A 56202-nucleotide genomic window follows, 5' to 3' on the forward strand; every position below is an offset into this window, starting at 1 on the left:
GACCAGCGTGTTCTTGGCCCAGCCCGTCCAGACATGGGGAACGTCCAGAACCAGCAGCGGCACGCTGCGCTGCGCGGTATCGACAAGCTGAGCAAAGGCATCGGGATCGAAGTCGTAAACGCGCTCCAGCGTCGAGGGCGCCGCGAGCAGCGACAGATGTTCGGCGCACTGGGTCAGCAGCCTGTCCAGATATACCTCATCGATGCGTTCGGGCGAGAACACCGCTTCGGCGATGCCCTGTGCCGGATCCTGATCGAAATTGATATTGGCGGTGCCGAAGGCGAGGTCGAGGTCGGCAACGACGACCTCGGATTTGAACAGCGAAGACATTGCCCAGGCCACGTTATGGGCGATCGTGGACGAGCCGACGCCACCCTTGGCGCCGACAAAGGCAACCGAGCGGCCGAGCGGCTCGGCCTCCGGATCGACGAAGATCGACGAAACGACACTGACGATATCGGCCATCGACACCGGCGCGATGACATATTCCGAGATGCCGGAGCGGATGAGCTCACGATAGAGACCGACGTCGTTGTAATGACCGATCACCACCACCTTCGAGGACGGGTCGCAGTGTTCCGACAGCTGGGCGAGCTGTTCCAGCAGTTGCTTGGGTTCGCTGCGCGACTCCAGCAGGATCAGGTTAGGCGTGGGCGCCGACTGATAGAATTCAATGGCGGTGGGAATGCCGCCCATATGGACCTTGAGATGTGCCTTGGTCATGCGGCGATCCTCGCCGGCACGCTCGACCGGATTGGCAACGCCCTCCGTCTCGCAGAATGCCTGGATCGAGATGCGCGGAACCGGTCGCAACGCCTGCATCGCGGCGATGTCCTGCGGCGAGGTATCGCCGCCGTCCATGGTGGCGTCATAGGCAAGGTTGCTCATGGTCATGCTCTTTCCGTGGCCCGTTCTTTCGCTGGCTTCTCTTTCCCGAGGGCGGCTCAGTAGGTCACTTCCGAATTGCCGAGGAATTCACCCGAAATGCCCCTGCTGCGATAGACGTCGATCACCGCGCCACGATTTTCCGCGTCGATTGTGGTCTGCTTGCGCGGACCAATCAGGTCGGCCGGGTTGGCCATCTGAGCGGCGAGATTGTTCTGATAGGAGCAGCCGAAGTCGGCGTAGTGCTTGTTTTCCGACGTCTCGACCAGGTCATCGGGCCAGCGTCCGCATTTGTCGGTCTGGGCTTTTACCGAGATATAGGCGACGCGAACCGGAGCGGATATTTCGCTCGATCCGGCCTGGTAGGCGACCACGACGATCCGGTTGCGCTTGACGCCGCTGGCGACCGCGAGCCTGGCAAAATCGCGACCGGCCGCCGTCGCGGCAACCTCGTTGGCCGATCCGCGGGGAATCTGGATCGTCAGCGTCGGTGCGGCACTCTTGTCATAGCCGTCGAGGAAACCGAGAAGCGTATCGCGCTGCGAGCCGGTCATGCCGCGGTCGCCAGCGCCGACGGGAAGGTCGATCTTTTGGTTCTTCTCCGCGATGACGATCGGATGGTTGGTGCGATAGTCATCCGGAATGGCACCGACAGTGACGCTGTCGCGCTGGGCGCAACCGGCCAGCAAGGCCGTCGCCGCAACCGCCAGGAACGGGAGGGCCCGCAGGCGCGAACGGCTGGTGCTCGTCGTCTTGGTGGTCCTTGTCTTCAACGCTGACTGAGACATGTCCGCTTCCCCATTCACTTATAGATGAAGCCGACAACGCCGTGATAGCGGCCGTTGGGCTTGTCGGTCTGCATGGTGCCGTAGACGCGATTGACGCGCCCGAGGAACATGCCGGCGCCGTCGCTCGGAGGATTGAAATTGTCGTCCGGCTTGGCGAGATCGTTGCGTGCAACCGGCCGTGCCAGATAGGGCGTGATGATGATGACGAGTTCACTTTCGTTGCGGACGAAGTCCCTGCTGCGGAAAAGCGCGCCGAGCACTGGAATCTTCGTAAGCCCAGGCAAGCCGTTGACGGCTTGCCTGACATCGTCGCGAACCAGGCCTGCGATCATCATGGAACCGCCGGACGGCAATTCCACGGTCGTGTCGGCAAGGCGCTTGCGCAGCGACAGGGCATTCATGCCGGGACTGGTCACGCCTGAGGACAGCGATACCGATCCCTCGGTGGTCGGCTCGGAAACCGAGGTCCTAACCTTCAGGCTGATGCGGCCGGGAGACAGCACAACCGGCTGGAATTCCAGGCCGATGCCGTACTCGATCTTGTCGATCGTATAGGTCTTCAGGCCTGTCTGGTTGTCAGTGGATACGTTCTGGGAGACCCCGCTCACTATATTGTATTCGCCACCGACCTTGAAGGTCGCCTTCTCACCGGACACCGCGGTCAACGTCGGCTCGGCCAGGGTCTTCATGACCCCGGACTGCTCCATGGCGTTGATGTAGGCCCTCAACGCCGAGTTGCCGATGTTGAAGCCCGAATTCGACAACTGCTTGCCGAGGCCTGTGAAATTGTCGCTGAGCGCGCCGTAGCTGATGCCGTTGCTGCCGCCGTTGCCGACCATGTTGACGCCGAGCTGCTTCATTACGGACCGGCTGACTTCGGCTACCGTCACCTTCAGCGTGACTTGGTCGTCGCCGATGATCTGCAAGAGATTGACAATCTTAGAGGTGCGGCGCTGCGTATCCGGGTTGTTGATGTCGACACCGCTCTGGGCCGAGCCGCCGGCCGCGGTCTGTGAATATTGTCCCGTCGTCGCTTCACCGCCCGAGACGAAGATCGTCGCCAGATCAACCGCCCGTTTCGCGTCCAGAGGCGTGTCGACCGTCCCGGTCAAGATGACGTTGTCGTTGAGCAATTCCACCTTGATGGCCGAAGTCGGAAGGAAGCGCTTGATGTAGTCCTCCAGCCCGGCGACGTCGCGTTCGATGGCCAGGTCCAGACTGGCGATCTGTTCGCCGTTCGGACCGAAGACGAAGATGTTGGTCTCGCCGACCGCCTTGCCGAACAGGTAGATCCGCCTCGCGGTCCGGGTTACGGCATCGGCAACTGTCGGGTTGGCGACAAGGATGTCATAGGCATCGCTCGGCAGGTCGATGACGACCGATTTGTTGAGGCCAAGCTTCACGCGTTGGGTGGCCGTCGTGGCCGACACCTGCGTACTCTTCGCCTCGACGACGCCCTGAACATTCGTTCCGACGAGCAGCAGGCCGAATGCCGTGGCTATGATTGCCGGCAGTTTACCGCTTAGCCTCATTTTCTTGCCCCTACTTCGGAAACTTCACCCGACTTGATCAGCCTCACCGTTCCCCTGCGGCCATTGCCGGAAACGAGATAGTCGGCCTCGCCCGGATTCTTCTCCTGGGTGTCCGTGATCGACCGCAGCGCCAGGGTCAGGCGATCGGCCATCTGCTGGGCAACGGTGATGATTTCCGCCTGCCGGGGGGTCAGCTCCAGCGTAGCGGTCTGGCCCACCCTGGTCTTCTTGCCTTCCTCGTCCTCCTGGATGGTCTGGTCGATTGCCAGGACGCGGATGTTCTTGAGGATGGTTTCGGTGTTGAACCCGGTGCTGCCGCTGCTGGCATCCGCCCTGCGGGTCATGATCACGTCGACGAAATCGTTTGGAAGGATGAAGCCGCCTGCCGAAGTGTCAGCCGAAATGGTCGTGGCGACCGCCCGCATCCCGGAAGGCAGGATGGACGACATGAAGCTTTGCCCCTCGCCGATCAGCTTGGAACGCCGCACGGGCTCGCCCGCGTACATCGCCACGCGGGCTATCGACCCTTTCAGTTTCTCGAGCGCGTCGGGGGCGGTCGCCTTGGTGATGAAATTGGCGTTGATGCCGTCAGCCGGCCAGGATTGCCAGGTGATGTTGTTCCCGAGCGCGCTGCCCATCGCGACATCGCCCGACAGCACAAGCACGTCCTGCAGAGATACGGCGGGAGCCTTGGGGCCGGAATCGATGACGATCTGGGGCGGCGGCGCTACGACCATGTTTTTCGCGACATAACCAGCGCCACCCGCCGCGGCCACCGCCACGCTTAGAATAATCAGTCGGGATGCTGGCATTTGTCCGAACCTCGCCTTGGCAAACCTAGCCAAGCCGGACTTTGCAGCGGCAATCGTCAAAACAAGGTTAATGCAATGCTTACGATCGTGATTAATTTAAGCTTTACATAAATTGGATGGAGTGCGTCGCCATGCGTGCAAGTATCGGCCGGTTTCCTTCAAAGCCAGGTCGGACAACGCGGTAGGAGATGGGGAAATCAGATCGTGTTCAGCCGGCCAGCCTTGCCAGCGCCCACACCATCAAAGGCGAATCCGGATAGGTCAGCAATCCGCCCAGGCCGAGCGCGATCCCATAAGGAACCCCCGCCGACTCTTCCGCGAAGTGACGCAGGAATGGATTGCGGCCGGTAAATACCGCCAGCGGCGACTTCCGGTAAAGCAGGATGGCGAGCGTCAAGAGGCCGCCAATGAATGTCGAGACGACAAGGTATTCAACGAGATGCACGTTGAGCCCCATCCACACGGCCGTAGCGGCCAGCAGTTTGGCGTCGCCTCCACCCATGCCACCCATCGCGAACAGACCGAACGTCACGGCCAGAACCAGGGCCCCGGCGGCGAAATGCCAACCATAGGCCGCCCATTCCATGCCCGTCAGCGGTGCCACCAGCGCGAAGACGACGACAAGCAGCACCGGCACGCGATTGGCGATCGTCATCGACAGCATGTCGGAGATCGCGGCAAACAGCATGCAGAACGGAAAGACGACGAAGATCAGGGCTTCAAGCATCGGCGCTGTGCCTATTGTCCACGGGGCTCAATCTAGAATGAATCAATTAACGATTGATGAGGCCTGCAATTGATGAGGCCTGCAATGCAAACACGACCGTTGTCGGCCGCGACATGAACACGCAACACAAAACAGGGGCCACCACTTGGCGGCCCCTGTCCAGAACACGATCTGAACGTTCAGCAATAAGCCGATCAGCTGCCGCTGGAGTTCAGGGTGGTTCCGATCGAGGTGAACTTGGCGTTGATGGCATTGCCGAGCGCGCCAGCGCCGGTGATGATGGCGAGTGCGATGAGAGCGGCGATCAGACCATATTCGATAGCGGTCGCGCCGGATTCGTCCTTCACGAAACGTGCAATGAGATTAGACATTCGAGAGCTCCTACTCCACGTGTTACAGCACTTCCGTCAACTTCTGTGATGGTTGATCGGATGCTGCCAATCTAGGGAGAAGCTCTTTCGATCGGCTTAATAAACAGCCTTACCGATTCCTTTCCCGGATCGAACATAGTGCGTGGTTAACTCCGCGCTAAGCGCCGGTTAAAGCACCATTTCCCAGGCCAACACCGCAGAAGGCAAGGGCTTGGCGAAGCTTGTGGCCCAGCCCGGACCTGGCCACGCGAGCAGCGGTGCCGACCGCGACAACCGTCGGCGTGGGTCGACTTAACCGTTGGTTCACCAATCTCGTTCATGTTCCGTTGAACAGTCCGCTTGCGTGGAGCGCCATAATGGCCTTGCCGAGACCCTCAATCCTGATTGCCGTGCTCCTTGCGACCGCGAGTTTGATCACGCCAGCAAGGGCCGGTGCCGGCATCGAGGTCACCATGAACCAGGCCAAGATCGTCAAATTGTCGCGCCCCGCCGACACGGTCGTCGTCGGCAACCCGGCAATCGCCGATGCCTCCGTCCAGGACGCCTCCACGATCGTGCTCACAGGCAAGGGTTTCGGCGTCACCAATCTCGTCGTTCTCGACCAGGAAGGCAGCCCGATCGTCGACGCGCAGGTTACCGTCGTGCGGCAGGCAGCCTCGTCTGTCCGCATTTATCGACGTGCCGAGGTCCAGACCATGTCTTGCACGCCCTATTGCGAAAGCTCCTACAAGAGCGAGGCGGAAAAATCCTCAGAGGCTGAAATGAGCGTCAGCAAATAGGCCGCGCGGCGGACCGGCGGCCGGGTTACCGCCCGGTTAAGACCCCCGCGCCGACTTTAATGATCATTCAAACCGGACCTCAATTGGTTTGCGTTAGTACCCCTGTCGGGACCGTCCAGGGATGGCAGGAACAGTATGGGCAAGGCAATCGGTTCGACGGATCAACGCAAGATGGCGCGCGCCCGGTCTTTCAGGCGCTTCGTTCGCGACCGGCGCGGCAGCACGGCCCTGGAATTCGCGCTGCTTGCATTGCCTTTCGCTCTCCTGGTGTTCGCCATCCTCGAGAGCTGCATCTCATTCGCCGGCCAGGAGGTGATGGCCAACATCACCGACGATGTCGCGCGCCAGCTGCGCACCGGCCAGTTGCGGCCGGCCGATGTCGCTGGGAATAATTTGACAACCCTGATCTGCAACAAACTGGAAATCATCGTCTCCACGGATTGCCCACAACAGCTGCTCGTCGATCTTCGCCAGTATTCGACTTTCGCCGACGCGGCCCAGGCGGGCTTCAAAATCCAGAACGGTGATGTCGTGCTGATGCAGGGCACCAGTTCCCAGACATTCGTGAACTCCCCGGGGCCGGCGGAATCGAAGAATATGCTGCGGGTCTTCTACAAATGGCCTGTCATGACCGATCTGATGGCCAAGTCGATGGCCAATCTGAGTGGCGGCAGGACGCTGCATTTTGCGTCGGTGACCTGGCAGAACGAGCCGTTCAATTGAGTTCGGAAGCACCGACAAGAAAAAAGGCAATGGTATGATGCGTGCGGGGGCACATCTGGAAATTGCGGGGATCTGGAGCAAGGCGGTTGGGTTCTGGTCCAATCGCCGCGGCGTGGCGGCGGTCGAGTTTGCCCTTATCGTGCCTATCCTGCTGATCCTGTATTTCATGACCATGGAGGCTTCGCAGGCCATCGAGACCAGCAAGAAGGTCAGCCGTATCGGCAGCATGGTGGCCGATCTCGTCACGCAACAGCCGACCATCGTGAAGGCGGATCTCGACGCCATCATGCAAATCGGCACGTCAACCATCCAGCCCTACAACCGCTCGACGCCCAACATCACCATCACCGCGATACAGGTCACCACCGACACGCCGCCCAAAGTGCTGGTGGTGTGGTCACGCAAGGTGGCCAACGGCGTCAACAGCGTCGGCGCCACAGCAGGCTCGGCCACCACGGTTCCGACAACGCTCAAGGTCGCCGGCACCTTCCTGATCCGCGTCGACAGCACATTGGGCTACCAGCCCATCATCAGCTGGACCGCGGACACTCAACAGAAGCTTGGGTTGACCGCCGCCCTCGCCAACGGCATATCGATGGGCGAGACTTACTATCTGCGCCCCCGCAGAAGCCTGACGATCCCCTGCAGCGACTGCTGAGCAATTCCAGGAACAGCATGCAGCGTGCCTTTCGGCCGGAATTGCGTAAAAACAAAGACTTAGAGCGGCTCGGCGATTCCATCAGACACTGGATCGCTGGGGCTTTTTTACTGCTGCCCACCATCGGGCGAGACCATGCGCACGATGGCTTCCGCCGTCGCATAATCCTTTGGAGCCACGGTCAAAAATCCGCCAGAGTGCTTCGTTTCCAGGAGATCGTAGACGTCCGGCATCGTCGATTTGAGGTTGGTGAGGAACACGGTCAGCCGCCGTTTGGCTTCCGGGTCGAGATCGCTGCGCACGGTGTGGGGACCGTATCTCAGCAGCGCCGATGTCCACACGACCTGGAGAGCGGATGCCGAAAGGCCGGCCACCTCGAGCCTTGCCTGCGTGCCACCAGATAGGTGCGGCTGGCCATCGGCCGCGGCCCTGACCCAGCCGAACATGGCGTCGGCCTTGCCGTCGACGAGCATCATTTCCGCCGCCGACGCTGAATCCGCGTGGATCAGAAACGGTGCATTTTCGGCAACCTTGACATGCTCGGCGGCCAGTCCTGCCAGGGGCAAAAGCGAACCCCCGACACTGTCAGGCGGCGGCATGGCGATCCGATGGGTCTCCATATCAGCCAGGCCAGGCAGCTTGCCGTCCCTAGTCAGCAACACGGAGCGAATGCCCGCCGCACCGTCGGAATCGACGGGAGCCACGAGCGGCTCGACGCATCCGCAGCGTTGCTGCGCGGTGGCATAGGCGATCGCCGAATAGATGGCGTATTCGATCCGGGCATTGGCCTGCGCCTCGATCAGCGCGGCATAGTCGCGGGCAACGACGAACTCCACCTTCATGCCCAGCGCATTGGTAAAGGCCTGCGTCAACTGCGCCACACCCGGAACGGTGTTTCCGCCACCAGGCCCGGCGACAATGCCGATGCGAAACGTGCCGATATCATCGCGCCAGTCGGCCCGTGCCGGACCACACCAGAATGCGCCGTGCAGGGCGATGAGAGCAGCGCCTGCCTTGAGTGCAGCCTTCATGACAACACCGTCATTGCGTTTTGTTCGATCCCTGCGTTGGCCGGTCGCGACGCATTGTCTCGCGGCGCACTTTTGGGCGACATGCATCGGACTATCGCGCCAAGCCGTTGCCGTTCGGTTTCCGATTTGCCAACGCCGCCGTGGAACCCTATGTCTGGTCGTCCACACTGGCAACAATGATCCGATGGCGCGTGCTTTCCTCTTCGTCCTGGATTCCTTCGGCATTGGCGGCGCGGCCGACGCCGAGCGCTATGGCGACGCCGGCGCCAACACCCTCGCGCACATCGCCGAAGCTTGCGCGGAAGGCCGCGCGGATCGTGAAGGCCTTCGTCAGGGCCCGCTGTTTGTTCCCCACATGGCATCGCTCGGGCTTGGCAAGGCGGCCGAGACGGCGACAGGACTGGGTTTTGCCCATTTCGGAACGGATGTGCTCGCCAATGCCTTCCATGGCGCGGCGCAAGAAGTTTCGAGCGGGAAGGACACCCCTTCCGGTCACTGGGAGATCGCGGGCCTGCCGGTCCGCTTCGACTGGGGCTATTTCCCGGGTACCGTTCCCGCCTTCCCGGCCGATCTGACCGAGGCGATGATCCGCGAGGGCAAGGTGCCTGGCATTCTCGGCAACTGCCATGCGCCGGGCACCGAGATCATCGAGCGGTTCGGCGAGGAGCACATCCGTACCGGCAAGCCGATCTGCTACACGTCGGTCGATTCGGTCCTGCAGGTCGCCGCGCATGAAGTCCATTTCGGGCTGGAGCGGCTTTATGAGTTCTGTCAGGTGGTGCGCCGACTGGTTGACCCATTGAGGATCGGCCGCGTGATCGCACGGCCGTTCGTCGGCGAGACCACCACGACCTTCGCTCGAACCTACAACCGCCATGACTACGCCGTGCCACCGCCAGAGCCGACCTTGCTCGATAGATTGACGGCGCGGGGAAGCCGCGTCATCGCCGTCGGCAAGATCGGCGACATCTTCGCCCATCGCGGGATTTCGGAAGTGCGCAAGGCCGCCGGCAACATGGCCATGTTCGACGAGGCGCTGGGCGCAATGGACGACGCCGGCGACCGCGATCTCGTCTTCGCCAATTTCGTCGATTTCGACACCGAGTTCGGCCATCGCCGCGATGTCGCCGGCTATGCCGCCGCGCTCGAGGCCTTCGACCTGCGGCTGCCGGAGGCATTCGCAAGGCTGCGGCAAGGCGACCTTCTCATCCTGACGGCCGATCACGGCAACGACCCGACCTGGCGGGGCACCGACCACACGCGCGAGCGCATTCCCGTCATCGGCACCGGGCCGGATCTGAAAGGCGGCGACATAGGGCTGAGGGCAACCTTCGCCGATATCGGCGAGACCGTAGCCGAACATCTCGGGGTGGCGCGCGGCCGCTACGGCACTTCTTTCCGCGCGACGATTGGCGGCCATGCCTGAATTGCCCGAAGTCGAAACGGTCCGGCGCGGCCTGCAGCCGGTTCTCGAAGGCGCCCGTCTGGCCAAGGTCGAGGCGCGGCGGCTGGATCTCCGGTTTCCGTTTCCCGAACGGTTCTCGGAACGGCTGACCGGCAGGAAAATCACCGCGCTCGGCCGCCGGGCGAAGTACCTGACCATGCATATGCAGGATGGTCCGGTGCTGATCTGCCATCTCGGCATGTCGGGCTCCTTTCGCATCGAGACCGACGACGACAGCGAGATGCTGGGCGTGTTCCACCACGAACGCTCGAAAAGCACGGTGCACGACCATGTCGTGTTCCATGTCGTCTCCACGGCCGGCGTCCGGTCCCGCGTGATCTTCAACGACCCGCGCCGCTTTGGTTTCATGCTGTTTTCAGAAGAGCCGGCGGAGACGCATCCCATGCTGGCCGGACTGGGCGTGGAGCCCACGGGCAATGCGCTGGACGGCGTGCTGCTCGCCTCGCTGCTGAAAGGTCGCAGATCGCCGCTCAAGGCAGCGCTTCTCGACCAGAGGCTGATCGCGGGGCTTGGCAATATTTATGTCTCGGAGGCGCTGTGGCGTGCCGGCCTGTCGCCCCTGCGCGAGGCGGGCACCATCGCCAAGCCCGGCAAGAAGGCGAAGGAACAGAGCGAACGTCTCGCCGGGGCGATCCGCTCGGTCATATCGGACGCCATCGCCGCCGGCGGGTCATCGCTGCGTGACTATGTGCACGCCGACGGGTCGCTGGGCTATTTCCAGCACTCCTTCGCCGTTTACGACCGCGAGGGAGAGTCCTGCCCAAAGCCCGGCTGCGGCGGTCACGTCGAGCGCATCGTGCAGAGCGGACGCTCGACCTTCTATTGCCGGACGTGTCAGAGCTGAGTTAGACCGGGGTCGAGCGAGGAGAAGCAGCATGGCCTATGAGACGATCATCACCGAGACGCGCGGCAAGGTCGGGCTGATCACGCTGAACCGGCCGCAGGCGCTCAACGCGCTGAATTCCCAGATCCTCAATGAACTCGTCGCAGCCGTAAACGGTTTCAGCGCCGATCCCGGCATCGGCGCCATGGTTGTTACCGGCTCCGACAAGGCCTTTGCCGCCGGTGCCGACATCAAGGAGATGCAGGCGATCTCCTACGTCGACGCTTACAGCCAGGACTTCTTCGCTGGCTGGGAAGAATTCACGCGGGCGCGAAAGCCAATCATCGCGGCGGTGGCCGGCTATGCGCTGGGAGGGGGGTGCGAACTCGCGATGATGTGCGATTTCATCATCGCCGCCGATACGGCCAAATTCGGCCAGCCCGAAATCACGCTCGGCGTCATTCCCGGCATGGGCGGGTCGCAACGACTGACCCGGTTCGTCGGTAAGTCGAAGGCCATGGATATGTGCCTGACCGGGCGGATGATGGATGCGGCGGAAGCCGAGCGCTCGGGCCTGGTATCGCGGGTCGTGCCCGCGGGCGAGCTTGTCGAGGCGGCGGTCAAGGCGGCTGCCAAAATCGCTGATTTCTCACTGCCGTCGGTGATGATGGCGAAGGAAGCTGTCAACCGTGCCTATGAAACGACGCTTGCCGAGGGATTGCGGTTCGAACGCCGCCTGTTCCACTCGCTTTTCGCCCTCGAAGACCAGAAGGAAGGCATGGCGGCCTTCGCCGAAAAGCGGAAGCCGAATTTCACCAACCGGTAGGGCATCGCCGGCCCGGGCCCGAAACCCCGTGACGCCGGCCAAAAAGAACGCCAGGCAGCGTTGACGCGCCGGAAAAGCTGAACTATAAGCCGCACCAACCGAGGCGGCCCCGTGGCTGCCCGTTTGTTTTTTGCGCCCTGCGGCATGCCGCGTGCGCCGACCAGATCAGAAGAGAGGCATCATGGCCAACACATCCTCGGCCAAAAAGGCAACGCGTAAGATCGCCCGCCGCGCGGCGATCAACAAGAACCGTCGGTCGCGCGTCCGCACCTATGTCCGCCAGGTCGAGGAGGCACTCGCCTCCGGCGACAAGGCAGCCGCCCAGGCCGCTTTCAAGGCCGCCGAGCCGGAATTGATGCGCGCCGCGACCAAGGGCGTGATCCACAAGAACACCGCGTCCCGCAAGGTGTCGCGGCTGGCCCAGCGCCTCAAAGTGCTCTCGGCCTGACATCGCCTTTCCAGGCTTATCTTCTTTGAAACCCGGCCGATCGTGCCGGGTTTTTTCGTTTGCCGGCAAGTACTTAAAAAGAATACTGAGAAATGGCGTCCAATACGGATTCCAGGGTTCGAAATGCTTTGCCGGCACATGCATGCCTACTGATGGTCGACATGCTTGAAAAGTGTAGGCTGAAAAATTCCAAGCCAGCATAAATAATCAATATTTTTCAATCAATTAGCGATAGTCATCCACAACTTGTCCACAGCACGCCGGAGGGACGGGAGGACAACTGGCTGTCAAGCGAATTATTTCAGAAAATTTCAAACCGGCCCGGCTTTTTCATATTCGCCGGAAAAGGGTTTGAATCACAATGGCTTTGTTAAAACATACCGCCGCAGCATGGCGCCCGAACCCGCCCGAGGTAACCAGATTCCTTAAAAATCCGTTAGACGTGGCCTTGCCCTATCCACAGCGATTTCGGTAATGTCCATCCATCGAAAGGGACGGGGCCCTGAGCCCTTAACCCAGCCTGAATCGGGCCAGCTTAAATTGGCGGGATTTGCGACGCGGATCAAGTCCGCGGACGGTTTGGTTTGCTCTTTTTCGGTACGGTAGGGGACTGGCGTAACTAGACATGGCAGGTAGACAGCGCGCCGGCGCTCTTTCGCCGGACGGTGTCGTGTTGCCCTGACGTACCCAACGCGGACTGGCTTCCATGGGCCGGCACCGGTTCCCCCGGATAGTGGGCGACGTTCATTGCCGGCGGCGGCAAGGAGCTTCGTAGCGAAGGCACAGTCGCTGGAAAAGATGCAGGAGGCGCATCCCCAGCGGAAAAACAGGTACAGAAAGGCAAGGAACTCGATCATGCAGAGCGGCATCGAAAGGGAGCTTACGGGCGACCTCCCATTTCCTGGAACTTTGATCGGAGCAAACGAGATGGTGGTCTCCAGCGACGCGGAGCAGAAGTTCGACCGGGTCAAGACCCAGTTGAAGGCGCGTCTGGGGGCTGAAGTCTATTCGAGCTGGTTCGGCCGCATGAAGGTCGCGGAGGCTTCCAAGGGCATTGTCCGCATCTCCGTGCCCACCGCGTTCCTGCGCTCGTGGATCAACGGTCATTATCACGACCTCATCTCCGAACTGTGGAAGCAGGAGGATTCCGAAGTCCTCAAGATCGAGATCGTCGTCCGCACGGCCACTCGCCAGGGGCGCAGCCATGCCGAACCGGAATTGGCGCCGGCGCGCAAGATGACGCGGCAAACGCAGACGGCGCTGGCCGCCGGCACCGTGAGTCCAGGCAGGGTGGAGCGGCCTCCGGTGCCGCGGCCGGGCGTTTCGGCCGAGAACGAGTTCCGCCACAATGTGCTGGGGTCGCCGCTTGATCCGCGCTACACTTTTAGCTCCTTCATCGAAGGACCGTCGAACCGGGTGGCGTTCGCTGCCGCCAAGGCCGTAGCGGAATCGCAGTCGAGCGCGGTGCGCTTCAATCCGCTTTTCCTGCACGCGACCGTCGGGCTTGGCAAGACGCACCTCCTCCAGGCCATCGCGGCGGAATCGCTGAAGCAGAATCCCAAGTCCCGCGTCGTCTATCTCACCGCCGAATATTTCATGTGGCGCTTCGCCACGGCGATCCGTGACAACAATGCGCTGACGCTCAAGGAGCAGCTGCGCGACATCGATCTCCTGATCATCGACGACATGCAGTTCCTGCAGGGCAAGTCGATCCAGCATGAGTTCTGCCATTTGATCAACATGCTGCTCGACAGCGCCAAGCAGGTTGTCGTCGCAGCGGACCGGCCGCCGTCGGAGCTGGAATCGCTGGAGCCGCGGGTGCGTTCGCGCCTCAATGGCGGCGTCGCGCTCGAAATGTCGGCGCCCGATTTCGCCATGCGCCTTGGCATGCTCAAACTGCGCCTGGCCACGGCCAGGACCGACGACGCGTCGCTCGACATTTCCGATGAAATCCTCAATCACGTCGCCCGCACCGTGACCGGCAGCGGCCGCGAACTCGAGGGTGCGTTCAATCAGCTGCTGTTTCGCCAGTCGTTCGAGCCGCAGATCACCATCGACCGCATCGACGAGATCCTCGGCCACATCTATCGCACGGGCGAGCCGAAGCGGGTTCGCATCGAGGACATCCAGCGCATCGTGGCGCGCCACTACAACGTGTCGAAGACGGAACTTTTGTCCAACCGGCGCACGCGCACGATCGTCAAGCCCAGGCAGGTCGCCATGTATCTGTCGAAGGTGATGACGCCGCGCTCCTTGCCCGAAATCGGGCGGCGCTTCGGCGGCCGCGACCACACCACGGTGCTGCATGCCGTGCGCAAGATCGAAGACCTTTCCGGCGCCGACAACACGCTGGCACAGGAACTAGAACTGCTGCGGCGCCTGATCAACGACCAGGCCTGACCGGTACCGCGACAGGCAAGCCAGAACCGTTCTGGAATTCAATGGCTTGCCTGCCCGGCCGCGAACCCGAAATGGGCCCACGGCATTGCCGGGAGACGATCCGGATTCCGGATTCGCCGCACCGGCCGGCGGACTTCGTGCCTTTTATCCCCAGAAAGCCTGTGCAGCCGGCCTGAACCGGTGGCGCGGGCTTGCGTTTGCTGGCTTTTTCCTGTCAGTTTACGCAGATTCTGAGCCTGTTCAGACCTTTCGCGGGGCGCCGCCAGCCGGAGACCCGCTCATCCTTTCAAGCGAGCCTGTTTCGTCATGCGTGTTATCCTGGAACGGTCAAATCTCCTGAAGTCGCTCAACCACGTCCACCGCGTGGTCGAACGGCGCAACACCATACCGATCCTGTCCAACGTGCTGCTCAGCGCCGAAGGCGCCAGCCTCGAAATGAAGGCCACCGACCTCGACCTGGAGGTGACGGAAGCGACACCGGCCAAGGTGGAGCGCGGCGGGGCGACCACGGTTCCGGCCCACCTTCTCTACGACATCGTGCGCAAACTCTCCGACGGCGCCGAGGTGATGCTGAAGACGGATGAGGACGGCAACGCCATGACGGTGACGTCGGGCCGCTCGAGCTTCCGCCTGCAGTGCCTGCCGCAATCCGACTTCCCGGAGCTTTCGGCCGGCTCCTTCTCGCATATCTTCCGCCTCGACTCGGTTGCCCTGAAGGGGCTGATCGAGAAGACGCAGTTCGCCATTTCCACCGAAGAGACGCGCTACTATCTCAACGGCATCTATCTGCACACGCATGAGGTCGGCGGCAAGCTCAAGCTGCGCTCCGTGGCCACCGACGGCCACCGCCTGGCCCGTGCCGAGATCGACGCGCCGGCGGGTTCCGAGGGCATGCCGGGCATCATCATTCCGCGCAAGACGGTCAGTGAGCTGCAGAAGCTGGTCGACGATCCGGATGTCGCCGTGACCACCGAACTGTCGGACACCAAGATCCGCTTCACCATCGGCAGCGTGGTCCTGACCTCGAAGCTGATCGACGGCACCTTCCCCGATTATCAGCGCGTCATTCCGACCGGCAACGACAAGAAGCTGATCCTCGACCGCCAAAGCTTTGCCGCCGCGGTCGATCGCGTCTCGACCATTTCCTCAGAACGGGGCCGCGCCGTGAAGCTTTCGATCAGCGAAGGCCAGGTGACGCTCGCCGTCAACAACCCGGATTCCGGCAGCGCCACCGAGGAACTGGCCGCCGACTATTCGGCGGACCCGATCGAGATCGGCTTCAACGCCAAGTACCTGCTCGATGTCGCGGCGCAGTTGACCGGCACCGAAGCCAAATTCATGCTGGCCGACGCCGGCTCGCCGACGCTGATCCACGACATGGCCGACGAGACCGCGCTTTATGTGCTGATGCCGATGCGGGTATAGCCGGCACTTGTCGTCACGCGGCTCCGCCGCGGACCGGCAGCGAGAACGATGGCGACTTCTACAGGCGGATAGCGGTTGCCGGTACAAACCCATATAAGTAAGCTAACACTTACTAACTTTCGCAATTATGCGGCGCTGGCGATCGATCTCGCGCCGGGCCCTGTGGTCTTTTCCGGCGACAACGGCGCCGGCAAGACCAACCTTCTCGAAGCCATTTCCTTTCTGACCCCCGGGCGCGGCCTGCGCCGTGCTCCTTACGCGGATGTCGCGCGCGAGGGCGGCGACGGCGGTTTTGCGCTGCACGCCCGGCTCGACGGACCTGACGGCCAGGTCGAGATCGGCACCGGCATTTCCGGCGGCGACAGCGAGGGCGGCAGGCGGGTGCGGATCAACGGCGCCAACGCACGGTCGGCCGAGGATATGCTGGAATGGCTGCGCGTCGTGTGGCTGACGCCCGCCATGGATGCGCTGTTCACCGGACCGGCGGCGGATCGCCGCCGCTTTCTCGACCGGCTGGTGCTGGCGATCGACCCTGGCCACGGCCAGCGCGCCCTCGACTACGAGAAGGCGATGCGCGGCCGTAATCGTCTGCTGACCGAAGGCTCGCGCGACGACCGCTGGTTCGAGGCGATCGAGACCCAGATGGCCGAAACCGGCGTGGCGATCGCCGCGGCGCGCGCCGAGATGGTGCGCCTGCTGGCCGCCATGATCGACAGGCTGCCCGGCACGGGGCCGTTCCCGCAGGCCGACATCGGCCTCGCGGGCGATTTGGAGGCCGAGATCGCAAGCACGCCGGCGGTCGATGTCGAGGAGCGGTTCCGGCGGGCACTCATGGAAGGCCGCGACCGCGACCGCGCCGTCGGGCGCACGCTCGAGGGGCCGCACCGTTCGGATCTCGTTGTCCGGCACCGGCCCAAGGCGATGCCGGCAGAGCTCTGCTCGACCGGTGAACAGAAGGCACTGCTGGTCGGCATCGTCCTCTCGCATGCTAGGCTGACCGGCGAAATGTCCGGCATGACGCCGATCCTGCTCCTTGACGAGATCGCCGCGCATCTCGACGGCGGACGGCGGGCGGCGCTGTTCTCGATCCTGGAGGAATTGAACTGCCAGGCTTTCATGACGGGAACCGATGCCGCGCTGTTTTCCAGCCTGCTGGGCCGGGCACAGTTCCTGACGGTCGACCACGGCAAGGTCAGGCCAACCGTCTAGCATGCATGTCGGCACCCCAAAACCGCCTCACAGTTTTGGGCGAGATGCATGAAGACCTGACAAGGTTTTTCGGCCACGATATGGTCCTGACATGATCACTGCGCTCACCGCCGACGAGATCGAACGTTATGCCCGCCACATCGTGCTGCCCGAGGTCGGCGGCGCGGGCCAGCAGAAGCTCAAGCAAGCGCGTGTCCTGGTGATCGGCGCGGGCGGGCTGGGGGCGCCGGTGCTCGAATATCTTGCCGCGGCCGGCGTCGGCACGCTCGGCATTGTCGACGACGACACGGTGTCGCTCTCCAATCTGCAGCGTCAGGTCATCCACGGCACCGATACGGTCGGCATGTTGAAAACCGATAGCGCCAAGGCGGCGATCATCCGCATCAATCCCAACACCACGGTCGAAACGCACACATTCCGGCTGACGGCGGAGAACGCCCCTGCCCTCGTCGCACGCTATGACATCGTCGTCGACGGTTCCGACAATTTCGAAACCCGCTACACGGTGGCCGACGCCTGCGCGAGCGAAAGAAAACCGCTGGTGCATGCCGCTGTCGGACGTTTCGACGGTTCGGTGACGGTGCTGAAGCCATTCGAGGACGGCAAGGATGGCAAGCCGAACCCGAGCTATCGCGACCTCTTTCCCGAAGCCCCGCCGCCGGGGCTGGTGCCGTCCTGCGCCGAGGCCGGGGTGCTCGGCGCGCTGACCGGCGTCGTCGGCACGCTGCAGGCGATGGAGGCGATCAAGCTGATCACCGGCATCGGAGAACCGCTGGTCGGCCGGCTGCTGCTCTACGATGCGCTCGCCGCGCGCTTCGAAACGATCCGCTACACCAGGCGCTGACCTTGAAGCAGACCGTGCCCTTCTCCATCATCCGCATCGCCGCCGATTTCGACCGCTGGGATGATGTGCTCGCCCTGATCATGCAGGCCTTCGCCTCCATGGATGGCGTCATCGACCCGCCATCCTCGGCCCACTTGCTCACCGTCGACACATTGCGTGACAAGGCTCGGCGGGAGACCGGCTTCGTGGCCCTCAATGGCTGCAGGATCGTCGGCTGCGTCTTTGCTCTCGAACGGGGGGACGACTTTTATGTCGGCAAGCTCGCCGTCGCACCGGACTGCCAGGGGCAAGGCATTGGCCGGCAGCTGATGCGGGCGGTCGAACGTCTTGCGCTCGACCGCGGCAAGGCGGCGCTGGAACTTCAGACACGGATCGAACTCATCACGAACCATGCCGCCTTCGCCTGCCTCGGCTTCCACGAGACCGAACAGACGGCGCATGAAGGCTACGCCAGGCCGACCTCGATCACCATGCGCAAAGCCATTTCGTAAGCTTTGGGCCATTTCGTAAGCTTTGGCTTTCACTTTAAGGAAGGCGAGCCGTCAGGTTCTGAGCGGCAACACGCGGTCCGGCGGACGATGGCCGTCAACGAAGGCCCTGATATTGATGATGACCTTCTCGCCCATGTCGATGCGGCCCTCGAGTGTCGCCGAGCCCATATGCGGCAAGAGCACGACCTTGCCCTTGGCGGCGAGCTTGAGCAGCTTGCCGTTCAGGGCCGGCTCGTGCTCGTAGACGTCGAGACCGGCTCCGGCGATCTTGCCGTCCTGGATCAGCTTGACCAGCGCTTCTTCATCGATGATGTCGCCGCGCGCGGTGTTGACGACATAGGCCGTGGGCTGCAGCAACGCCAGCCGCCGCGCCGACAAGAGGTGGAAGGTCGCGGGCGTCGACGGACAGTTGACCGAGATGATGTCCATGCGGGCCAGCATCTGGTCGAGGCTTTCCCAATAGGTCGCCTCCAGCCCGTCCTCGACCGCCGGCAGCACGCGATGGCGGTTGTGGTAGTGGATGGAAAGGCCGAAGGCCTTGGCCCGCCGGGCAACGGCCGTGCCGATGCGGCCCATGCCGACAATGCCGAGCCGCTTGCCCCAGATGCGCCGGCCAAGCATCCAGGTCGGCGACCAGCCGGCCCATTTCTTGTCTCCTGTCAGCACATTGGCGCCTTCCGCGAGCCGGCGTGGCACCGCCAGCATCAGCGCCATGGTCATGTCGGCGGTATCTTCCGTGAGCACATTGGGCGTGTTGGTGACGGTAATGCCCCTCTTGGCCGCCGCCGCCACGTCGATCTTGTCGACGCCATTGCCGAAATTGGCGATCAGCTTGAGGTTGTCGCCGGCCTGGGCGATGAGCGCCGCGTCGATCTGGTCGGTCACGGTCGGCACCAGCACGTCGGCTTCCTTGACCGCGGCAACCAGTTCCGGCTGCGTCATCGGTCTGTCCTCGACATTCAGCCTGGCATCGAACAACTCGCGCATGCGGGTCTCGACCGGGTCGGGCAGCTTTCGCGTGATGACCACGAGAGGCTTCTTTTTGCCTACCATTGTTTCCCTCGTTGAGACCTCTTTAACCAAGACCGGCGAAACTGAAAGCCGGTCGCGGTAGCCGATTTACCCATGTAACAAGCGGTGCCGCCGAAGACAAAGAAAAAGGGGCGCCGCAGCCACCGGGCCGGCACCGAAAGGAACGAAAGTGTCTGGTTTCGCGTCGCTTCGCCTGACCCTCAGCGCAGCATTTCTCGGCGCTCTCCTTTATTCTCCGCTTGCCACGGCGCAGAGCGCGGCGGCACCCGCCCAGAGCGCCGTCACGCTCGGACCGAGCGGCCTGCCGCTGCCGCGATTCGTCAGCCTCAAATCCGGCCGCGTCAACTCGCGTGTCGGACCGGGCGCCAACTATTCGGTCGACTGGATGTACCTGAAGGCCGGGCTGCCGATGGAGGTCATCCAGGAATTCGACACATGGCGGCGCGTGCGCGATGCGGACGGTTCGGAAGGCTGGATCAACCAGTCGCTGCTCTCAGGCCGACGCACCGCCATCATCGCGCCCTGGCAGCGCGGCAAGGGCGCCCAAGTCAATCTTCTCAAGAGCCCCGACAAGGGTGCCAGGGTGGTGGCAATCGTCGAGCCGGGCGTCATGGGCACGATCAAGTCCTGCGACGGCCAGTGGTGCGAGATGACGCTCAACGGCCATACCGGCTGGCTCGCCCAGGCGGCGGTCTGGGGCGCGTATCCGGGCGAGCGGGTCAAGGACTGAACGTCTCGCGTTTACGCCCGATACGGCCAAGATGGGTGTCCTGGAAACCGGTTGACAGCTTGAGGCCATAGCCAAGCGCACGGTCGATGGCGATGTGCGCGATCCAGATCAGCGCGACCGCGATTGCCGTCGCATTGCCGACCAGGCGACCAACGAGCAACAGCAGCACCGGTACGATCACGATGTGCAGGGCGTTGTAGGCGATGGCGCCGATGCGCGGGCCACCAAGATAGCCCAATATCGACAGGTCCGGCGCCAGGATGAGCAATCCGAAGAGCCACCAGGAAACGCCCGTTGAACCGTAGAATACGACAGCGGCCATGGTCACGACAGCCCATTCGAGCCGGACTATCAGGTCGAGCGGTTTCATCCCAGGCCGATTATTCTGGCCCGGCCAATTATTCGGGACGGGCCGATTGGTCTGGCCCCGGCTGTCATTCCTGGCGCTTGGGGCGCAGTCTCACGACGATGTCGACATTGGCGATTTCCATACCCTCGGGCGGGTCCGGCAGGTTGGTGACCGTCACCGGGCCGTCGGCGATGTCGAAAATCCGGTTCTCGCCTTCGATGTAGAAATGATGGTGGTCGGAGGTGTTGGTGTCGAAATAGGTCTTGGCACCCTCGACCGCGAGAATGCGCAGCAGCCCCGCCTGGGTGAACTGGTGGAGCGCGTTGTAGACGGTGGCCAGCGACACCGGCACGCCGGCGGCCAGCGCCTCTTCGTGCAGTTCCTCGGCGGAGAGATGGCGATCGCCCTTGGCAAAAAGCAGATCGGCAAGCGCGATGCGTTGGCGCGTCGGCCTCAGCCCCGCTTCCCGTACTCGCTTGTCCACAGCGACATTTTCCTTCCGGCAGCCCCGGTCCATCTGGTCTTCCAAGCTCACAGTCCCGCCTCAAGACACGCCCAGAATGGCAAAAAAATGAATGTCTGCCGAAACCGAGCGCCGTGTCGACATATATTCTGTCGTCCGAATGCGATCAATAGCGCGCATTGACCCGGGCTGACTGGCGGGTTAAGCGCAAACGCCGGTTTCCGGCCTGAAACAGATTGTGTTAGGACACCAACGACAAGGGCGCGCTACCGCCCGGACGATATGGGGACGAGATTGATGGCGGGTTCGAAATCCAGCTACGACTACGAAGAATTGCTGGCCTGCGCCCGCGGCGAGCTGTTCGGAGAGGGCAATGCCCAGCTGCCCTACCCGCCGATGCTGATGTTCGACCGCATCACCGAGATCAGCGAGACCGGCGGCGCCTTCGACAAGGGCTTCATCCGAGCCGAATTCGACATCAAGCCGGACCTTTGGTTCTTTGCCTGCCATTTCATCGGCAATCCCATCATGCCGGGATGCCTCGGCCTCGACGCTTTGTGGCAGTTGACGGGTTTCTACCTTGGCTGGCTCGGCGAACCCGGCAAGGGAATGGCGCTGTCGACCGGCGAGGTCAAGTTCAAGGGCATGGTCACGCCATCGGTCAAGAAGGTCGAGTACGGCGTGGATTTCAAGCGCGTGATGCGTGGTCGGCTCGTGCTGGGCATCGCCGATGGCTGGATGAAGGCGGATGGCGAGCCCATATATGCGGCGACGGACCTGAAGGTCGGTTTGTCCAAGCAGTCGGCGGTCGCTTGACCACAGCCCTGGCCCGCCCATTGGCCGGCATCCCTGGAAGGAGTTGCGAATGAGACGTGTCGTAGTCACAGGCCTCGGCATCGTGTCGTCGATCGGCAACAACGCCAACGAGGTGCAGACCTCGCTGCATGACGCCAGATCCGGGATCAGCTTCTCCAACTCCTTCGCCGAGCATGGCTTCCGCTGCCAGGTCTGGGGTGCGCCGACACTCGACCCTTCCGCCATGATCGATCGCCGCGCGATGCGCTTCCTGTCGCAGGGCGCGGCCTGGAACCATGTCGCCATGGACCAGGCGATCGCGGATGCGAGGCTTGGCGAAAGCGACATCACCAATGAGCGCACCGGCATCGTCATGGGCTCGGGCGGCCCCTCCACCCGCACCATCGTCGAAGCGGCCGAAACCACGCTCAAGAACGGCAGCCCCAAGCGCATCGGCCCCTTTGCGGTGCCGAAGGCGATGTCGTCGACGGCCTCGGCCACCTTGGCCACGTGGTTCAAGATCCATGGCGTCAACTATTCGATCTCGTCGGCCTGCTCGACCTCGGCGCATTGCATCGGCAATGGCTATGAGCTGATCCAGTGGGGCAAGCAGGACATGGTCTTTGCCGGCGGCCACGAGGATCTCGACTGGACGATGTCGGACCTGTTCGATGCCATGGGCGCCATGTCGTCGAAGTTCAATGACCGGGCATCGACTGCTTCCCGCGCCTACGACGCCAATCGCGACGGCTTCGTCATTGCCGGCGGCGCCGGCGTGCTGGTGCTGGAAGAGCTTGAGCATGCCAAGGCGCGCGGCGCCAAGATCTACGCCGAGATCGTCGGCTACGGCGCGACCTCGGACGGCCACGACATGGTGGCGCCTTCGGGCGAAGGCGCGGTCCGCTGCATGCGGCAGGCGCTGTCGACGGTCACCACGCCGGTCGATTACATCAACACCCACGGCACCTCGACGCCGGTGGGGGATTCCAAGGAAATGGGCGCCATCCGCGAGGTGTTCGGCGAGAAGATGCCGTTCATCACCTCGACGAAATCACTGACCGGCCATTCGCTGGGCGCGGCCGGCGTGCAGGAATCCATCTATTCGATCCTGATGATGCAAGGCGGCTTTATCGGCGAAAGCGCCCATATCGAGACGCTCGATCCTGAATTCGAGGGCATGCCGATCGTGCGCAAGCGCATCGACGACGCCAAGATCGACACCGTCCTGTCAAATTCCTTCGGCTTCGGTGGCACCAACGCAACGCTCGTTTTCCAGCGCTATTCCGCATAAGGCCTGGTTTTGTAGAAGGATTGGCGGCCATGGACGGATTGATGAAGGGCAAGCGCGGGCTTGTCATGGGTGTCGCCAACGACCATTCGATCGCTTGGGGCATCGCCAGGAAATTGTCCGAACATGGGGCGGAACTGGCGTTCACCTACCAGGGTGAGGCCTTCGGCCGCCGGGTGAAACCGCTCGCCGACAAGCTCGGCGCCTCGCTGGTCGTTCCCTGCGACGTCGAGGACAGCGCTTCGGTCGCCGAAACCTTCGAGACGCTTGGCAAGGCCTGGGGCGGGCTGGATTTCGTCGTCCATGCCATCGGCTTTTCCGACAAGAATGAGCTGAAAGGCCTTTACGCCGACACCAGCCGGGACAATTTCGTCCGCACCATGGTGATCTCCTGCTATTCCTTCACCGAGGTGGCCCGCAATGCCGCGCCGCTGATGAAGGATGGCGGCTCGATGATCACGCTGACCTATGCCGGTTCGGTCCGCGTCATGCCGAACTACAACGTGATGGGCGTCGCCAAGGCCGGTCTCGAGGCCAGCGTGCGTTATCTCGCCAACGATTACGGCCCGCGTGGCATCCGGGTGAACGGCATCTCGGCGGGACCGGTGCGCACGCTTGCCGGCGCCGGCATTTCGGACGCCCGCCACATGTTCTCCTACCAGCAGCGCAACTCGCCGCTGCGCCGTACCGTGACCATCGACGAGGTCGGCGGGTCTGCGCTTTATCTCCTGTCCGACCTCGCCTCCGGGGTCACCGGCGAGATCCACTATGTCGATTCCGGCTACCACATCGTCTCGATGCCGACGCTGGACGAGTTGAAGCAGACGGATGGCTGAGGAGCGGATTTGCGGCCATACGCTTTGCGCGACATGTATCCTGGCGTTGGAAATAGCTTCTTTCCAGGAAAGAAATAACCCTCTCCGGTAAAATTGGATGCATTCGCGGAAAGCCATTTTAAGAAGGCGCCCGCTATAGAGTCCCGCAATCTGGGGACCGTTCAATGCCTGCCGTCAGCAACCCGAAGCGAACACCGGTGTTCCGACTGCTCACCATAGCAAGTTCGGGTATCGGCAGTTTCATCCTGGGCATCTGGGGCCTGAAGCACGGTCTCGGCAACGGGTTTGCCGGCATATCGATGGACTTGATGGTCGCGATCATGGCCGCGCTTTGCGCGCTGGCGGCATCGGTGGCGGCAATGTCCTTCTTCGCCGGCATCGATGAATCGGCGGATTTCGTCTTCAACGAGACCCATTTCGACAAGCTGACCGGGTTGCTGGCCCGCCCGGCGATGGTCGGCAAGATCGCCGAGGCGGCATGCACCACAAGCCGGACCGGAGAACCGGTGTTCCTGATCGACATCGACATCGACCGGTTCAAGCAGATCAACGACGCGATCGGCTACACCCAGGGCGACGAGTTGATCCGCGCCTTCACCGAGCGGCTGAAAACCTGCGTTCCCGCGCGCACCGTGATCGGGCGCATTGGTGCCGGCGAGTTCGCCGTGCTGCTTCAGGATCACCATATCCAGGGAACGATGGAAAGCATGCTCGAGAGGCTCATCGACGAGATGATGGAGCCCTATGAACTCAGCAGCCATCAGCAATCCGTGAGCCTGTCGGTGGGTATCGTGGCCATGCCCAAGGATGGCATCGACCCGGTCCTCATCCTGCGCCGCTCCAACCTGGCGCTGCAGAACGCGCGCGCCAGCGGCGTCGGCAACTGGTCGGTCTTCGACAGCGAGATGGGGCGGGTGGCCGACTACCGCCAATGGGTCGAATCCGAACTGCACACCGCCTTCGAACGCGGAGACTTCGACCTGCACTATCAGCCGCAACTCGACCTGCCGACCGGCCGCATCGTCGGCTATGAGGCGCTGATCCGCTGGAACCATCCAGAGCGTGGCATGATCCCGCCGATGGAGTTCATCCAGATCGCCGAGGAGACGGGGATGATCAACCCGATCGGCGAATGGGTTCTGCGCAAGGCCTGCAGCGACGCCAGCCATTTGCCGGACGACTGCTTCGTAGCTGTCAACATCTCGCCGGTCCAGTTCATGACCAAGGACTTCGTCGGCATCGTGCGCGACACGATAAGGACCACCGGCATCAAGCCGTCACGGCTGGAACTGGAAGTCACCGAGACGGCGATGATGCAGGACCGTGACCGCGCGGCCGCCATCCTGAAAGAGCTTGCCGAGATGGGCATATCCGTGGCCGTCGACGACTTCGGCACCGGCTATTCGAATCTCAGCTACCTGATCGACTTCTCGTTCGGCAAGCTGAAGATCGATCGTTCCTTCGTCAGCCGTATCGATACCGATTCCAGTTCCGGTGCCGTCGTCTCCACCATTGTCGGGCTTTCACGTGCGCTCGGCGTGAGCATCATCGCCGAAGGCGTCGAGACCGAGAGCCAGGCAACGCTGCTGCGGGCGGCAGGCTGCGAAGTCGTGCAGGGCTACCTGTTCGGGCGGCCGGCGCCGCTGAAGGTCGGGGTCGTCGATGGGCACGCCGGCGAGGACATGCGGCGCGTCGCCACTCTGCATTGAGCGACGCCCGCTTATATCAGCGCCGAGCGGAAAACACCTTGAACATACCGTCGCGGGCAAGCTCGGCGTGGCTGGCAAAGGCGGCCGATAGCACGGGCTCGTAGGGAAGCTCGCGGTTGGCGACCATGAACAGCCTGCCGCCGGGCTTCAACGCCTTGGCTGCGGCACGGATCATGCCGGCGCCGATCTCCGGCTCCGCCGCGCGGCTGCGGTGAAAGGGCGGGTTCATGGCGATAACGTCATAGCGGCGCTCGACAGGCTCGGCGAGCAGGTCCGTCCAGAAAAAGCCCTGTGCCACGGTGTTGGCCAGGTTGCCCTTGGCCGACTCCAGCGCATCGAAATCGGCCTCGTAAAGGTCGAGACCCGACAGGCCTGGCGAGCGGGCAGCCATTTCCGCCGCCACATAGCCCCAGCCGGCGCAGAAATCGGCCGCGCTGCCACGCAGATCACCGGGCAGGTTGTCGACCAGCAGTTTCGAACCCGCGTCGACGCGGTCGAAGGAGAACATGCCGGGTGCGGTGTGGAACCGGTCCTCGACCAGCAAGGCCGGGTTGGCGACGCGTAGCGCAGTGGCAGCCTGCACGTCCACCGGACGGCGCAGCCAGAAGGCCATGCCATGATACTTCGGCATATGGCCGTCGAGCGGCACAAGCTCGTCGATGCGCCTGCGCAGGCTGGCAATGCCGTCGTCCTTGCTTCCGGCAATGACGATCAATCCGCCCGGCGCCACGCGCTGGAGAGCCTCCGCGACGCGCAGTTCATTCTGGCCGCGATGGCGGCCGGCGATCACCAGCGCGGCTTCAAAACCATCATCCGCCGGTTGCGGCGTGATCGCGAAGCCAGCCGCCTGCAGTGCACGGAAATAGGGCCGGAAGCCTTGGACAAGATGCAGTGTGGCGGCGAAGCCCTGGGGCAAGCGCAGGCCGGGCTCGGCGCCGAGGAAAAGGACGCGTTCGCCCTTGCCTGGCAAGGCAAGAGCCTCGGTCTCGAACGGATGGAAAAGCGTCTTCAGCGCCTCAGCAGACATGTTCCCCTGCCCTTTGGTGTCTTGCGCAATTCCGGACGGAAAGCCGCTTCGCACCTTTCCTGGAATTGCTGCAAACGAAAACGGGCGCGACAACAGCCGCGCCCGCTTCGATTTCATTGTCAGATCGCTTAGGCGGCGTCTTCTTCGCCTTCGGCCTTCTTGTCGCGCGCGATTTCCTTGCCGGTCGCCTGGTCGACGACCTTCATCGACAGGCGAACCTTGCCGCGCTCGTCGAAGCCCATCAGCTTGACCCAGACCTTGTCGCCTTCCTTGACGACGTCCGAGGTCTTGGCGACGCGCTCATTGGCGAGCTGCGAGATGTGGACGAGACCGTCACGCGGGCCAAAGAAGTTGACGAAGGCGCCGAAGTCGGCGGTCTTGACGACCGTGCCTTCGTAGATTTCGCCGACTTCCGGCTCGGCGACGATGGTGTGGATCCACTTCTTCGCCGCCTCGATCTCCTTGGCGTTCGAGGAAGCGATCTTGACCGTACCGTCGTCCTCGATGTTGATCTTGGCGCCGGTCTTCTCGACGATCTCGCGGATGACCTTGCCGCCGGAGCCGATGACGTCACGGATCTTGTCGGTCGGGATGTGCATGACCTCGATGCGCGGCGCGAATTCGCCGAGCTCGGCACGTGCGCCGGACAGCGCATGGGCCATTTCGCCGAGGATATGCAGGCGGCCGTCCTTGGCCTGGCCGAGGGCGATCTGCATGATCTCCTCGGTGATGCCGTCGATCTTGATGTCCATCTGCAGCGAGGTGATGCCGTTGGCGGTGCCCGCGACCTTGAAGTCCATGTCGCCGAGGTGATCCTCGTCGCCCAGGATGTCCGACAGCACGGCGAAGCGCTCGCCTTCCTTGATCAGGCCCATGGCGATGCCGGCAACCGGCTTGGCCAGCGGCACGCCGGCATCCATCAGCGCCAGCGAGGTGCCGCAGACAGTGGCCATCGACGAGGAACCGTTGGACTCGGTGATCTCCGAGACGACGCGCAGCGTGTAGGGGAACTGGTCAGCGCTGGGCAGCATCGGGCGGATGGCGCGCCAGGCGAGCTTGCCGTGGCCGATTTCGCGGCGTCCCGGCGAACCCATGCGGCCGGTCTCACCGACGGAGTAGGGAGGGAAGTTGTAGTGAAGGAGGAACTTCTCCTTGTACATGCCGGTCAGCGAATCGACATACTGCTCGTCCTCGCCGGTGCCGAGCGTGGCAACGACCAGCGCCTGGGTCTCGCCGCGGGTGAACAGCGCCGAACCATGGGTGCGCGGCAGGACGCCGACTTCGGAGACGATCTTGCGGACCGTCTTCAGGTCACGGCCGTCGATGCGCGAGCTGGTGTCGAGGATGTTCCAGCGCACGACCTTGGCCTGGAGTTCCTTGAACACGGAACCGATCTGCTCGGAGGCATATTTGGGCTCTTCGCCCTCGGCCGGAGCAAATGCGGCCTTGACCTTCGCCTTGACGGCGTCGACGGCGGCATAGCGCTTCTGCTTGTCGGTGATCTTGTAGGCGTCGCGAAGCTCGTCGCCGACGATCTTCAGCATCTCGCCTTCGAGCTCGGAATAATCCGGCGCGGTGAAGTCGCGCGGATCCTTGGCGGCGACTTCGGCCAGCTTGATGATGGCGTCGATCACCGGCTGGAAGCCCTTCTGGCCGAACATCACGGCGCCGAGCATCAGCTCTTCGGAAAGTTCCTTGGCTTCGGACTCGACCATCAGCACGGCGTCGGTGGTACCGGCGACGACGAGGTCGAGCTTGGATTCCTCCATCTCGTCGATGTGCGGGTTGAGAACGTATTCGCCGTTGATGTAGCCGACGCGGGCGCCGCCGATCGGGCCCATGAAGGGAACGCCCGACAGCGTCAGCGCGGCCGAGGTGGCGACGATCGACAGGATGTCCGGGTCATTTTCGAGGTCGTGCTGGACGACGGTGACGACGATCTGGGTGTCGTTCTTGTAACCGGCGGCGAAAAGCGGGCGGATCGGGCGGTCGATGAGGCGGGAAACCAGCGTTTCCTTCTCGCTCGGACGGCCTTCACGCTTGAAATAGCCGCCCGGGATCTTGCCGGCGGCATAGGTCTTTTCCTGGTAGTTGACGGTCAGCGGAAAGAAATCGAGGCCGGGCTTGGGCTCCTTCATCGAAACGACGGTGGCGAGAACCACGGTCTCGCCGTAAGTGGCAAGCACGGCACCGTCAGCCTGGCGCGCGATCTTGCCGGTTTCGAGGATGAGCGGGCGACCGCCCCATTCGATTTCCACTTTGTGTTGATTGAACATGTCTTGTCCTTTGTATGAGGAAGGGCCGCGCCGTTTCATCGTGCGCGGGTGCCCTTCCTCTGGCTTCCTTTCTCGGGCAGCCACGGGCAAGACAACGGGAAGCTCGGGTTTGACTGGCACAATGGCCATACGAGCGTCCTGCAATCCTGCCCCATGACCGTCCATGGGTGACTTCGAGTGGCCCTCTGCGCGCTCGAAGCCGGATATGGCCAATCGATCGACTGGCCTGCGCATGACACCGAAACGGCTTGCGGAACGCGTCATGCGCAATTCAACTCTTCGGAGCGTCCGTCCGGCATCCAGATGGGGTGCGCGGCGCTCCAGTCCTGCATTCGAGTTCGGTTGCCCCGGTGCTCAAATGCGCGACCGGCGGACTCCCTGTGGGAGCCCGCCGGTCAATTCGTCAACGGCGCAGACCGAGCTTCTCGATCAGTGTCTGGTAGCGCGCGTCGTCCTTGCGCTTGAGATAATCAAGCAGGCTGCGGCGCTGGGACACGAGAGCGAGCAGACCACGGCGGGAATGGTTATCCTTCTTGTGGTCCTTGAAATGGTCGGTCAGGTTCTTGATGCGCTCGGAAAGGATGGCCACCTGGACTTCCGGAGACCCGGTATCGCCTTTGGCGGTAGCGAATTCACCCATCAATTCCTTCTTGCGCTCGGCAGTAATCGACATCGTGTTTTTCCTTATCTGTTCGAGGAAACGGGTCGCCCTCAGCCGGGATGTCGTCCAGCAGGGGCCGGTGCAAGCAAAGCGTCCTAGCGCTATGCTGCGGCGCATATAGTGCAATTCCCGGCAAAACACCAGCCCAATTCACGGAGCCGGCTTTTCAGCTCCAGATGCCAAGTTTTATCGCGGTTAAAGCCATTTCTTCCATTTGAAGAAAGCAATCAGCCCGAGCGCGATAACGGCCATGAACAGCAACGACGCGGGATAGCCGTAATAGGCCTTCAGCTCCGGCATGTTCCAGGGCGAACTTCCGGGATCGAAGTTCATGCCCCAGACGCCAACCAGGAATGTGAGCGGCATGAAGATGACCGAGACGATGGTGAGATAGCTGATGACATCGTTGGTGCGCGCCTGGCTCAGCGACAGATGCATCTCGATCAGTCCGGTCAGCATGTCGCGCTGGGTCTCCACCAGCTCGATCAGCCGGAGCGAATGGTCGAGCGTGTCGTTGAGGAAAACCTTGGTCTCGGCTCTGACACAGGGCACGTCGTTGCGGATCAGCGTGGCCAGGGCATCGCGCATCGGCCACAGCACGCCCTTCAGCACATTGGCGTCTCGCCGCAATTCGTGCAGCTGCCGCATCTGGTGCTTGTGCGTCGAATGCAGCATCTGGTCCTCGATGCCGTCGACAAGGTCGCCGGCCGCCTCGATCGGTGGGAAATAGCTGTCGACGATGGCGTCGATCAGCGCATAGGCCAGATAGTCGGCGCCACGGGTGCGCAACCGGTTGGGCGCCGAACTCTCGATGCGCTTGCGCACCGGATCGAACGGATCGCCCTCGCGCTCCTGGAAGGTGACGACGAAATTCTCGCCTAGGAAGAGAGCGATCTGTTCGTAGCGATGCGCGGTGACATCATCGATCATGCGCACGACGACGAAGGCATGATCCTCGAAGAAGTCGACCTTCGGCCGCTGGCCAGTGTTGACGACATCCTCCAGCGCCAGCGGGTGAAGGCTGAAGATGCGACCGATCTCCTCGATCAGCTGGATGTTGGCAAGACCAGTACAGTCGAGCCAGATCACCGGCCATTTGTGGCAATTGGCGTCGACGTCGTCGATGCTGGCATTGTCGATGGTCTTGAATTTCTGCGGCGAGATCAGGGTCAGCCGCAGTTCGGAGCGCCGCGCCGCCGGATCGGCGATCAGCGTGCCCGGCGAGGCGCCGACCGGCGGCCGCCTCGTCTTCACCGGCGCTCGCTTTTTTACCGCCTCTGCCTTTGCCATGTGGCCCCCGATCTTAAGTCAAACCGAAGTTAGACGAGAGCCATTAGCCGGCAAAGACCCGCTTGGGCTTGAACATGCCCTGTTCGATCGCGCCGATGGCAACCAGCTTGCCGCGTGCCGTCGCGCAGGCTTCTTCCGCTTCCACGGGTGCATCGCGGCCACGAATGATGACCGGGTTGCCGAGACGGATCTTGGTCGCGGCGTCGTCGCTGATGGCGATCTGCGGCAGGCAATCGAGAGCCGCTGACGTATCGACAAGAAGCGCATCGATCGCGTCGAAGTCGATCGGCGCGTCCAGGACGTCACCGCCGTCATCCGAACCTGACTTGTCTTCACCTTGCGCGCCGAAACGCGCCGCCTCGAGTTCGGCGATGGTGACGAAATCCCGCGGCGTGAACGGCTCGACCTCGACCCGGCGCAGGTCGGAAACATGGCCGAAGCAGCCGAGATCGCGGCCCATGTCACGCGCCAGCGAGCGCACATAGGTGCCCTTGCCGCATTCGACCTCGAAAACCGTGTGATCGGCGCTGTGCTCGACGACGTCGAGACGCCCGATCTCGATCTCGCGCGCGGGTATGTTGACCGTCTCGCCTTCGCGGGCGAGGTCATAGGCGCGTTCGCCCGCGATCTTGACGGCCGAGAATTGCGGCGGCGTCTGCATGATGACGCCGGTGTATTTCGGCAGCAGCGCCCGCACCTCGGCTTCGGCCGGACGCAGGTCGGAGCTTTTCGTCACCGGCCCTTCAAGATCGTCGGTGGAGCGCTCATCGCCCCAGGCGACGGTGAAACGATAAATCTTGGCGCCGTCCTGCACGTAAGGCACGGTCTTGGTGGCTTCACCGAGCGCGATCGGCAGCATGCCGGAAGCCAGCGGGTCGAGCGTGCCGGCGTGGCCGGCCTTTTCGGCCTGGAACAGCCATTTGATCTTGGACACAGCCTCTGTCGATCCCATGCCGACCGGCTTGTCCAGCACCACCCAGCCGGAGACCGGACGGCCCTTCTTCTTGCCGCGACGCCCCATTATTCGCTGTCCCTGTCGTCTTTGGCCCTGTCGTCTTTGGCCCAGTCGTCTTTGGCCTTGTCGTCCTTGGCTTCGTCCGCGTCGAGATCGCGCGCCACTTCGGGCGACTTCAGCAGGTCGTTGATCCTGGCGAAATTGTCGAAGGATGTGTCCAGCCGGAAGCGGAACTCCGGCATGTATTTCATTTGCCTGAGCGCGCCGGAGACACGGCCGCGGACGAATTTCGCATGCTTGTTGAGCGCTTCGATGACGGCACCGGCGTCCTTTGCACCGAGCGGGGAAACAAAGGCCGTGGCGATCTTGAGATCGGGCGACATGCGCACTTCGGAGACCGAAACGACCGAGTTTTCAATCAACGGGTCGATGATCTCGCCACGCTGCAGGGTTTCGGAGAGCGCATGGCGCACCTGCTCGCCAACGCGCAGCATGCGCTGGGATGGACCGGATGTGATGGAACGGGGCATTTTTTCTCAATCCTGAAAGCGTGAGGCGCGGGATAGGACCGTGCCGCATGTCTCAAACAGTCATTCTCAACGGCTTTGGCTCAACAGGCTTTGGGCGGCGGTCTTACGACCACCGCCCGATACCGACAAGTCACTCTAACTCAGAGTGTCCGGGTCACCATCTCGACGCGGAAGCACTCGATGATGTCGCCGACGCGCATGTCCTCGTAGTTCTGGAAGGCCATGCCGCACTCCTGGCCGACGGGGACTTCCGAAACCTCGTCCTTGAAGCGCTTCAGCGTCTTCAGCGTGCCTTCGTGGATGACGACATTGTCGCGGATCAGGCGCACGCCCGCGCCGCGCTCGACCTTGCCTTCGGTGATACGGCAGCCGGCGATCTTGCCGACCTTGGTGATGTCGAAGATCTCGAGGATCTCGGCATTGCCGATGAAGGTCTCCCGACGCTCCGGCGACAGCAGGCCCGACAGAGCCGCTTTCACATCATCCACGAGGTTGTAGATGATCGAGTAGTAGCGGATCTCGATGCCCGCGGCCGCGGCCGCGGCACGCGCCTGCACATTGGCACGGACGTTGAAGCCGATGATCGCCGCGCCCGAAGTCTCGGCCAGGGAAACGTCGCTTTCGGTGATGGCGCCGGCGCCGGCGTGGACGATGCGCGCACGCACCTCGTCGGTGCCGAGCTTGTCCAGCGCGGCGTTGATCGCCTCGATCGAACCCTGAACGTCGCCCTTGATGACCAGCGGGAATTCCTTCAGCCCGCTCGTCTGCAGTTGCGACATCATCTGTTCGAGCGAGCCGCGCTGGCCGGCATGCTTGGCAACCGCCTTCTCGCGCGCCAGACGCTGGCGATACTCCGTGATCTCGCGAGCGCGAGCCTCGTTGTTGACGACCGCGAAGCGGTCACCAGCCTGCGGCGTGCCCTGAAGGCCGAGCACCTCGACCGGCATTGCCGGCGGCGCTTCCTTGATCTGTTCGCCGCGATCGTTGACCAGCGCGCGCACCCGGCCCCATTCGTTGCCGGCGACGAGGATGTCGCCCGGCATCAGCGTGCCGGTCTGCACCAGCACGGTGGCGACGGGGCCGCGGCCCTTGTCGAGCTGGGCCTCGATGACGACGCCCTCGGCGGTCCGGTCCGGATTGGCCTTCAGGTCGAGGATTTCGGCTTGCAGCAGGATCGCTTCGAGCAGCTTGTCGAGATTGGTGCCCTTGGTCGCCGATACTTCGACGTCAAGCACTTCACCGCCCATGGATTCCACGAACACCTCGTGGCGCAGCAGTTCGGAGCGCACCTTCTGCGGATCGGCGTCATGCTTGTCGATCTTGTTGATCGCCACGATGATCGGAACGTTGGCCGCCTTGGCATGGCTGATCGATTCGATCGTCTGCGGCATCACGCTGTCGTCGGCAGCCACCACGAGAATGGCAATGTCGGTGGCCTGGGCGCCGCGGGCGCGCATCGCCGTGAAGGCGGCGTGGCCGGGCGTGTCGATGAAGGTGATCTTCTGACCGTTCTTCTCGACCTGATAGGCGCCGATATGCTGGGTGATGCCGCCGGCCTCGCCGGACACGACATTGGCGTTGCGGATCGCATCCAGCAGCGAGGTCTTGCCGTGGTCGACGTGACCCATGATGGTCACGACCGGCGGACGCGGCACCAGGTCTTCGGGACGATCGGCGATGTTGAACAGGCCTTCCTCGATGTCGGACTCGGCGACGCGGCGGACCGTGTGGCCGAATTCGGTGGCGACCAGCTCGGCCGTATCAGCGTCGATGACGTCGCCCGGCTTCAGGATCTGGCCCTGTTTCATGAAGAACTTGACGACATCGACCGCACGTTCGGACATGCGCTGCGCCAGTTCCTGGATGGTGATGGTCTCGGGCAAGATCACTTCGCGCATGACTTTCTCGCGCGGCTCGTTGTGCATCGCGCGCTTGAACTTCTCCTGACGGCGACGCATCGACGACAGCGAACGGGCCCGCGCATCCTCGTCGGAAAGCGCGGAATTCAGCGTCAGCTTGCCGCGGCGACGGTCTTCCTCGCCTTTGGTCGGCTTGGCCGGACGCGCCACTTCGGGCGTGACCGGGCGGCGTACCGGCGCCCCGGCACCAGCCCGCTTCGGCTTGACCTCTTCCTCTTCGTCCGATGTCGCCAGTTCCGCGGCCAAGGGCGCGCGGCGGCGTGCCTCTTCCTCGGCGCGACGGCGGGATTCGGCTTCGGCCTGCAGGCGCGCTTCCTCCTCCGCCTGCCGGCGCGCGGATTCCTCGCGCTCACGCTTGCGGCGCTCTTCTTCCTCGGCGCGGCGCTTGGCCTCCTCGGCGGCGCGCTGGCGGTCCTCGACTTCGCGAACCTTCGAGCCTTCGAGTGCCCTGCGGCGCGCTTCCATTTCACTGCGCGACAATTCGTTCAGCACCATGCCGCTGCGCTCGACCGGAGGCGGCGGGGGCGGCGGCGCCTTGGGGGCTTCCTGCACGACGGGCGCGGCAGCCGCGACCGGCGGCTTTGGCGTGAGAACGGGCGCAGGGGCAGCGGCTACCGGCTCCGGCCTGTCGCCGGGCAGCGAGAACTTGCGCTTCTTGGTCTCGACCACGACCGACTTGGTACGGCCATGCGAGAAGTTCTGGCGCACAGTGCCCTGTTCCATGCCGGGGCGCTTCAGCGTCAAGGTCTTCTTCGGCGTAACACTCAACGTCTTGTCGTCGCCCGATTTCGTATCGCTCATTCCATATCCTCTGCGGCCTCATCTTCGTCAGCAACGGCCGCAAGCATTGCCAGATCGTCCGGGGTACCGCCCCGATACCGGTCGAGCGCAACCATGCGCTTCTGGACCGCCTTACCCGCGTCTCCCGCGAGGACGGCAGCATGTATCACATTTGTACCCCCCAATGCCAAGCTCAACTCGGCCTCGGAGAAAAGTTTGTAGGCAAGGATGGAGGGGCCGCCGACATGGACGGTCGCCCGCCGCGCCTGGCTGATCTTGCGCACACCATCGTCGGACGCTTCGGTAGCGTGAAGCACGAAAAGCGCCAGCCCGCCGCGCACCGCGCTCTCGACCTTGGTGGCGCCCAGCGCTATCGCGCCTGCCTTGCGGGCGAGACCCAGCATACCCAGCGCGGATTTGGAGAGCAACCCGTCGACCATGCCACCCAGATCGGGCGGCACAACCACCTGTGCCTTGAAGGCGCGGGCAAAGAGGTTTTTGGCCGCCGCCTTGTCGATATGTAGGCGGTCAGCACTCACCCAGCAACCACGGCCGGGCAGATTTCTCTTGAGATCGGGAACGACGGCCGAATCCGGGCCGACGACGAACCGGATCAGATCATCCGGTTCGGCCTGCTTGCGGGTGACGATGCAGGTGCGATCGTTCATCTCGTCCAGGGGCGGGTTCTGTGCGATGCGGTTTCACCTCACGCACCAACGGCTTCGTCAGCCGATGCTTCTTCGGCTGCAAGCTCGTCCTCGGAAATCCAGCCGGCCTTGAGACGGGCGGCGAGCACCATCTGCTCGGCGTCGGCGCGCGAAACGCCGTGACTGGCCAGCACGCCGGGGTACACCTTGGTTTCGCCGTCCTTGCGTTCCTTCCAGCCGGTCAGGTCGTCGGCGGCATAGCCGGCGAAATCCTCGATCGTCTTCACGCCGTCTTCGCCAAGCGTCACCATCATGGCGGTGGTGATGCCGGGGATTTCGCGCAGCTCGTCCTTGACACCCAGCGCCTTGCGCTTCTCGTCATGCTCGGCCTCGATCTTCTCCAGATACTCACGGGCGCGGGTCTGGATTTCCGAAGCGGTGTCCTCGTCGAAGCCATCGATCGAGGAGATTTCGCCGGAATCGACGTAGGCCACTTCCTCGACGCTGGTGAAGCCTTCCGAGGCAAGCACCTGGCCGACCATCTCGTCGACGTCGAGGGCTTCCATGAACAGCGCCGAGCGCTCGACGAATTCCTTCTGGCGGCGCTCGCTCTCTTCCTGCTCGGTCAGGATGTCGATGTCCCAGCCGGTGAGCTGCGAAGCAAGGCGCACGTTCTGGCCGCGACGGCCGATGGCCAGCGACAGCTGATCGTCCGGCACCACAACCTCGATGCGCTCGGCATCCTCGTCGAGCACCACCTTGGCGACTTCGGCCGGCTGCAGCGCGTTGACGATGAAGGAAGCGGCCGAGGGCGACCACGGAATGATGTCGATCTTCTCGCCCTGCAATTCGCCGACGACCGCCTGGACGCGGCTGCCGCGCATACCGACGCAGGCGCCGACCGGATCGATCGAGCTGTCGCGCGAGATGACGGCGATCTTGGCGCGCGAGCCCGGGTCACGGGCGACCGACTTGATCTCGATGATGCCGTCGTAGATTTCCGGCACTTCCATGGTGAAAAGCTTGGCCATGAATTGCGGATGGGTGCGCGATAGGAATATCTGCGGGCCGCGCTGCTCGCGGCGCACGTCGTAGACATAGGCACGGACTCGATCGCCGTACTTGTAGTTCTCGCGCGGGATCAGTTCGTCACGGCGGATGATCGCCTCGCCACGGCCGAGATCGACGATGACATTGCCATATTCGACGCGCTTGACGGTGCCGTTGACGATCTCGCCGATGCGATCCTTGTATTCGTCGTACTGGCGGTCGCGTTCAGCCTCGCGCACCTTCTGCACGATGACCTGCTTGGCGGACTGGGCGGCGATGCGGCCGAAATCCATCGGCGGCAGCTGTTCGGCGATGAAATCTCCGAGCTGAGCGTCGGGATTGCGCTCCCGGGCAGAGGAAATGGCGATCTGCGTGGCATAGTCGTCGACCTTATCGACCACTTCCATCAGCCGCTGCAGCTTCATCTCGCCGGTGTTCGGGTTGATGTCGGCACGAATGTTGGTCTCCTGGCCGTAACGCGAACGCGCCGCCTTCTGGATCGCATCGGCCATGGCGGCGATGACGATCGACTTGTCGATCGACTTTTCACGCGCGACCGCATCGGCAATCTGCAGCAGTTCAAGTCTGTTGGCGCTTACAACCATGTTTTTTCTCCCGAGCCTGTTTGCCGGACCTTCGGGCCCGGCAGCTCAATCAACTTTCCTGTTCGTGTTCTTCCGTGGCGTCCGTTTCCGCACCCTCTGGCACATCGTCGTCCGGCTCGCCGCGGCGTTTCTTGGCTTCCTTGCGCGCCCTGTTGTCCTTCGACAAGGCATCGCGGATGAGGTCGTCGGTCAAGATCAGGCGCGCCTCGGCGATGGCATCGTAAGGCACGCGCACCGTCGGCTCCTCGCCATAGGCCGCCTTATCGCGCTCGATCAGCACGTCATTTTCGCCGGCCTCGACGATCTTGCCCTTGAAGCGCTTGCGGTCGGCGACGACGACCGACGTCTCCATCTTCACCAGGTGGCCAGTCCACGCCGTGAAATCCGATTTGCGGACCAGCGGCCGGTCGATGCCGGGAGAAGAGACTTCCAGATGATACGCCTTTTCGATCGGATCGTCGACGTCGAGCGCCGGCGACACCGCGCGGCTGACCTCTTCGCAATCCTCGACGGTCATGGTGCCGTCCTCGCGCTCGGCCATGATCTGCAGCGTCAGTCCGTTCTGACCGGACAGGCGCACGCGCACCAGGCGAAACCCGATGCCGCGCAGCACCGGCTGGATGATCAGCGCGATGCGCGCATCGATGCCGCTTTCGCGGATGATGCGGTCGTCACCTTCGCTTGCAGTTGCAGTCATCTAATCCCTGTCGTTCTTTTCGAACCTATCGGCAGGTAATAAAAAAGAGCGGGACCGGGTGGACCCACTCTTCGTCATACCGACCAAGAATTTGAAGCTGATATAGACGATCCGGGCCGGCGTTTCAAGTCCGCAGTGCCGGGGCGGCAAAAGCCCGACGGCGTCCGCGCTGCTTCAGACGCATGGGCCCCATGCGGCAATTCCCCTGTGAGCGCCGAGGACAGGACGCTCCCATCTGTTAGCCACGACACGAACAGAATTGGCGGGCGGTGGCGCGCGAAAGGACAGGATCATGAGTAACCGCGGAATATTTTCCGCCTTGGGCGATCTCTTGACAACGTTCGGCAGCGCCGTCGCCGCGTCGCCCGCCATGGAAGCCGGCCGGAAGCCGCGCGCGGACGACCTGCGTAAGCTCGGCATGGATCCGGCCGTGTTCAACCGATTCGGCCGTTTCTGAGCCTGCCGTGAAGGCTTACGTCCTGACGAAAGTCAGATAGGCCGGCGGCCTGCCCTCGCGAATGGCCTTCGCCTCGTAACGGGTGCCTGGCCAGCCATCGTAAGGGCGATGCCAGTCCGCCGCTTCCGCGGCCTGCCATGCGAAGGCGCCATGCGCCCGGCAATGCAGCAAGGTCCAGTTCACATAGGTGTCGATATCGGACGCGAAGCGGAATTTCGAACCCGGCTTCAGGACGCGCGCGAAACGGTCGAGATTGATCTGGCTGACGAAGCGCCGCTTCCAATGCTTCTTCTTCGGCCAGGGGTCGGGATAGAGAAGATCGATGCCATCCAGCGAGGTGGGGGGCAGCCAGTCGAGCAACTGTGTGGCATCGTCGTCATAGACCCTTAGATTGGGAAGCGGCGTTGCCCGGACCGCCATCATCATCTTGGCCATGCCGTTGACGAAGGGCTCGACGCCGATGAAGCCGATCGTCGGCGCCTCGACGGCGCGATGCAGGAGATGTTCGCCACCGCCAAAGCCGATTTCGAGCCGCACGGCCGAAACGTCGGCTTCAAACAGAGTGCGCAGATCCGGGGGTGCCGCGGTCGCCAGATCGAGCCGATAGGCGCCAAGGCCGCTTTCCAGGGCAGCGGCCTGCTGCGGGCGAACGGGCTTGCCGCGCCGACGACCGAAAAAGGCTTCGGTCGTACGGCTTGGCCTGTCTTGCGGGCTCATCTGGTTGGGCGCGGGGACCGTCGTGGCGTTCAGGCCGCGACAGCATCCTTGAGCGCCTTGGCGAGATCGGTCTTTTCCCAGGAGAAAGACCCATCACGGCCGGCCTTGCGGCCGAAATGGCCGTAGGACGACGTCTTGGCGTAGATCGGCTTGTTGAGGTCGAGATGGCGGCGGATGCCGGACGGCGACAGGTCCATCACGCTGCGCAGCGCATCCTCGAGCTTTGCCTCGTCCACTTTGCCGGTGCCGTGCAGGTCGACATAGACCGACAGCGGCTGGGCGACGCCGATGGCATAGGAAAGCTGGATGGTGCAGCGGTCGGCAAGTTTCGCCGCCACGACATTCTTGGCCAGGTAACGCGCCGCATAGGCGGCCGAACGGTCGACCTTGGTGGTGTCCTTGCCGGAAAAGGCGCCGCCGCCATGCGGAGCCGCCCCGCCGTAAGTGTCGACAATGATCTTGCGGCCCGTGAGGCCGGCGTCGCCGTCAGGCCCGCCGATGACGAACTTGCCGGTCGGGTTGATGTACCAGTTGCAGTCGTCGGCGATCTTGAGGTCGCCCAGCGCTTCGCGAATGTAGGGTTCCACGACCTTGCGCACCTTCTTCGAGTCCCAGGTCGCGTCGAGATGCTGAGTCGACAGCACGATCTGCGTTGCCTCGGCCGCCTTGCCGTCGATGTAGCGGACGGTGACCTGGCTCTTGGCATCCGGCCCGAGCCTGCCGGCCTCGCCGTTGTTTTCGTGACGCGCGGCGGCCAGCAGTTCGAGGATCTTGTGGCTGTAGTAGATCGGCGCCGGCATCAGGTCCGGCGTCTCGCGGCAGGCATAGCCGAACATGATGCCCTGGTCGCCGGCACCTTCCTCACCCTGGCGGTCGGCGGCGTTGTCGACGCCCTGGCCGATGTCGGGCGACTGGCCGTGCAGCAGAACCTCGATCTTGGCCGTCTTCCAGTGGAAGCCTGCCTGTTCATAGCCGATCTCACGGATCGCCTTGCGGGCGACGGACCTGAATTTCGCCGGGTTCACGACAGGGTGCCCCGCCGCGTCCTTGAGGATGTTACCGGCCTTGTCCTTCTTCAGCAGCGTCTCGGGGACGCGCACCTCACCGGCGATGACGACGCGGTTGGTGGTCGCCAGGGTCTCGCAGGCAACGCGGACTTTCCATGGGTCCATGCCGGTCTTCTTGGCTTCACGATAGACCAGATCGACGATCTCGTCGGAAATCCGGTCACAGACTTTGTCGGGATGGCCCTCGGCAACGGATTCCGAGGTAAAGAAGTAGTTCTGCCGCGTCACGGGTGTCCCCTCTTGAAAAACGATCGGCAGGCTGCCGATTTTGGCGCGCCACGTGTTAGCGGGGCAGAGCGCCGCTCGTCAAGCGTTGCCGCCGTTCTGGCATGAATGTCGACGCCGATATCTTGTGCCACCGGCGGCTGGTTGCCGCCGGTTCGAAGCGCGTCGCGGATCAGTCGAGATCGTCCGCTGCGAGCGATTTCACCAGGTCGATGATCCTGCGGCGCACCTTGACATCGGCGATCTTGACAAAGGCGCGGTTGAGCTGAAGGCCTTCCGGGCTGCCGCAGAATTCGACGGCAAAAGCCATCGAGGCATCCTCGGCAAAGCCGCGGTTGGCCGCGGACTCCTGGCCCGGCGCATCCTCGAAAAAGAAGGCGACAGGCACGCCGAGTATGGAGGCAATCGCCTGCAGGCGGCTGGCGCCGACGCGGTTGGTGCCCTTTTCATATTTCTGGATCTGTTGAAATGTGATGCCGAGATTTTCGCCCAGCTTTTCCTGGCTCATTCCGAGCATGTTGCGGCGGAGCCGAACCCGGCTTCCAACATGGATGTCGATCGGATTCGGTTTCTTCTTGTTTTCTTCTGTCATTTTTTCCTCGCCGAATTTTTTCGGCTTTGTGTTTTTTTCCTGCCCAAAGAAAGCCGGAGGCGAACTGCCCCAACAGAACGATCCACCGGCTTCGAGAAATTTTCAGGCGGTACAGTATGAGTTTCTAATGTGCCAACTGTCAATTCACCCGTAGCCTTTGCCTTACATTCAACAGGGCCCCGACCAGCGCAAACAGCAACATGATCAGCATTCCGTTAATGCGTCGCTGGCCTGAGGAAACGACCGTCTGCTCGGAAATCGGCACCTTCACATCGATGGCTCCGCGCGCGTCGATCGCCAGCGCGTCGACGACGCGTCCGTGTCGATCGACGACGGCCGAGATGCCGTTATTGGCAGCGCGCAGCAAGGGCAATCCGTTCTCCACCGCGCGAATCTGAGCCTGCCGGAAATGCTGGTATGGCCCCGGCGTGTCGCCAAACCACGCATCATTGGTGACGTTCACAATAAGCTGCGCTGACGTAGCGTCAACCGCCACGAGGTCGGGAAAGATCACCTCATAACAAATAAATGGCAGGGCATGGATGCCGCCCGGAAGCGTGATTGCGTGGCGCTCGTTGCCGGCCGTGAACGTCATCGGCCCGGCGACGAGCTGGTCGATACCGAAACGGCCGAGCAGGTCGGCAAAAGGCAGGTATTCGCCGAACGGCACCAGATGCACCTTGTCGACGGCGTCAGCGATTTCGCCGTTGTCGTTGATCGCCACGACGGAATTGTAATAGCGGCTGTCAGGGCTGGCCGCCGAGCCGGCCTCCTCGCGAACGACGCCGGCAATCAGCATCTGGCCATCGACCAGCATGTCGCCCAGCGCCGTCAACGCATCAGGCCGCTCGGTGAAAAGGAACGGCACAGAGGTTTCCGGCCACAGGATCAGCTGCGGCTTTCCGTGGCCGGGCTCCGGTGCCTTGGCGGACAGGCCCAGCAAGGTGGCGAAGATGCGGTCACGCACCGAGGCGTCCCACTTTTCCGACAGGTCCACCGCCGGCTGGACGATGCGGACATCCAGGCTGCGCTCAGCCGGCTTTTCAGGAGCGGCAAGCCTGACATAACCGAAGCCGACATGGGCGGCGGCAAGCAGCACAAACAGGGCCGCGCCCAGGCGAAGATGCCGGCGCGCCGCCAGCAATGCGGGCAGGGAAAAGAGGAACACGGCAAGAGCGTTCATGCCGATCATGCCGGTCACCGAGACGCTCTGCATCAGAAGAGGCACGGGCATTGCCGCGTAGCCGATCGCATTCCAGGGAAAGCCGGTGAACAGGAAGCCGCGCAGCCACTCCATCAGCCCGAAGCCGAAGGCAAGAGCGGCGATGCGGCCGATATCGCTGCTCCACAGGAGCCGGGCGACCATCGTCGCAAAGCCATAGAAAAAGGCGAGCGCGAAGGGAATGCCGATTACAGCGAAGGGAAGTGCCCAGGCAAAGCTGTCGGCCTCGACCAGCAGCGCCGAGCCGACCCACCAGAGGCCGGCGAGGAAATAGCCAAAGCCGAACCACCAGCCGACGGCGAAAGCCGGCAGCAGGCGCCGGAACAGATTGCCGGAGGCTTCGCCGGTTGCGCCGTCCAGCAGCCAGACCAGCAAGGGAAACGAAATAAAGCAGGCGGCGAAGAAGTCGTATGGCGCCTGGCCGAGCACCGCCAGCGCTCCGGCAAGAAAGGCAACGAGCGCGCGCCGCCAACCCCAAAGCAGAATTATCCGGCCGGCAAGGCGCACCATGCATACTTCCGAGTCGCGCGAATCAGGACGCCAGATTTATCAGGCCGCGGCTTGCACTCCAAACGCCGACAGCCGCGATGCGCCAACCCGCCGCTCTATCGGTGCCAACCCTCGATCCGCAAGCCGCTCAGGCGTTCGGCATCTTCGCGGGAAACGGAACGGATCGGCTGCGTGAAGGTCCAGACGTGACCCTCGGGATCGCGGGCCCGATACTGGCGCTCGCCATAGAACTGATCCGTTGGCTCCTGGATTATTACCGCACCGGCTGCCCGCGCCTGCACACAATGCGCTTCGAGGCCGTCCTTCAGCCTGACATAGACCGACCGCGTGTTCTTGCCGGAGACCGCAGCAGGGCTGGCGACATAGTCGCTCCATTCGGAATCGAAGATGATGTAGCAATCGCCGAACCGGATCTCGGAATGAACGAGCTTTCCGTCGGCGTCACTGACCACCATGCTGCGCTCGAAGCCGAACGCCGCTTCCAGCCACGCCAGCGCGGCAACAGGGTCCCTGTAGAAGACACCGGAGCCCAGGCTCGCGTGCTTGAACGGATCCTCAATCGTCATCGGCGAGCGAGCGGCTCAGGCCTGTTCGGTGCGCGCCGCGGCACGCCGGCGGCGTTCGCCCTTCTGGCTCTGCACGATGCGCACGCGCTTGACGCGGCGCGGATCGGCATCGAGCACATGGAACTCGAAGCCCGGGATGGCCTGCACCACCTCGCCGCGCGCCGGCACGCGGCCGAGCGTGTTGAAGATCATGCCGCCGATGGTGTCGACATATTCGCCATGTTCGCCAGCGGCGAAATCCCCGCCGATCATCTTGGCGACGTCGTCGATCTCGGCCTTGCCGTCGACGACGAACACGCCGTCGCCGGCCTGGGTGATCATCGGCTCGTCATCGTCATGCTCGTCCTCGATGTCGCCGACGACCATCTCGACAATGTCCTCGAGCGAGACAAGGCCGTCCGTGCCGCCATATTCGTCAATGACCAGTGCCATCTGCGTGCGCGTCGTCTGCATGCGGCCCATCAGGTCGGAGGCAAGCATCGATGGCGGCACGAACAGAACCGGGCGGATCAGGTTGAGTTCGCCGATGGTGCGCGCGAGGTCGACCTGGGCAAGATCAAGCTGCGTGGCGGCCGGCGTCTTCCTGGTCGTGCGCCCCTTCCTGACGCGCGCGAGCTTGGTGATGTGCGCCAGCACGTCGCGGATATGGACCATGCCGCGCGGATCATCGAGCGTCTCGGAATAGACCGGCATGCGGGAGTGGCCGGATTGTTCGAAGGTGCCCAGGAGGTCGCCGAGCGTCGTGGTGATCTCGACGGCCTCGATATCGGCGCGGGGCACCATGACGTCCTCGACGCGCACTTCACGCAACCGCAGGATGTTGTTGAGCATGGCGCGCTCGCCGGGCGAGAAGGATTCGGCATCGCTGGCTGTCTCGGCAAGCGCGCCGGCGATTTCCTCACGCAGGCTGGTTCCATTGCGTTGCCGGAACAGGCCCAGAACACGCTCGAACAGGGAGGGGCCGGCAGGCGAAGACTCGCTGGCAACGCTGCCGGTGTTGGCAACACCAGGGGTAACGGTACTCGGACTTGATCCCTCTTCCGACGTATCGGAAGCCTTGGCGGCACTGCCGGCGTCGGGGCGGGCGGCAGTCTCTGGTTTGTCGTTCATCGTCGTCCGGTCAATTGTCAGATGTAGTTACGCGTAGGGATCGGGAATGGCAAGCCTTGCGAGCGCTGTACGTTCGAGAGCTTCCATCTCCTCGGCCTCGGCGTCGGTCTCGTGATCGTAGCCCAGCAAATGCAGCAGGCCATGGATGACGAGATGGGAGATATGGTTCTCCAGGGGCTTGTCTTCCAGTGCCGCCTCGCGCGCCACCGTCTCGGCGGCGAGCACAATGTCGCCCAACATCGGCGGCAGCGGAGCGCCTTTCGCATGCGGAAAAGCCGGGAAAGACAAGACGTTGGTCGGCTTGTCCTTGCCGCGCCAGCCGGCGTTCAGCGTGCGGATATGGGCGTCGTCGGAAAAAACGACGCTCAGTTCGGAATGTCCTGCCGCGCCGGTTTCGGCGAAAGCGGCGGCGGCGGCTTTGTCGACAAGCTGCAAAAGCACCGCCTCTCCAGGCCAGTTTCCCGCCTCGACCATCAGATCGATGTCGACGGGAAGGGGCAGGCCTATCCCATCAGGCCTTTCGGACTCGGTCATGGGGTCAGATCAGCCTTCGGTCCCCATACCGCGCGCGAGCTTGCCGTCCCGGTCATAGGCCTTGACGATCTCGGCGACCAGCGGATGCCGGACGACGTCACCCTCGTTGAAGCGCACCGTCACCATACCCGTCACGCCGTCAAGGATCCTGAGCGCCTCGACGAGGCCGGACTTGGTGTTCGGCGGCAGGTCGATCTGGGTCGGATCGCCCGTGACGATCATGCGCGAATTTTCGCCAAGACGCGTCAGGAACATCTTCATCTGCATCGGCGTGGTGTTCTGCGCCTCGTCGAGGATGACCGCGGCATGCGCCAGCGTGCGCCCGCGCATGAAGGCGAGCGGCGCGATCTCTATCACTTCGGCCGCAATGGCGCGTTCGACCTTGTCGGCCGGCATCATGTCGTAGAGCGCGTCATAGAGCGGCCGCAGATAGGGGTCGACCTTCTCCTTCATGTCGCCGGGCAGGAAGCCCAGCCGCTCGCCGGCCTCGACCGCGGGGCGCGACAGCACGATGCGCTCGACCATGCCGCGTTCGAGCAGCATCGCCGCATGCGCCACCGCCAGATAGGTCTTGCCGGTGCCGGCCGGACCGATGCCGAACACCAGTTCCGACCGCTCCAAGGCCCGCATATAGGCGTCCTGGGTGAGCGAGCGGGCGTAGATCGTCTTCTTGCGGGTGGATATCTGGGCGGCGGAAACCTTGCCCTTGCGCTCCAGCGTCGGCAGCGTGAGCTGATCGTCGGCGGCCACCGCCATGCGCACGGCGCCGTCGACATCGGACTGACTGATATCGACGCCCTTCTGCAGAATCCCGTAGAGATTGTCCAAGGCGCGGCGCGCCTGTTCGGCGGCCGAAGCAGACCCCTTGATGGTCAGCTGGTTGCCGCGCGAGCGTATGTCGACGCCGAGCTTCTGCTCGAGCCGGGCGAGGTTCTCGTCGAACTGACCGTAAAGGGCGCTGGCAAGCTTGTTGTTATCGAAAGTCAGAACGATGTGCGCCATGTCAGAAGCCCCAGATGCCGGTACCGGGGGCAGATTCTTCAGCTCCGCTGCGCTCAACCGTCTCTCCTCATCTGCCGAGACCATCAGGCCAATTCGGCGAACAGGCTGTTGTAGCCCGTCTTCGTGATTCGTACCTGGATAATGTCACCGATTTCGCCGGCCTTTTCATCAACAATAACCGGCTGCAGCCAAGGCGAGCGGCCGACCTTCTGGCCGGCCTGCCGGCCAGGCTTCTCGATCAGCGTGTCGATGCTGCTGCCGACCAGGCTCGAGCCGAAATCCTGCTGTTGTTTCAAGAGCAGAGCCTGCAGGAGCTGCAGGCGTTCGTCCTTGACCGATTCCGGCACATGACCGGGCATATCGGCGCCCGGCGTGCCGGGGCGTGGGGAATATTTGAACGAAAAGGCCGAGGCGTAGTTCACCTGGCGCACCAATTCCATGGTCGCTTCGAAATCGGCGTCCGTTTCACCGGGGAAGCCGACGATGAAGTCGCCAGACAGTGCGATATCCGGCCGCGCGGTACGGATGCGATCGAGCAACGCCAGATAATCCTCGGCCGTGTGCCTGCGGTTCATCGCCTTGAGGATACGGTCGGATCCCGACTGCACCGGCAGGTGCAGATAGGGCATCAGCGACGGCAGGTCGCGGTGGGCAGCGATCAGCTCGTCGTCCATGTCGCGCGGATGGCTGGTCGTGTAGCGCAGCCGCGCAAGGCCGGGGATTTCGGCCAGCCGGAACAGCAGCCGGCCAAGACCCCATTCCTCGCCGTTTTCGCCTTGGCCGTGCCAGGCATTGACGTTCTGGCCGAGCAGCGTCACCTCGCGCACACCGGCCTCGGCCAGGCGTTCGGCCTCGGCGACGATCTGCGCCACTGGCCGCGACACTTCCGAGCCCCTGGTATAGGGCACGACGCAGAAGGTGCAAAACTTGTCGCAGCCTTCCTGCACGGTGAGGAAGGCGGTGACGCCGCGCTTGATGATCTCGGCGCGCCTGGGTCGCGGCAGATGCTCGAACTTGTCCTCGATGGCGTATTCGGTCTCGACGATCTTCTCGCCGCCGCGGACTCTCGCCAGCACGTCCGGCAAGCGGTGATAGGTCTGCGGACCGATGACCAGATCGACAGCCGGAGAACGCCTGATGATCTCGGCGCCTTCGGCCTGCGCCACGCAGCCGGCGACGCCGATCAGCAGCTCGCGGCCGGCATCGGCGCGCTCCGCCTTCATGTCACGGATGCGGCCGAGCTCGGAATAGACCTTTTCGGCCGCCTTCTCCCTGATATGGCAGGTGTTGAGCAGCACGAGATCAGCCTCGCCGATGGCATCGGTCGCGGTGTAGCCGTCGGCGGCGAGCGCGTCGCTCATGCGCTGTGAGTCATAGACGTTCATCTGGCAGCCATAGGTCTTGATGAAGACCTTCTTCGCTGCCGTGGCACGCGCTGCTGCCGGCTGTCCGGCGACAGTGCCGATGTCGTCGCTTTCAATCCTGTTCAAGTCCATCCGGCGGCTTCTAACGCCTTTCCGTGACAAAAAACAGACGATTCTCGGTATGCGCCCGCAGGAGCGTGCCGGGGCTAGCGGCTCGGGCGCGGATCGGCGAGTGACGCCTGCATCATCTCGCGCACCTGGCTTTCCATCAGCCTCGCCGTTTCCTTGCGGTTCGAGCCCTTGGAAAAGGCAATCGCTTCGCCGAAATGCACCTCGACATCGAGGGCGCCTTCGGCCATCAGCACCTTGAGATGCGGCATCAAATCCTCGTCGCCGATCCAGGCCGCGATGGGGCGGTGCCGGCGGCCGAGCGGCACGCCATGCAGGCGCGTATAGACGATTGCCACCGGCTGGACGAACACCTGCTCGGCCGCGCCTTCCGAAATCGCCATCGAGGCGGCCCCGAACAGCGTGCTCTTGAACGGCAGGACGACATTGCCGTCACCGGTCGAGCCCTCGGCGAACAGCACCATGGCGTCGCCCTTGGCCATGCGGCCGGCGATCTCGCTGGCCTGGTCGCCCGAAGAACGCTTGCGTTCGCGCTCGATGAAAACGGTGCGCTGCAGTTTCGACAGCATGCCGATCAGCGGCCAGCCTTCCATGTCGGCCCTGGCGATGAACTTCACATCGGCAAAAGAGCCCAGCACCATGATGTCGGTCCAGGAGATGTGGTTCGCGGCAACCAGCAAGGGGCGCTTGGCCGACAGCGTCCCCTTGACATGGATGCGCATGCCGAGCGCCCGCACGATCAGCCTGTGCCATGTCTTGAGGATGACGGTTTCCGGCCACCAGCCGGTTTTCATCGACAGTATCTGCAACGGTACCAGGACCAGCGAACCGGCGACGACGAGGCCCAGCGCCAGGAAAACCCTGATTTTTCCGATCATGCGTCCTTGGCCCTACCATTACAGTGCCGCGCGTCCTCTTGGACGCGCAAAGGACGCTGTAACACCTTAATCCTGGCGCATGATCCTTCCGAAAATCGGGTCCGATTTGGGGGTCATGCGGCCTCTGGCTAGCGAAGATCGCGGCGCATGACAAGCGCCCCGGTCGGCCCGCGCCCGGGCGCCTTGTAGTAATCCGGGCGCTTGCCGACCTCGCGGAAGCCGAGCCGCCGATAGAGGGCGATCGCGGCGACATTGGTCTCGTCGACCTCCAGGAACAGCGCTTCGGCGCGCTGGCCGTGCAGTTCGCGCAGCACCGCGTCCATCAGCTGCCAGCCCAGGCCCTGGCGGCGATGCGATCGCGCCACGGCGACGGTCAGAATCTCGCCCTCGCCGGCTGCCAGCCTTGCTAGCACGAAGCCCACCGGCGGCTTGGCGCCCTGCCCGGTTTCGCGCGCGGCGTAGCCGAACACGGTGTCCTGTTCGAGCAAGGCAGCGAACTCGCCATCGGTCCACGGGCGGACGAAATCCTCGCGGTGCAGCAGCGAGATCGCGGGACTGTCGGTGATCCTGAGTGGCTCGAGTGCATAGTCCCGGCGACGCGGCTGGAGAAAAGGTATGCGCATTCTATTTTTCTTGCCTTGAAAGAATAAATCCGGCCTGCGGCTTGGCATCAGCGCCGCGCAAGTAAAGCGGTTTTGGCCTGTCGCCCTCGCCTTTGGTGGCAGCCAGGCGTGCGTAGGTGACAATATCGGCGGTCGCCGCCCGAGGCCCGATATCGAAGGCGCGGCCCGCCGATGTAGCGATCTGCGCCGCCGCCGTGCCGGCAAGCACGGCAGCATTATCGACCGCCAGGGCCGTGGCTTCCGCCAGCGTGGCCACCGCGGGGCCGTAAGTCAAAGCTGACATTTTATCATACAATGCGGCATGGATCTCCTCACGGCCGGCATCGAGCGCCGCCAGCACGGCGCGGCCGGGAAATGCCGCTGCCGCTTCGGCCGCTAGCGCCTCGAGCGTCGTCACGCCGATCGCTGGCACCTTGAGCGCCAGCGCCAACCCGCGCGCTGTCGAAACACCGACGCGAAGGCCGGTGAAGGAACCGGGACCGACGGCGACGGCGACGGCGTCAAGGCCGGCGTAGTAAGTCGCACCCGCCTTCATCGCCTCGGCGATGACCGCCATCAGGTGTTCGGCATGGCCCTTGCCGAGATCGAGCACCGAGCGGCCGAGTTCCACCTCTGCCGCCGCGTCGTAGACGCAGGCGGCGCAGAGGCTGGCGGCACAGTCGATGGCAAGCACTTTCATGAAGCGACCGGTTCCGAGAACCACCTCCCTGTGCCCGCCAAGGCGCGCCACCGCAAGCACAATTTGTTAAGCGGCTTCGGTTCTGCCAGCGCGCTACCGGACCTGTTCGATGCGCAGCATGTGGTTATCCCAGACATAGTCCGGTTCCGACCGCGCCATGCCGCTGCCTTCAATGATCTCGCCGGCGCCGGTGGTGGCCATGAAGCCCGATCCGTCCGGCGCCACGCCGCAGACCTCGACCAGCGCGCGGGTCGAGATCACCCGGCCACTCGCCGCGTCGATCACGGCAAGCGAATTACCTTCCGGCGACGAGACAGCGACCGTGGCGGCTGAAGGATTGGCGGCGACCGAGCCGATATAGTTGCGAAAGCCGGACAGCACATCCCCCGGCATGTCGAGCAACTGCAGATCCTTGCCGCGCGTGGCGCGGCCGACCAGCGCCGGACGATCGGTGCCCGGCCCCCTGTATTGGCAGCCGAACCAGACGGTGCCGGTCTGGTCGGTGTCCATGTGGCGGATCGACAGCTGATGCAGCGCCGCCGGCAGTTCGTGCTTTTCGATGAGGTCACCAGAGACGCGGTCGACAAGCACATAGGACGGCTTCATGGTCGCGATATTGAGCTCGGCGCGGCCATAATCGGGATGGGTCTCAATGCCGCCATTGGCGACCGCGATCGTCCTGCCATCGCCCAGCAGCAGAAGCTCGTGCGGCCCCATGCCGTAGGTCGGGAACTCGCCGATGCGGCTGAATTTCGCCCGCGCATCATAGACGCCGACCACGCCTGCGGCGTTGTCGAAATCATTCTCCGTGGCGTAGAGCAGCGCGCCGTCGGGCGAGAACACGCCATGGCCGAAGAAATGCCGGCCGGGGATGCTGGCGATTGTCAGCGGAGCATCGTGCCCGATGTGATCGAAAACGACGGCGAAAGTGCCTGGCTGGCGGGCGAAAACCACCGAACGCCTGGATACGGGATCGAAGGTGACGTCATGGCCGCGATCGGGCAGGTCGATCGCATGCAGCACCTCGCCGGCCTCGGACAGGACGGCAGCACCAAAACCGCCGTCGCGCTTGACGAAGGCGGTGGCGAAGACGGCATCCGCCGCCAGCGTTTTTGCCCAGGCCGACGGTGCCATCGCGGCGGCAAAGCCAATGCCCGCGGCTCTGAGGAAATCCCGACGATCGATGAGAGATGATCTCATAACACTATCCCGATGGTCACCGGCTCGTCCATTGTCATGTCGGGAGATCGCAGTTGGCGTTCAGTTCCCACCGATCGCTCGAGCGGATTATCGCAGCCATCCGAGGTTGGCCGAAGCCTTTCAGAATTCGTCATGCTTGGGCGAAGGTCCGTCGCGAAGACTCCAGGATGACGAAGCGACTAGCGTTTCGACCAATCTCCAAGAACTGAGATTCGCAAATATCAGCCACCGGTCGCAGCCACTGCGCCTATCCCCAAATGCCCACGCCATTATCCGGCTCATACTCAGTCCCCGTCCAACGACGAAAAACCTGCGGTCAGCCCGAATTCGGCGGTCAGCCTGGTGCCGATCAGGGTCGACAGGCTGGAGGTGATCAGCGCGAAATGCTCGAGTTTTTCGCGCAGCGCCGGATCGGCGAGCGCCTTGTCGATCGGACCCTGGATGGACTTCGCGGCGGCGACGCCGTTGACCAGCTGGACATGGATCGACTCCGCCACCCAGCGCGCATCCGCCGGCAGCGCATCGCCGAGCTTCGAGACCTGGAACAGCGCATTGATGCCCGCGAGATTTCCGGCCAGCGAATTGGCGGTGTTTTGCGAACGCCAGTAGATCGCCTGTTTCGGCTTGTCGGCATCCGGCTTGCCACCCAGGAACCCTTTCAGGCGCACGTCGCGAACCATTTCCAGTTCCTTGATGAGGACGCCGACCAGTTCCGTCACCGCCTCGTTGCCATCGCGGTAGAGCGCGTTCTGTGGCCCCGGATTGGCCCAGAGCGCGGCAAAACCGTCGGGCTTGTTCCAGGCCTCGCTGACCTCGCCTGCAATCGTTTCGACGTTGCCGGCGACCGCCGCGCCATAGGCGCAGCGATAGGGATCATCCTTGCCCGTCAGCGCATCGGCGCCGTCGCCGTAAAGCACGAATTCCAGCGCACCCAGGCCCTGCATTGCAACGCTCTTGCCGCCCAGTTGTGCCGGATCGGTGGCGGTAGCGTCCTTGTCCGACAAGGCCGCCTGCACCTGCTTCAGGCCAATGCTCTTGCGGTCCGGCCAGTAGAGCATGCGCTCCAGACGGTTGTTCTCCTTGATCGGTCCAAAACCAATGATCTCGGCCGACGACCAGGCGTAGACCGTGGCGGAGAATTCGGCCCGCGCCGCATCAAGCTTCCCTTGCGAAGGCGCCTCGCAGAGCTTGTGCATCGCCTTCGCCAGGGACTGCGTGTGTTCGTGGAGGCCGGCATAGGCCGGGCGGACAAAACCCTTTATGGCGCGCTGGATGATATCGGAAGCCTTCACGGCCGCCGATGCCGGAAAAATACCCAGCAACGCCAGGGGAAGAACGAGAACCAGCGCGGAACGCTTCGGCATCAGAGTGACTCCAGGAATTTCAGCAATGCGTCGCGCTCGGCGGCGCTGGCGGCGGCAAAGCGGTCGCGCGCCTTCTGGCCCTCGCCGGCATGCCACAGGATCGCCTCGGTCAGGCTGCGCGCACGGCCATCGTGCAGAAAGAAGGAATTGCCGTTGACCGTCTCGGTGAGGCCGATGCCCCACAGCGGCGGCGTGCGCCACTCGCTGCCGGTCGCGTCACCCACGGCTTGGCCGTCGGCCAGATCAGGACCCATGTCGTGCAGCAGGAAATCGGAATAGGGCCAGATCAGCTGGAAGGCTTGCGCTTTGTTGGGAGCGTCGCGGCGGGTGACGAATTTCGGCGAGTGGCAGGCAACGCAGCCGATCTCGTAAAAGACCTTTTTTCCCGCAAGCACATCAGGCGCGGCGAGATCGCGGCGTGCCGGCACGGCCAGGTTCTGCGCATAGAAGGTGACGAGATCCATCACCGGCGACGGCGCCTCGACCGGGCCGAGGCGATCCTGCACGCCGTTGGGCATGGCGAGGCATTTACCCTGCGCGGCGGTGCAGTCGCCCCAATGTTTCGGTTCTTCCGGCGTCGAAATGCCGATGTCGCCGGCAAAAGCATCCGCCGCCTGCTGGCGGATCGTCGCAGTCTGCGCCTTCCAGCCGAAACGGCCAAGCGTCAACTCACCGCTCAGGCTGTCGCGGACGATGTTCGGCCTGCCGGAAATGCCGTCACCATCGCGGTCCTCCGGATCGGCATGAGCAAGGATGTCGGCCGGCGCGATTTGCTCGATCAGCCCAAGGCCGATCATAGGCGGGGTCAGGCGCGGCGACAGCGTGGTGCGCGGATCGAGAGGCCCGTAGGCAAGATCGGTGACGGAGTAACTGGGCTTACGCAGGGAAACCACCGTGCCATCCGTCAGTTCCACCTTACGTTCCTGATAGTCGAGATGCATTCGGCCCTCACCGTGCAGGCCAGGCACCGCCAGCTCCTGCAACTGCGTGCCGTAAACCGGATCGGGGAAGTTGGGCAACTGGTGGCCGGCGATGGCCGCCTTCTCTTCGGCGCTGCTCGCCTCGCGGGCCAACCGCAGGAACATCGAGGTGCTGCCGGAATCGCCTTGCGGCGGGCGGCCGCGGCCATCCTTCAAATGGCAATTCTGGCAGGCCCGTTCGTTGAACAGGGGCCCAAGCCCGTCCGATGCCTGCGTCGAGGATGGCGACGACACCCAGTTCTTGCGGAACAGGGCGTTGCCGAGCTTGAAGGTGCTCTGTTCCTCGAATGTTATGTTGGCCGAGGATTGCGAGAAGGACTCGCGGCTGACGTCTTTCTCGGACGTGCCGGCGCCACCTTGCATCAGCTCGAACGGCTCGGGTCTGGAAAAATCCGTGATCGCCCTGGTGACGGCGGTGACGCGCGCCCGATCCTTCGCGCCGAGGTCGGTGCGCGTGATGGTGAGGCCAGCGGGAAGATCGCCGGCCATTGCGGAAGAGGTAAGCGCCAGCATGGCGATGACGCAACGCCGACCAGCCGATCTGGGCGGTGTTTTCCGAACAGGCAGCGGACGTTCAGCCCGCCGCAAGCGGCGCAAGACAGCTATGGGGCGCCGCATTTCCACATATCCTTATTCCGCTTCGTCCGCCGGGGGTTGTGCTGCCGGTATTCCTCCTCGCCGATCAAGGCCAGCAGGCCGAGTTGCGTCTCGAGGGGAACAGAGCCTTGTTAAGCCGCTCGATGATCCGCGGTTCGCCTTTCATGGCTTCTGCTCCCGTATTGGACGCGCAGACCTCTGACACGATCCAGATGTGAAACGACGTCGCCGCCGCCCGCTTCCGCGCGGGCGTGGTAATTTTCGGTGACCCGAATGATCGTTTCGACCACATTTGGGAAGCAGCCGCAGCAACGCCCGCGCTTCTGCATGGCGTGGTAGACCTTTGCCGGCACGATGAGCTGCCAGGGGTCCTTGTCAAGCAGCCCAACGATGGCCTGCTCGATTTCCGTTTCGGTGATGATGTTGCAATGGCAGATCAGCATTACTTGGCTCGGATGGCTGGCGGCGCCTCCCGCGCCGCGTGGCATTTCTCACTGCGGAGGCCTCATTCCGAAGCCGGTCGCCCGGCCTCGGAGCTCGCCCCAGATATTACTTGAACACCTTGTCGGGCGCGTCGAGGCTGTCGGAGCCTTCGAAGGCGATGGCGTTGAGCTTCAGCGAACCGACGGCGCGCTCGATCGACTTGGTCTGATCGATCAATGCGTCGATCGCCGCCTGAACGGTGGCATTGCCTTGCGCGTTGCCCTCGGCGATCTGCTGGTCATAGGCCTCGCCGGCCTCGGCCCGCGCCTTGATCGCTTCCATCCTGGCGACGGTGACATCGAGCTTGTCCGACAGCTCCTTATCAATCGCTGGGTCGACTGCCTTCACCATATCGGACACCGAGGGCCCCGAGACGACGGTTCCGTCGAGGCGGACATAGCTGGCGTGATAGGCGGCGCGGATACCGACGGCGTCGTAAAGATGGGAGTTGTAGGTGTTGTCGGAGAAGCAGTCTTGCTCCTCTTCCGGATCATGCAGCAGCAGGCCGAGCTTCATGCGTTCGCCGGCCAGTTCACCGTAGGACAGTGAGCCCATGCCGGTGAAGATGATCGAGATCGCGGTGTTCGGCTCGCCATCGACGAGGTTCTTGCGCGCGGCGCCGTCTTCCTTCCAGTCGTTGACCATCTTCTGCAGGTCGGAGACCAGAAGGTCAGTTGCCGATTTCAGGTACTGTGCGCGGCGGGCGCAATTGCCGCCGGTGCAGTTCTTGAGGTCATAGTCCGTATGGGGACGCTCGCCTGCGCCCGGACCGGTGCCGTGCAGATCCTGGCCCCAGAGCAGGAACTCGATGGCGTGATAACCGGTGGCGACATTGGCTTCGATACCGCCGGCTTGCTGCAAGGTGCCGGAGAGGAATTCCGGCGAAAGCGTCGAGGCATCGACCTTCTTGCCGTTGATCTCGATTTCCTTGTTGGCGATTACATTGGCCGTATAGAGCGAATTCGCGTCCGATTCCGTGCCGTAGCTCTTGGCAACGTAGTCGATCAGGCCTTCGTCCAGCGGCCAGGAATTCACCCCGCCTTCCCAGTCATCGACGATCTTGTTGCCGAAGCGGTAGACCTCGGTCTGCGGATAGAGCACGCGGGCCGCCTTCCAGGCGTCGCGGGCGGCGTTGAGCGTTTCGGCCGACGGCTTGGCAAGCAAGGCGTCGACCGCCTTGTTGAGCGTCTGCGCGGTGATCAGGGAATCCTCATATTTGGCAAGCCCGATATCCGCGTAAGTCTTGATGACCGCCTTCGCGTCGGTTTCCGCCTTCGCGGGCAGCACGAACACCGCAGCCGTCAGCAAGGCCGTGGCACCGATCGCCGCGAACCTGCCGCCATATCGTGCTGTCATTATCGTTCTCCAGTCTCTTGGGAATTCCGCAAACGGCGGCCGTGACGGCCGGCACCAGGCCGTGTGCATGCCACCGGCCGCAGGATATGCCGCGCTGCCGCGCGGCTCAGGGAAGAAAGACACAAAATGCCTCCAATCGAACGGGTTCAAGGCCCAGACATCAAAGGGTGCGCCAATGCGCGAGATCCCTTAAAGCTTCGACGCCAGTGGAAGTCAACCAAAATTGCTGGAAAATCCAATCGAAACAATAGTTTAGAATAATTCTAAACTATGATAGTCAACTTTATCCGCTGCCTGCACCGGTTTTCTCGACGAACTGTCCGATTGACAGCCGCCATTCCCGGTGCGACCCGCAAAAGCTCTCTTGCGGCGGCGTCGGACAATTGCCACTTGGCGAGACGTCCTAGGATCGAAATCGGGATGGGAATGCGATGAAGAACGGTGTGGTCATTGTCGGTGCTGGTCATGCGGGCGTGCAGGCGGCGGCAAGCCTGCGCGAGGACGGCTATGACGGGCCGGTGATCCTCGTCGGTGACGAGAACGAACTGCCCTACCACAAGCCGCCACTGTCGAAGACCTTTATCAAGGACGCGGAAGCCAAGCCGCAGCCCCTGCGCGGCGAGGCCTTCTATACTGGCAGCGCCATCGATTACCGGCCGGGAATCCGGGTT

The 56202-nt window shown here is 63.2% G+C and carries 56 protein-coding genes (2 of these 56 running past the window's edge); 19 read left to right on the forward strand and 37 right to left on the reverse strand.

Annotated elements, in window-relative coordinates; translation table 11 throughout:
- From FJ958_RS15930 to FJ958_RS15955, 6 genes are all read right to left on the reverse strand, one after another.
- Positions 1-894, reverse strand: the 5' portion of a protein-coding gene (locus FJ958_RS15930) for a CpaE family protein (protein ID WP_140744165.1). The gene continues 396 nt to the left of window position 1, outside the view; only the first 894 of its 1290 coding nucleotides appear in the window; it begins with the start codon at positions 892-894; the stop codon falls past the left edge of the window.
- A gap of 50 nt (positions 895-944) precedes the next feature.
- On the reverse strand, positions 945-1673 hold the full coding sequence (locus FJ958_RS15935; protein ID WP_140744166.1) for a CpaD family pilus assembly protein: 729 nt from the start codon (positions 1671-1673) through the stop codon (positions 945-947).
- A gap of 14 nt (positions 1674-1687) precedes the next feature.
- A complete protein-coding gene (locus FJ958_RS15940) occupies positions 1688-3205 on the reverse strand; it encodes a type II and III secretion system protein family protein (RefSeq protein WP_140744167.1) in 1518 nt (505 codons plus the stop codon).
- Positions 3202-4017 (reverse strand): Flp pilus assembly protein CpaB, encoded by an 816-nt coding sequence (gene cpaB / locus FJ958_RS15945; protein ID WP_140744168.1) that lies wholly within the window; start codon positions 4015-4017, stop codon positions 3202-3204. Before cpaB ends, FJ958_RS15940 begins: the two co-directional genes overlap by 4 nt.
- 208 nt (positions 4018-4225) lie before the next feature.
- Entirely contained in the window at positions 4226-4744 is a 519-nt protein-coding gene (locus FJ958_RS15950) for a prepilin peptidase (protein ID WP_140744169.1), read from the reverse strand.
- A gap of 194 nt (positions 4745-4938) precedes the next feature.
- Entirely contained in the window at positions 4939-5115 is a 177-nt protein-coding gene (locus FJ958_RS15955) for a Flp family type IVb pilin (protein ID WP_140607708.1), read from the reverse strand.
- Positions 5116-5471: 356 nt separating this feature from the next.
- Here FJ958_RS15955 and FJ958_RS15960 point away from each other — a divergent pair, with 356 nt between their 5' ends.
- The 3 genes from FJ958_RS15960 to FJ958_RS15970 all read left to right on the forward strand — a co-directional run bounded on the left by FJ958_RS15960 (position 5472) and on the right by FJ958_RS15970 (position 7275).
- Positions 5472-5894: a pilus assembly protein N-terminal domain-containing protein gene (locus FJ958_RS15960; protein WP_140607709.1), complete on the forward strand. Its 423-nt coding sequence runs from the start codon at positions 5472-5474 to the stop codon at positions 5892-5894.
- A 135-nt stretch (positions 5895-6029) separates the two neighbouring features.
- Entirely contained in the window at positions 6030-6617 is a 588-nt protein-coding gene (locus tag FJ958_RS15965; RefSeq protein WP_140744170.1) for a TadE/TadG family type IV pilus assembly protein, read from the forward strand.
- A 34-nt stretch (positions 6618-6651) separates the two neighbouring features.
- Positions 6652-7275 carry a TadE/TadG family type IV pilus assembly protein gene (locus tag FJ958_RS15970; RefSeq protein WP_140744171.1) on the forward strand — a complete coding sequence of 208 codons (624 nt, stop codon included), beginning with the start codon at positions 6652-6654 and terminating at the stop codon, positions 7273-7275.
- 107 nt (positions 7276-7382) lie between these two features.
- On the opposite strand, the gene FJ958_RS15975 is transcribed toward FJ958_RS15970, so the two are convergent.
- On the reverse strand, positions 7383-8306 hold the full coding sequence (locus tag FJ958_RS15975) for a phosphate/phosphite/phosphonate ABC transporter substrate-binding protein (RefSeq protein ID WP_140744172.1): 924 nt from the start codon (positions 8304-8306) through the stop codon (positions 7383-7385).
- A gap of 184 nt (positions 8307-8490) precedes the next feature.
- Here FJ958_RS15975 and FJ958_RS15980 point away from each other — a divergent pair, with 184 nt between their 5' ends.
- The 9 genes from FJ958_RS15980 to FJ958_RS16020 all read left to right on the forward strand — a co-directional run bounded on the left by FJ958_RS15980 (position 8491) and on the right by FJ958_RS16020 (position 18237).
- Positions 8491-9732, forward strand: coding sequence for a phosphopentomutase (locus FJ958_RS15980; protein WP_140744173.1), 1242 nt, complete (start codon positions 8491-8493; stop codon positions 9730-9732).
- Positions 9725-10615: a bifunctional DNA-formamidopyrimidine glycosylase/DNA-(apurinic or apyrimidinic site) lyase gene (gene mutM, locus FJ958_RS15985; RefSeq protein WP_140744174.1), complete on the forward strand. Its 891-nt coding sequence runs from the start codon at positions 9725-9727 to the stop codon at positions 10613-10615. Before FJ958_RS15980 ends, mutM begins: the two co-directional genes overlap by 8 nt.
- A 31-nt stretch (positions 10616-10646) precedes the next feature.
- On the forward strand, positions 10647-11420 hold the full coding sequence (locus FJ958_RS15990) for an enoyl-CoA hydratase (RefSeq protein ID WP_140607715.1): 774 nt from the start codon (positions 10647-10649) through the stop codon (positions 11418-11420).
- A gap of 181 nt (positions 11421-11601) precedes the next feature.
- A complete protein-coding gene (rpsT, locus tag FJ958_RS15995) occupies positions 11602-11868 on the forward strand; it encodes a 30S ribosomal protein S20 (protein ID WP_027026587.1) in 267 nt (88 codons plus the stop codon).
- An 855-nt stretch (positions 11869-12723) separates the two neighbouring features.
- Positions 12724-14268 carry a chromosomal replication initiator protein DnaA gene (gene dnaA, locus FJ958_RS16000; RefSeq protein WP_140744175.1) on the forward strand — a complete coding sequence of 515 codons (1545 nt, stop codon included), beginning with the start codon at positions 12724-12726 and terminating at the stop codon, positions 14266-14268.
- Between the two features lie 306 nt (positions 14269-14574).
- Entirely contained in the window at positions 14575-15693 is a 1119-nt protein-coding gene (dnaN, locus tag FJ958_RS16005; protein WP_127276856.1) for a DNA polymerase III subunit beta, read from the forward strand.
- A gap of 75 nt (positions 15694-15768) precedes the next feature.
- A complete protein-coding gene (recF, locus tag FJ958_RS16010) occupies positions 15769-16902 on the forward strand; it encodes a DNA replication/repair protein RecF (RefSeq protein WP_140744176.1) in 1134 nt (377 codons plus the stop codon).
- A gap of 91 nt (positions 16903-16993) precedes the next feature.
- Complete coding sequence (locus tag FJ958_RS16015) at positions 16994-17746, forward strand: molybdopterin-synthase adenylyltransferase MoeB (protein WP_140744177.1); 753 nt, start codon at positions 16994-16996, stop codon at positions 17744-17746.
- A 2-nt stretch (positions 17747-17748) separates the two neighbouring features.
- The gene (locus FJ958_RS16020) at positions 17749-18237 is read left to right on the forward strand and encodes a GNAT family N-acetyltransferase (protein ID WP_246679610.1); all 489 of its coding nucleotides are present in this window, start codon (positions 17749-17751) and stop codon (positions 18235-18237) included.
- Between the two features lie 51 nt (positions 18238-18288).
- On the opposite strand, the gene FJ958_RS16025 is transcribed toward FJ958_RS16020, so the two are convergent.
- Positions 18289-19290 carry a D-glycerate dehydrogenase gene (locus FJ958_RS16025; protein ID WP_140607722.1) on the reverse strand — a complete coding sequence of 334 codons (1002 nt, stop codon included), beginning with the start codon at positions 19288-19290 and terminating at the stop codon, positions 18289-18291.
- Between the two features lie 148 nt (positions 19291-19438).
- On the opposite strand from FJ958_RS16025, the gene FJ958_RS16030 reads away from it, so the two are divergent.
- Entirely contained in the window at positions 19439-19999 is a 561-nt protein-coding gene (locus FJ958_RS16030; RefSeq protein WP_140744178.1) for an SH3 domain-containing protein, read from the forward strand.
- Here the strand turns inward: FJ958_RS16030 and FJ958_RS16035 are convergent.
- Both FJ958_RS16035 and irrA read right to left on the reverse strand, forming a co-directional pair.
- Positions 19989-20369 carry a DUF4260 domain-containing protein gene (locus FJ958_RS16035; RefSeq protein WP_140744179.1) on the reverse strand — a complete coding sequence of 127 codons (381 nt, stop codon included), beginning with the start codon at positions 20367-20369 and terminating at the stop codon, positions 19989-19991. The two genes, FJ958_RS16030 and FJ958_RS16035, sit on opposite strands and share 11 nt — an antisense overlap.
- Before the next feature lie 64 nt (positions 20370-20433).
- Positions 20434-20865, reverse strand: coding sequence for an iron response transcriptional regulator IrrA (irrA, locus tag FJ958_RS16040; protein WP_181176405.1), 432 nt, complete (start codon positions 20863-20865; stop codon positions 20434-20436).
- A 243-nt stretch (positions 20866-21108) separates the two neighbouring features.
- Between irrA and fabA the strand changes: the two genes are divergently transcribed.
- The 4 genes from fabA to FJ958_RS16060 all read left to right on the forward strand — a co-directional run bounded on the left by fabA (position 21109) and on the right by FJ958_RS16060 (position 25439).
- On the forward strand, positions 21109-21627 hold the full coding sequence (fabA, locus tag FJ958_RS16045; protein WP_140744181.1) for a 3-hydroxyacyl-[acyl-carrier-protein] dehydratase FabA: 519 nt from the start codon (positions 21109-21111) through the stop codon (positions 21625-21627).
- A 49-nt stretch (positions 21628-21676) separates the two neighbouring features.
- The gene (fabB, locus tag FJ958_RS16050) at positions 21677-22897 is read left to right on the forward strand and encodes a beta-ketoacyl-ACP synthase I (RefSeq protein ID WP_140744182.1); all 1221 of its coding nucleotides are present in this window, start codon (positions 21677-21679) and stop codon (positions 22895-22897) included.
- 29 nt (positions 22898-22926) lie between these two features.
- Positions 22927-23730, forward strand: coding sequence for an enoyl-ACP reductase FabI (gene fabI / locus FJ958_RS16055; RefSeq protein WP_140744183.1), 804 nt, complete (start codon positions 22927-22929; stop codon positions 23728-23730).
- 164 nt (positions 23731-23894) lie between these two features.
- Positions 23895-25439: a bifunctional diguanylate cyclase/phosphodiesterase gene (locus FJ958_RS16060; RefSeq protein ID WP_140744184.1), complete on the forward strand. Its 1545-nt coding sequence runs from the start codon at positions 23895-23897 to the stop codon at positions 25437-25439.
- A gap of 16 nt (positions 25440-25455) precedes the next feature.
- Here the strand turns inward: FJ958_RS16060 and FJ958_RS16065 are convergent, their stop codons facing one another.
- The 10 genes from FJ958_RS16065 to rimP all read right to left on the reverse strand — a co-directional run bounded on the left by FJ958_RS16065 (position 25456) and on the right by rimP (position 37876).
- A complete protein-coding gene (locus FJ958_RS16065; RefSeq protein ID WP_140744185.1) occupies positions 25456-26466 on the reverse strand; it encodes a class I SAM-dependent methyltransferase in 1011 nt (336 codons plus the stop codon).
- 128 nt (positions 26467-26594) lie between these two features.
- The gene (gene pnp, locus FJ958_RS16070; protein WP_140744186.1) at positions 26595-28742 is read right to left on the reverse strand and encodes a polyribonucleotide nucleotidyltransferase; all 2148 of its coding nucleotides are present in this window, start codon (positions 28740-28742) and stop codon (positions 26595-26597) included.
- Between the two features lie 403 nt (positions 28743-29145).
- Positions 29146-29520 (reverse strand): 30S ribosomal protein S15, encoded by a 375-nt coding sequence (gene rpsO, locus FJ958_RS16075; RefSeq protein ID WP_281406662.1) that lies wholly within the window; start codon positions 29518-29520, stop codon positions 29146-29148.
- 78 nt (positions 29521-29598) lie between these two features.
- Entirely contained in the window at positions 29599-30693 is a 1095-nt protein-coding gene (gene corA / locus FJ958_RS16080; RefSeq protein ID WP_140744187.1) for a magnesium/cobalt transporter CorA, read from the reverse strand.
- A 43-nt stretch (positions 30694-30736) separates the two neighbouring features.
- Positions 30737-31714, reverse strand: coding sequence for a tRNA pseudouridine(55) synthase TruB (gene truB, locus FJ958_RS16085; protein ID WP_140744188.1), 978 nt, complete (start codon positions 31712-31714; stop codon positions 30737-30739).
- Complete coding sequence (rbfA, locus tag FJ958_RS16090; RefSeq protein WP_140744189.1) at positions 31714-32178, reverse strand: 30S ribosome-binding factor RbfA; 465 nt, start codon at positions 32176-32178, stop codon at positions 31714-31716. The genes truB and rbfA overlap by 1 nt, the downstream gene beginning before the upstream one ends.
- 140 nt (positions 32179-32318) lie before the next feature.
- Entirely contained in the window at positions 32319-34898 is a 2580-nt protein-coding gene (infB, locus tag FJ958_RS16095) for a translation initiation factor IF-2 (RefSeq protein WP_140744190.1), read from the reverse strand.
- The gene (locus FJ958_RS16100; protein WP_140744191.1) at positions 34895-35545 is read right to left on the reverse strand and encodes an RNA-binding protein; all 651 of its coding nucleotides are present in this window, start codon (positions 35543-35545) and stop codon (positions 34895-34897) included. Before FJ958_RS16100 ends, infB begins: the two co-directional genes overlap by 4 nt.
- Before the next feature lie 38 nt (positions 35546-35583).
- Positions 35584-37179, reverse strand: coding sequence for a transcription termination factor NusA (nusA, locus tag FJ958_RS16105; protein ID WP_140744192.1), 1596 nt, complete (start codon positions 37177-37179; stop codon positions 35584-35586).
- Between the two features lie 49 nt (positions 37180-37228).
- Positions 37229-37876, reverse strand: a complete 648-nt coding sequence (gene rimP / locus FJ958_RS16110) for a ribosome maturation factor RimP (protein ID WP_140744193.1) — start codon at positions 37874-37876, stop codon at positions 37229-37231.
- 319 nt (positions 37877-38195) lie between these two features.
- Between rimP and FJ958_RS31590 the strand changes: the two genes are divergently transcribed.
- Positions 38196-38333, forward strand: coding sequence for a hypothetical protein (locus FJ958_RS31590; protein ID WP_181176409.1), 138 nt, complete (start codon positions 38196-38198; stop codon positions 38331-38333).
- Between the two features lie 15 nt (positions 38334-38348).
- Here the strand turns inward: FJ958_RS31590 and FJ958_RS16115 are convergent, their stop codons facing one another.
- From FJ958_RS16115 to FJ958_RS16195, 17 genes are all read right to left on the reverse strand, one after another.
- Entirely contained in the window at positions 38349-39050 is a 702-nt protein-coding gene (locus FJ958_RS16115) for a tRNA (guanosine(46)-N(7))-methyltransferase TrmB (protein ID WP_140744194.1), read from the reverse strand.
- A gap of 29 nt (positions 39051-39079) precedes the next feature.
- Positions 39080-40345, reverse strand: coding sequence for a methionine adenosyltransferase (gene metK / locus FJ958_RS16120; protein ID WP_140744195.1), 1266 nt, complete (start codon positions 40343-40345; stop codon positions 39080-39082).
- A gap of 169 nt (positions 40346-40514) precedes the next feature.
- Positions 40515-40934, reverse strand: coding sequence for a helix-turn-helix transcriptional regulator (locus FJ958_RS16125; RefSeq protein ID WP_140607758.1), 420 nt, complete (start codon positions 40932-40934; stop codon positions 40515-40517).
- Between the two features lie 139 nt (positions 40935-41073).
- Positions 41074-42666 carry an apolipoprotein N-acyltransferase gene (gene lnt / locus FJ958_RS16130; RefSeq protein ID WP_140744196.1) on the reverse strand — a complete coding sequence of 531 codons (1593 nt, stop codon included), beginning with the start codon at positions 42664-42666 and terminating at the stop codon, positions 41074-41076.
- A 95-nt stretch (positions 42667-42761) separates the two neighbouring features.
- Positions 42762-43232, reverse strand: coding sequence for a VOC family protein (locus FJ958_RS16135; RefSeq protein WP_140744197.1), 471 nt, complete (start codon positions 43230-43232; stop codon positions 42762-42764).
- Positions 43233-43247: 15 nt separating this feature from the next.
- On the reverse strand, positions 43248-44342 hold the full coding sequence (locus FJ958_RS16140) for a hemolysin family protein (protein ID WP_140744198.1): 1095 nt from the start codon (positions 44340-44342) through the stop codon (positions 43248-43250).
- Positions 44343-44369: 27 nt separating this feature from the next.
- Positions 44370-44876 carry an rRNA maturation RNase YbeY gene (ybeY, locus tag FJ958_RS16145; protein ID WP_140744199.1) on the reverse strand — a complete coding sequence of 169 codons (507 nt, stop codon included), beginning with the start codon at positions 44874-44876 and terminating at the stop codon, positions 44370-44372.
- Positions 44877-44885: 9 nt separating this feature from the next.
- Complete coding sequence (locus FJ958_RS16150; RefSeq protein WP_226890477.1) at positions 44886-45878, reverse strand: PhoH family protein; 993 nt, start codon at positions 45876-45878, stop codon at positions 44886-44888.
- A gap of 83 nt (positions 45879-45961) precedes the next feature.
- Positions 45962-47374: a tRNA (N6-isopentenyl adenosine(37)-C2)-methylthiotransferase MiaB gene (gene miaB / locus FJ958_RS16155; protein ID WP_140744200.1), complete on the reverse strand. Its 1413-nt coding sequence runs from the start codon at positions 47372-47374 to the stop codon at positions 45962-45964.
- 74 nt (positions 47375-47448) lie between these two features.
- Positions 47449-48249 carry a 1-acyl-sn-glycerol-3-phosphate acyltransferase gene (locus FJ958_RS16160; protein WP_140744201.1) on the reverse strand — a complete coding sequence of 267 codons (801 nt, stop codon included), beginning with the start codon at positions 48247-48249 and terminating at the stop codon, positions 47449-47451.
- 128 nt (positions 48250-48377) lie between these two features.
- Positions 48378-48872, reverse strand: coding sequence for a ribosomal protein S18-alanine N-acetyltransferase (gene rimI, locus FJ958_RS16165; protein WP_140744202.1), 495 nt, complete (start codon positions 48870-48872; stop codon positions 48378-48380).
- A 1-nt stretch (position 48873) separates the two neighbouring features.
- Complete coding sequence (tsaB, locus tag FJ958_RS16170) at positions 48874-49551, reverse strand: tRNA (adenosine(37)-N6)-threonylcarbamoyltransferase complex dimerization subunit type 1 TsaB (protein WP_140744203.1); 678 nt, start codon at positions 49549-49551, stop codon at positions 48874-48876.
- A 93-nt stretch (positions 49552-49644) separates the two neighbouring features.
- Entirely contained in the window at positions 49645-50751 is a 1107-nt protein-coding gene (locus tag FJ958_RS16175) for a DUF1513 domain-containing protein (protein WP_140744204.1), read from the reverse strand.
- A gap of 284 nt (positions 50752-51035) precedes the next feature.
- Positions 51036-52115 (reverse strand): imelysin family protein, encoded by a 1080-nt coding sequence (locus tag FJ958_RS16180; protein ID WP_140744205.1) that lies wholly within the window; start codon positions 52113-52115, stop codon positions 51036-51038.
- Entirely contained in the window at positions 52115-53713 is a 1599-nt protein-coding gene (locus FJ958_RS16185; protein ID WP_140744206.1) for a di-heme oxidoredictase family protein, read from the reverse strand. Before FJ958_RS16185 ends, FJ958_RS16180 begins: the two co-directional genes overlap by 1 nt.
- Before the next feature lie 110 nt (positions 53714-53823).
- Positions 53824-54135 carry a (2Fe-2S)-binding protein gene (locus FJ958_RS16190; protein ID WP_140744207.1) on the reverse strand — a complete coding sequence of 104 codons (312 nt, stop codon included), beginning with the start codon at positions 54133-54135 and terminating at the stop codon, positions 53824-53826.
- Positions 54136-54241: 106 nt separating this feature from the next.
- Positions 54242-55531, reverse strand: coding sequence for an imelysin family protein (locus FJ958_RS16195; RefSeq protein WP_140744208.1), 1290 nt, complete (start codon positions 55529-55531; stop codon positions 54242-54244).
- Positions 55532-55962: 431 nt separating this feature from the next.
- On the opposite strand from FJ958_RS16195, the gene FJ958_RS16200 reads away from it, so the two are divergent.
- A protein-coding gene (locus FJ958_RS16200; RefSeq protein ID WP_140744209.1) for an FAD-dependent oxidoreductase crosses the window boundary here: on the forward strand, positions 55963-56202 show its 5' portion. The gene runs 1014 nt beyond the window's last position; the window shows 240 of its 1254 coding nt (coding positions 1-240); it begins with the start codon at positions 55963-55965; its stop codon lies beyond the right edge, outside the window.

The organism is Mesorhizobium sp. B2-3-5 (assembly GCF_006442395.1).
In the GTDB taxonomy this organism is placed as follows: domain Bacteria; phylum Pseudomonadota; class Alphaproteobacteria; order Rhizobiales; family Rhizobiaceae; genus Mesorhizobium.

Bases quoted from the DNA above. Each gene is read 5' to 3' on its own strand.
- fabB (WP_140744182.1), top strand. From the start codon at position 21,677: ATGAGACGTGTCGTAGTCACAGGCCTCGGCATCGTGTCGTCGATCGGC.
- FJ958_RS16175 (WP_140744204.1), bottom strand. From the start codon at position 50,751: ATGAGATCATCTCTCATCGATCGTCGGGATTTCCTCAGAGCCGCGGGC.
- FJ958_RS15955 (WP_140607708.1), bottom strand. From the start codon at position 5,115: ATGTCTAATCTCATTGCACGTTTCGTGAAGGACGAATCCGGCGCGACC.
- tsaB (WP_140744203.1), bottom strand. From the start codon at position 49,551: ATGAAAGTGCTTGCCATCGACTGTGCCGCCAGCCTCTGCGCCGCCTGC.
- miaB (WP_140744200.1), bottom strand. From the start codon at position 47,374: ATGGACTTGAACAGGATTGAAAGCGACGACATCGGCACTGTCGCCGGA.
- FJ958_RS15975 (WP_140744172.1), bottom strand. From the start codon at position 8,306: ATGAAGGCTGCACTCAAGGCAGGCGCTGCTCTCATCGCCCTGCACGGC.
- FJ958_RS16100 (WP_140744191.1), bottom strand. From the start codon at position 35,545: ATGAACGATCGCACCTGCATCGTCACCCGCAAGCAGGCCGAACCGGAT.
- irrA (WP_181176405.1), bottom strand. From the start codon at position 20,865: ATGGACCGGGGCTGCCGGAAGGAAAATGTCGCTGTGGACAAGCGAGTA.
- pnp (WP_140744186.1), bottom strand. From the start codon at position 28,742: ATGTTCAATCAACACAAAGTGGAAATCGAATGGGGCGGTCGCCCGCTC.
- fabI (WP_140744183.1), top strand. From the start codon at position 22,927: ATGGACGGATTGATGAAGGGCAAGCGCGGGCTTGTCATGGGTGTCGCC.
- FJ958_RS16015 (WP_140744177.1), top strand. From the start codon at position 16,994: ATGATCACTGCGCTCACCGCCGACGAGATCGAACGTTATGCCCGCCAC.
- FJ958_RS15970 (WP_140744171.1), top strand. From the start codon at position 6,652: ATGATGCGTGCGGGGGCACATCTGGAAATTGCGGGGATCTGGAGCAAG.
- FJ958_RS16160 (WP_140744201.1), bottom strand. From the start codon at position 48,249: ATGATCGGAAAAATCAGGGTTTTCCTGGCGCTGGGCCTCGTCGTCGCC.
- FJ958_RS15940 (WP_140744167.1), bottom strand. From the start codon at position 3,205: ATGAGGCTAAGCGGTAAACTGCCGGCAATCATAGCCACGGCATTCGGC.
- FJ958_RS16180 (WP_140744205.1), bottom strand. From the start codon at position 52,115: ATGCCGAAGCGTTCCGCGCTGGTTCTCGTTCTTCCCCTGGCGTTGCTG.
- fabA (WP_140744181.1), top strand. From the start codon at position 21,109: ATGGCGGGTTCGAAATCCAGCTACGACTACGAAGAATTGCTGGCCTGC.
- FJ958_RS16025 (WP_140607722.1), bottom strand. From the start codon at position 19,290: ATGGTAGGCAAAAAGAAGCCTCTCGTGGTCATCACGCGAAAGCTGCCC.
- dnaA (WP_140744175.1), top strand. From the start codon at position 12,724: ATGCAGAGCGGCATCGAAAGGGAGCTTACGGGCGACCTCCCATTTCCT.
- rimI (WP_140744202.1), bottom strand. From the start codon at position 48,872: ATGCGCATACCTTTTCTCCAGCCGCGTCGCCGGGACTATGCACTCGAG.
- truB (WP_140744188.1), bottom strand. From the start codon at position 31,714: ATGGGGCGTCGCGGCAAGAAGAAGGGCCGTCCGGTCTCCGGCTGGGTG.
- rpsT (WP_027026587.1), top strand. From the start codon at position 11,602: ATGGCCAACACATCCTCGGCCAAAAAGGCAACGCGTAAGATCGCCCGC.
- FJ958_RS16190 (WP_140744207.1), bottom strand. From the start codon at position 54,135: ATGCTGATCTGCCATTGCAACATCATCACCGAAACGGAAATCGAGCAG.
- FJ958_RS15960 (WP_140607709.1), top strand. From the start codon at position 5,472: ATGGCCTTGCCGAGACCCTCAATCCTGATTGCCGTGCTCCTTGCGACC.
- corA (WP_140744187.1), bottom strand. From the start codon at position 30,693: ATGGCAAAGGCAGAGGCGGTAAAAAAGCGAGCGCCGGTGAAGACGAGG.
- rimP (WP_140744193.1), bottom strand. From the start codon at position 37,876: ATGACTGCAACTGCAAGCGAAGGTGACGACCGCATCATCCGCGAAAGC.
- FJ958_RS15980 (WP_140744173.1), top strand. From the start codon at position 8,491: ATGGCGCGTGCTTTCCTCTTCGTCCTGGATTCCTTCGGCATTGGCGGC.
- infB (WP_140744190.1), bottom strand. From the start codon at position 34,898: ATGAGCGATACGAAATCGGGCGACGACAAGACGTTGAGTGTTACGCCG.
- FJ958_RS16035 (WP_140744179.1), bottom strand. From the start codon at position 20,369: ATGAAACCGCTCGACCTGATAGTCCGGCTCGAATGGGCTGTCGTGACC.
- dnaN (WP_127276856.1), top strand. From the start codon at position 14,575: ATGCGTGTTATCCTGGAACGGTCAAATCTCCTGAAGTCGCTCAACCAC.
- FJ958_RS15990 (WP_140607715.1), top strand. From the start codon at position 10,647: ATGGCCTATGAGACGATCATCACCGAGACGCGCGGCAAGGTCGGGCTG.
- rpsO (WP_281406662.1), bottom strand. From the start codon at position 29,520: ATGCGCCGCAGCATAGCGCTAGGACGCTTTGCTTGCACCGGCCCCTGC.
- ybeY (WP_140744199.1), bottom strand. From the start codon at position 44,876: ATGACCGAGTCCGAAAGGCCTGATGGGATAGGCCTGCCCCTTCCCGTC.
- FJ958_RS15950 (WP_140744169.1), bottom strand. From the start codon at position 4,744: ATGCTTGAAGCCCTGATCTTCGTCGTCTTTCCGTTCTGCATGCTGTTT.
- FJ958_RS16140 (WP_140744198.1), bottom strand. From the start codon at position 44,342: ATGAACGACAAACCAGAGACTGCCGCCCGCCCCGACGCCGGCAGTGCC.
- FJ958_RS16135 (WP_140744197.1), bottom strand. From the start codon at position 43,232: ATGACGATTGAGGATCCGTTCAAGCACGCGAGCCTGGGCTCCGGTGTC.
- FJ958_RS16195 (WP_140744208.1), bottom strand. From the start codon at position 55,531: ATGACAGCACGATATGGCGGCAGGTTCGCGGCGATCGGTGCCACGGCC.
- mutM (WP_140744174.1), top strand. From the start codon at position 9,725: ATGCCTGAATTGCCCGAAGTCGAAACGGTCCGGCGCGGCCTGCAGCCG.
- FJ958_RS16060 (WP_140744184.1), top strand. From the start codon at position 23,895: ATGCCTGCCGTCAGCAACCCGAAGCGAACACCGGTGTTCCGACTGCTC.
- FJ958_RS15965 (WP_140744170.1), top strand. From the start codon at position 6,030: ATGGGCAAGGCAATCGGTTCGACGGATCAACGCAAGATGGCGCGCGCC.
- FJ958_RS16115 (WP_140744194.1), bottom strand. From the start codon at position 39,050: ATGAGCCCGCAAGACAGGCCAAGCCGTACGACCGAAGCCTTTTTCGGT.
- FJ958_RS16125 (WP_140607758.1), bottom strand. From the start codon at position 40,934: ATGACAGAAGAAAACAAGAAGAAACCGAATCCGATCGACATCCATGTT.
- FJ958_RS16150 (WP_226890477.1), bottom strand. From the start codon at position 45,878: ATGGCGCACATCGTTCTGACTTTCGATAACAACAAGCTTGCCAGCGCC.
- rbfA (WP_140744189.1), bottom strand. From the start codon at position 32,178: ATGCCCCGTTCCATCACATCCGGTCCATCCCAGCGCATGCTGCGCGTT.
- FJ958_RS16185 (WP_140744206.1), bottom strand. From the start codon at position 53,713: ATGCGGCGCCCCATAGCTGTCTTGCGCCGCTTGCGGCGGGCTGAACGT.
- FJ958_RS15935 (WP_140744166.1), bottom strand. From the start codon at position 1,673: ATGTCTCAGTCAGCGTTGAAGACAAGGACCACCAAGACGACGAGCACC.
- lnt (WP_140744196.1), bottom strand. From the start codon at position 42,666: ATGGTGCGCCTTGCCGGCCGGATAATTCTGCTTTGGGGTTGGCGGCGC.
- nusA (WP_140744192.1), bottom strand. From the start codon at position 37,179: ATGGTTGTAAGCGCCAACAGACTTGAACTGCTGCAGATTGCCGATGCG.
- FJ958_RS16065 (WP_140744185.1), bottom strand. From the start codon at position 26,466: ATGTCTGCTGAGGCGCTGAAGACGCTTTTCCATCCGTTCGAGACCGAG.
- cpaB (WP_140744168.1), bottom strand. From the start codon at position 4,017: ATGCCAGCATCCCGACTGATTATTCTAAGCGTGGCGGTGGCCGCGGCG.